Raw genomic sequence first — 57,671 nt, forward strand, 5'->3', positions numbered from 1 at the left:
GTGTCTTTCCATGTCAGCACCAGCTTGGCGGGCTTCAGGGCAGAGGTTGCCGTCACGTCGATTTCCTTCTCGATTTGTTTCGAGGGCACCACCACGCGCAGCGAGAAGATGTCGCCGAGGTCGAGCCCCACGCCCAGCCGTGCACACTCCATGATCAGGTTGCGCAGCGTGATGAGCACGTTGCGGGCATCGCCCTCGCTGAGCGACGTTTCGCGCACGATGCGTTCGAGCACCATCTCCGGCGTCAGCTTTTGTTGACCCTTGGGCACAGCGATATACACCGTCTTGCCCTTCAATTTTCCCATTGTCGCCTTACGCGACTTCACTGTAAACTCTAACATAACAAATTAAATTTTAAGGTTTGTAATATAATTAAAAAAACACACGAATTTCATTCGTTTTCACCCCATTCGCAGGGTGCCGTCCTATCCAGCTGTTGGGTGGCTCTCTACCCAGCGGTTATGTCGTCCCGTACCCAGCAGCTGGGTAGCGGAGGAGGTATTCGCTGGGTAGAACGATACTCAGCAGCTGGGTTGCGCGCAGGCTTACCTCGTATAAAAATCTGTTTCGTTGTGCACATATTGCATTATAGCTTATTCGAAAGCAACTACTGAAAAACCTATATTACGATTATTGAAATATATGTTAATCGCATCACTTTTAAAATCCAAATAGTACGACAATTCACCGAGGCCTGCCGAAGCACTTGATGTCCAATAGCCCCCTTTACTGCCAAGGTTTTCTAAAGAACCATAGTAATATCTACCTAATGCCGGTAGAAAGAAATAGTTTGCATCATTGGGGGGGATAGGAGCAGAATTAGGAGTGACACTACCCCATCCAAACTGTAACATTCGATAATCGGTTGGGCTGATTTTAGGATATCCATTCTTCATCTGCTCTTCGGTAATTCCTTCATCAGCCATAATCTTGGCTTTCTTCTTCAACCATATTCCATTCATTTGCTGCAAATGACCATCCAAAGCGACAATACTTGTTCCCCAATGGGGGTCACCATTAAAAACATACCAACACATCTCATTCACATTGGGACAATCTTTACATGATTTTGTGGCATCAATACGAATATGACTACCTTCACGATACCAACGCGGGTCGGAATTATTCTGCGCATAATTACCGTCTGGCGTTCCGTCTGCCTTCAAGTGATTATACCAGTAGTCATATTTCGCATCCCACATACAATACTTCGGCATGGCTGGCGAGAGATCAGCCGTCACATCGTAGATGTTACCTTTATCGAGGGTGATATTGGTCTTGGTATCTGTGATAACCGTCTTCAAGTTGGTCGTCGGGTCTTTGATGGTATATTCTATCGTGAAGTCGTAGGTGCCAGGGCGGACGACGATATAGGTGGCATTGAGCGCCTGATTGGCCTCGGTTTCGAGCTTAAAGTCTGGGAGGTCCACGTGGATATAATCCCAATTAAAGGGAGATCCAGGAGTTGTAAGGTTCTCACCATCAAAGTGGCATAAGTCAGCAAACCTATCTTCGTGAGCTGCTGTGATTTTGATGCTTTCCAGCCGTATATTAGCCGAAAGGGTGGCGTTCTCGCAACGAGGCAAGAAGCAGAGGTAGGCTGATTTATGCGAAAGCGTAAAGTTGAATTTATCGGGATTACCCGTGTTGCGTGCCCTGCCCGAACCACAGTCGCCCCATTCACCTGCTTTAGAAAAGTCGTTAGCTGTAGTACGGGTCTGTTTGGCATACATACCAACGCTCTGGGGATTGATATAGGCTCCAAAAAGCGTAACCGAGGTTCCCGTATAGTGCACTTCGCAACCGTCGGCATAGTCAGCCTTGCTGCCGGGCAGGGTGAACTCTGCGCTGGCTCCGCCGTCGTGCAGTGTGATAGCCGTGCTCTTTTGCCATGTGCCGTTTTTGTCTTTCACCCAAATGAAGTCGTCGCTTGTCCAATAGGCTTCGGCACCTTGGCCGGGCGTGTGCTTGATGTCTGTGCGCGTCTTCGCGCCGGCAAACTCGTCTTCATCTATGAACCGGCGCTTTGCCGAAATCTTTGTGTCATTGGTCGCGAAGACTACGCCGCCTTTCGGTGTTTCCGTTCCGTTCTCTTTCTTTTTGTCTTGCGCAACGTCTTCATTGGCACAAGCTGCAAACAGTGTTGCCACTATGAGCAACATACTTGCCTTTATCCATTTTTTCGTCTTCATTTTTCCTTTCCTTTTAATCATTACTTACTCTTCCCACACATTATAGCTTGGCAGGGTGTTCTCCCCTCCTTCGGAGGGGTTGGGGGAGGTTTCCTCCCATTCTTCATCACTGCCTCGCTTTGCACTACCAAACGTGCCACCTTGTCCGATGTGCTGGTGCTGACCGCTTACGGCCTGTAAGAGACAGTCCTCTTGCATCGGATAAACCTTAATCTCGGGCACGAGATATGCCCTTTTCTTACGCTCCATCTTCTTCATATTTATTGTTGTTATCTTGATTTGTGCTGTTTGCATGTAGGGACGCACGGCTCGTGCGTCCCTACATTTCGCCGCGTTATTTCGTTCATTTTTTGCTCGTAAAGGGACACGAATATGCGAACAAAGGGAACTCCGAGAAGCCCTTTGTTTATTGAGGTCGCGCGCTCTTCACGCGCGCGTACGTGAAGACGTTTAAACGCCAGGTGCGCTAAGTGTGTGTGTGTGTGTGTGTGTGTGTGTGTGTGTTAGCAAATTATTTGGACCAGCCAAATAAAAAGCGTTAAAAGATGCAGAGAAATCAAAGTTTCTTTGCATCATGCTTATAACCTTATTATCATCAAATGCTAACATCATAACGCCGGCAAAGGTAAGACTAATTCTTGAAACAACCAAACTTTCCGCTGCTTTTTTGTCCTGCTACGGTTCGCTTACCTGTTTAACAGACGCCCTGTCAGCCCGTCTGACACACACCCAAGACCCTTTCCAGCCCACCCCCAACCCCTCCCAAGGGAGGGGAGAGAGCCTCCCCCGACCCCTCCAAAGGAGGGGGAGCCCAAGCTTGCGGGCTAATGATGAATAATGTATGATAAACAAAATAGGCCTTGTGAACTAAAGTGTTCGCAAGGTCTATTTGCATTTTACTCCCCTCCCTCTTCGGGGAGGGGCTGGGGGGAGAGGCTTTCTCCCCTCCTTTGGAGGGGTCGGGGGAGGCTCTTATTATACTTATAGTTTGAAAAAGTTAGTGGATACTTTCCATTGTCAGAGGCTCGTCAAGCTGTTTAATTTCAATATCACTCATACGGCATTCTATACCTTTTGCAGCATCGGTAATGGTATTTGTTCCTGTTTTCTCAGTACCATTCATCTTGAAATAAAGCTCTAAACCATCGGATTTAGGATCTACACCCAACATGTTTTGCTTGATTTGATTTTCAGTCCGCGCTACGTTCCATACGCGAATTTCACTCATATAGCCATAGAACGGGCGTTCTCCCCAAGGGAAGCTGGGGATTTTCCCAATGTTAAAGCCCACGTCTGAATTGAAGTCCAAGCTTGGAATATTCCATGCAGACTCGGCCCATTTCACACCATTTACATACATTACAGTCTTACCTGAAGCTTGATCATAGGTTAATGCCAAATGATACCACTTGTTGATTTGTAGCTTTTCGGGGGCTTCGTAGTGTTGACGGCCTGCGGCTTGCAAAATTCCAGAAGGTATTCCACCACCTTCATCGCCTACACGGAGTATCATTAAGCCTTCTGTTCCCATAATTGTACTGTTGTCTCCGAACCACATAGAGTTAATTAAGGCCTCAAAGGTGAAGGACTTAAATAGCGTTCCGCTGGGGAATTTCACAGAAACATAGTCGCTATAGAACAAGGCTGCTTTTGTAATCTTGATGGGCTTTGCCATTAAAATGTATGCAATATCCTCGCCTTCAATAACGGGAACCGAGCTTGAATGCAACTGAATAGGTAGCATATAGGTTTTACCCTCTTCCAGCTTATCAAGGTTTTTGAGCGTTAAAGACACCTTTTCTGCATAGAGTTTCCCGGTTTCTACCGATGAGGCTTCCTTGGTAAAAGCAGCATCTTCATTCTTAAATGTCTTATAGTTGGTGCCATATTTACTGTTATAGGCAGCAACCAACGAGGGATCGGCCAAAGAATAGGATACGGCAACGGCAGAATTCACTTTGTTTGAGATGCGTGCTGTGATATCGACAGTTAAGGTGTTACCACTGCTGGGCATTGTAACTTGTTGCAAGTTATTCTCAAAATAAGCCTTTGGCTTTAGCAAATCGCTCTCACTGTCTTGGCAACTCATCACACAGAATGCGGCGATACCCATAGCGATATGTTTAAAAATATGCTTATTCATGTTTATTTTCTTTTTAATGATACGTTCGTTTCATGTCTTAAGGATGAGAAGCGTTTCCCATTCTTTCTTTAAACACTTGTTGATTAATCTGAATAGCCTGACGCATCCACTTGTAATTGGGTGTATTGTCATAATCGTTATCGAAGCGATAAGCACCGACGCCACCTTTGTATCCTTTGGTGGGCATGCTCTTAGCCTGACGCAACAGTACACCTCCCGACTTGAACGAAGATTCGAAGTTGTCGGTAGTGATAATGGTCTTGGGGTCGATGTCGTAGTAATCGAAGTAAGTCATGCGTCCATATGACTGATCAATCCAATAATCAACATAGCCATCTAAGGCTTTGGTCAATGGACTGAAGTGACCATCGATGCAGATTAATCGGTGCCCCTTATGTTCGGGATCGCTCTTTGGACCAATGTATTTATTCAAAACTATGTGTAATTAATTTAATTTTACGGTTTATAAACTGTAACCTTTTAGATTCTGAATTTTAGGTAAGACACCATGCTCAACTTTTTCAAGCCAAACGCACTAAAATATCAAGATGATATATCCCATACTAAAAGAAAGATAGCTTCTAATATCGCGTTTTAATTGATAATCAATGAATTGTATTGCCAAATATTATCGTGCATCATGGAATGCTCTTTGGGCTTGAATGGAGACCCTTGCTCGCTATTTTCTCGGAGATGTCTGCAACTTCATGGGATATACATAATGAAAACGTTAACGAGAAGCACTATTTATAGTGTTCCTTTTTGTAAATATAATTAATCGTTTTTAACACTTTTGGATTTTGTCAAATAGAAGAAAAAAGACGATAAAATAGATGTTATTTCCTGATTTTAACGTTTTTTGCTTACAATTTCATTCATAATACATTGCAATCTCCATGAGATTACCATGCTATTTGGGTAAAAATGCCGTGTAATCTGATGTAAGTTGTGAGGTAATTTGATGTAAATCGTAAGGCTTTTTAATTGCATTTTGTGTCAAAAATAGGCTTGTTTTTGCAACAATTTGATAATCATTAAGTTTTAAACTCTCGTAAATTGGGCATTATTTTGGGCAAAGAAGGAAACCATTCCAAATTCGCAAAACTGACGAAGTCATTTGTAAATCTTCTTGAAACAAATTAACATAGTATTCGTTTCTATAAATCATAGGTCGTAAAACAATGCTTATAAAGACGTAAATAGGGCTACCGAACACCAATCATGCATTCCATTTGCCGATGATGTCTTGTTTATAGCCACTAATCATACATCAAAGAACAGCCTTATTACAATAAGGTAAAATTTCTATTCCTTTAGGTGATACAGCCCAACCTCAGAGATTGCGGGGACATCACGCGCTTGTTGAATGGTAAGGCGCACTTCTTTTGCCGTCCGGACGGGGAACTTCAGCAGGCGTTTGTGGCCGACGGTCGTCCCTTCGGACGCTTTCTGCCACGTGCCCTTGGCGTCTTTCACTTCCAACATGAACTGCTCAACGCGTTGTCCGCAGCGAATATCCTCCTGAACGGAAAGCACATTGAAGGTCACGGGCTGCTTCAACACGAAGTGAAAAACGGCTTTTCCGGTTTTCATATCGGGCGAAACGGAGGTGTCATAATTGTTGTCTGTGACATTACGTAGCCTACCTTCGACCACCTTGCACGTCACTTTGGCATCGGTAAGCAGGTTCCGGGCGAACGTTTCTTCATGCAACCGGCGGAAACCGCGCAGACTTTCAACGTCGGCCTCGGCCAATCTACCCTCCTTGTTGGGCGGAAGATTGAGCAAGAGCACACCGTTCATGCCCACGGAAGTGAAATAAATGTCCATCAACTCCTTGGGCGACTTCACCTTGCTGTCCTCATTCTGGTGGTAGAACCAGCCCGGACGGATAGACACATCTATCTCTGCCGGATACCAAACGAGCGACTTTGCCTTCTCAATTACCTTTCTACTGCCGAGGTCTTGGCCCGTCATGTCGCCCACAGGCTGCGTCAACACTTCCTTTTGTGAGTGGTTTGCAATGGCTTCTTGGTCGAGATTGTCCTTCGGAACGACGCTCCATTCCGTTGCACGGCCGCGTCCCGACTCCGTACCTACCCAGCGAACGTCAGGCCCCATGACTGCAATCACGGCCTCGGGTTGGAGCTTTCGGATCACTTTATACCAACGAACGAAGTCGTATTCCTGCCGTCTTCCGTTCGCTCCTTCACCGCAAGCACCGTCAAACCACACCTCGCTCACCTTGCCATATTGCGTGAGTAGCTCGGTAAGTTGGCTGACGAAATAGTCGTTATAGGCCGCTGTTCCATACAGTTTTGAGTTACGGTCCCACGGAGAAAGGTAGACACCGAATGCCATGCCATGCTTCTTGCACGCCTCACTCACCTCGCGAACCACGTCGCCCGTTCCATTCTTCCACGGAGAATGCTTCACACTGTGCTCCGTATAAGCCGATGGCCACAGGCAAAAGCCGTCATGATGCTTGCAAGTAAGAATGGCACACTTGAACCCGGCGGCCTTTAATACACGTATCCATTGGTCAGTATCGAGGGTTGTTGGGTTGAAAATGGCCTCCGATTCCGTTCCGTCTCCCCACTCTTTTCCCGTATATGTGTTCACACCGAAGTGAAGAAAGGCCGTGAGTTCCTGCCGTTGCCAGTTGAACTGACGCGCAGATGGCACCACACGGGCAGCCTTTTTGACGATCTCGGCGGGGGAATCCGTCGAGTCGATGACGACAAAATTGTTCTCTTGCGCATGGAGATTAGGCCGTAAAAAGGGAGTAAACAACAGGCAGGAAGCCGTCATTGCAGCTTTAATCAGTAGCGTATAAGCGTTAAGTCTCATCAATTCGGGTAACGATTGTTGGCTCATTTGTTGGATAATCTATGGCAAAAATATAATATTCCAACCAACTTGACGGGTAATGGTAGTGAATTAAAGTTAAACATAACATTGTTTGTAAGTAAATGTGTACCTTTGAGTGCCTTTTAATCAGAAGTCTGACAAATAAATGGAACCAAAAACGAACAATCTAACAACAAAAACATCGGTCAACGGAAGCCTACATAGCCCCGCAACATGGGTGCCGACATTGTACTTTGCCATGGGAATGCCTTTCGTTGTGCTGAATATGGTCTGTGCATTGATGTATAAAGGAATGGGAGTCTCTGACGGTCAGATTGCTTTCTGGACTTCATTGATTATGATTCCATGGACACTGAAGCCACTATGGAGCCCGTTTTTGGAGATTTACAAGACCAAAAAGTTCTTCGTTGTCCTCACGCAAATCCTCACAGGTGTGCTCTTTGCATTGGTTGCCTTTGCCCTTCAGCTGCCCTCTTTCTTTGCCATTACCATTGCCATCCTTGCAGTTATCGCCTTGAGTGGGGCCACACACGACATTGCTGCTGACGGAACCTACATCTCAGTGCTCTCCAATGAGGAACAAGCACGCTGGATTGGCTGGCAAGGAGCATTCTACAACATCGCTAAGATTGCAGCAACAGGCGGGTTGGTTTATCTTGCCGGCACGTTCATTAAGCTGTTCGGCGTGGCTAAGGCTTGGATGATTATCATGCTCATCATCGCATTCATCATGGCTTCTGTAGGCATTTATCATTATTTTATGCTTCCCGGTACAAAGCAAGAGACTAACGATGCGCCTGTATCCCTGCGTGATTCCCTGAACGAATTGCTGAAGGTCTTCTTGGAATTCTTCACAAAACGTCACATCGTTTACTACATCTGCTTCATCATTCTCTACCGTTTTGCCGAGGGATTTGTGATGAAAATCGTTCCACTCTTCCTGAAAGCGTCGCGTGCCGAGCAGGGTTTGGGGCTGAGCGAACAGGAGATAGGCTTGTACTATGGCACATTCGGGGCTGCAGCCTTTGTCATCGGATCCATTCTTGCCGGCTATTATATCGCGTGGAGAGGCTTGCAGAAGAGCCTGTTCTCACTCGCATTGGTATTCAATATCCCTTTCGTGGCCTACACGTTCTTGGCGCTTTATCAGCCTGAAAGCCTTTGGTTGATAGGCGGCGGCATCGTTATGGAATACTTCGGTTATGGCTTTGGCTTTGTAGGACTGTCGCTTTTCATGATGCAACAGGTGGCACCGGGCAAACATCAGATGGCACATTATGCCTTTGCCAGTGGCATTATGAACCTTGGCGTCATGCTTCCGGGAATGATGAGCGGCTATATCAGCGACAAACTTGGCTATCAACATTTCTTCCTTGTCGTATTGGTATGCACCATTCCTGCATTGCTGATAACGTGGTTCGTTCCTTTTACCTATCCGGATGCCACAAAGAAGAACCAAGATGCAGGCAAAGCATAAACGAAACTGACAGCGTTTAAATTAAAATAAAAAGAACATTAAAAACCTATTTATGCACAAAAGAATCTTTATGGTAATGGCGCTTTGCGCTTCTCTCCTGCAGGTTGGTGCGGCAGAAGCCGACTATCACGTCATTCCGCTGCCGAAACAAATCACGATGAGTAAAGGAAATCCTTTCCATTTGCTGCCGACAACGCAGATTATTTGTACTTCGTCAGACGACTTGATGCAGGGAAATGCACGTTTCCTCTGCGACTATATCAAGGAAACAACGGGGCTGTCGCTCTCTGTCGGCAGCTCTTCCAAGGTGAAAATACCTGCTATCATGCTCGTAATCGACCCGAAAATGCAAGGCGACGAGGCCTATAAACTCTCCGTTTCTCCCAAGAAACTGGTCATCAGCGGGCGCACCCCGGCCGGCATTTTCTATGGCATTCAAACGCTTCGCAAGTCACTTCCCATCATCAAAGCAGGGAGTTCGGAGCCTATCATGTTGCCGGCTGCAGAGATAACCGATGCACCCCGCTTCGCTTATCGGGGCATGATGCTCGACTGTTCACGCCATTTCTTCTCGATAGATTTCGTGAAACGGTTTATAGATCTGCTGGCACTCCACAATATGAACACCTTTCATTGGCACTTGACTGACGACCAAGGCTGGCGCATCGAGATTAAAAAGTATCCCAAACTGACGGAGATTGGCTCCAAACGCACAGGTACCATCATGGGACACAACACAGATGTCGACGACGGACAGCCTTATGGAGGGTTCTATACGCAGCAAGAAGCAAGGGATATCGTGGAGTATGCGCGCCAACGGCATATCACTGTCATTCCCGAAATAGACATGCCGGGCCACATGAAGGCTGCCTTGGCCGCCTATCCCGAGCTTGGTTGCACGGGAGGTCCTTATGAAGTGGGCCACGCTTGGGGCATTTATAAGGACGTGCTCTGCTTAGGTAATGAGCAAGTATTCCGGTTTGTTAATGCCATCATTGATGAAGTGGCCGACATTTTCCCTGCAAAATATATCCACATCGGCGGAGATGAGACGCCAACCACGCGTTGGGGAGAATGTCCGAAATGTCAAAAGGTCGCCGCCGAACAGAACTTAAAGCTCAATAAGCTGCAGGCTTACTTCACCAACCGCGTAGAAAAGTATATCAACGGCAAGGGAAGAAAAATCATTGGCTGGGATGAAATCCTCGAAGGTGACATCAATCCGAGTGCAACCATCATGAGCTGGCGCGGCATTGAGCCGGGAGAGCGCGGTGCAAAGCTGGGACACGATGTCATTATGACGCCCACTTCGCACTGTTACTTTGATTATGGGCAGAATAAAGACGAGAATACGGAGCCCGAAGGACAGCATCCGCTTCTCACGGTAGAGAAGGTTTACAGTTTAGACCCTGCACCTGAGACGATGCCTACAGACGCTCGCAAGCATATTTTGGGCGCACAAGCAAACCTTTGGAGTGAGTATGTGGCTTATCCCAACCGTGCCGAGTATGCAGTTTTACCGCGTATGGCTGCTCTTTGCGAGGTGCAATGGACCCCGAATGAGCTAAAAAACTTCAATAACTTCAAGCAACGGGTAGACCATATGGCTGCCATCTACGACCTTCATCACTACGTCTATGCGCTCCACCTTTGGCCAGAACGCTTCAATCATAATCGGATTGAGTGGTAAACAACAGTATTTCAGAGGTTAGACATACAATTATTGCTTGAAAAACCATGTTCGGAGGTTCCGTGTTCAACGCTTCTATAAGGCGTTGGCATAGGGCCTCCGGTTTTCTTGTCTTGTCCTTTTGCTTTCCAATCTCAGCCATTTTAGCGCACAATATGGCTGAGATTAGCGCGCAATATGGCTCATTTTACCGTGCAATATGGCTGAGATTACAAACCATTTGAACGCATGTAGGGACGCACGGTCCGTGCGTCCGCTCCTATTTCAGTTAACAGTTGATGCGTAAATGGGAGGAAAAGTTGTTTGTGCTGCGCTGGGCGGACGCACGAGCCGTGCGTCCCTACATCTCCGCCACGGCCTTTTTGTACGATAAAAACATCGATAAAATCGAAATGCGACCATCATTTTGAACACTAAATGGCCGCCATTCGAATTATTTATGCTATTTTTGCAGATAGATATCAACCACATAAAAAGTCGAAAGATGGATAAACTACCCAATGATCCCATGATTCTGTTTGGTGCGGTCAACATGTTGCTGCGCGATAACTATCATTCGCTCGACGAACTGTGCGACGATATGAACGTCGACCGCGCAGAACTCGAAAAGAAACTGGCCGCCGCCGGCTTCAAATATGACAAGGCACACAAGAAATTCTGGTAGACAGAAACCTTGAGAATCATTACTTTTGCAACGTAATGAAAGACTTCGCAGCCATCGATTTCGAGACGGCCAACAACGAATGCACCAGTGTTTGCTCCGTTGGATTGGTCGTTGTGCGCGACGGAATGATTGCCGATCGCTTCTATTCGCTCATTCATCCCGAGCCGGATTACTACACTTATTGGAATACCCGCGTGCATGGATTGACGCAAAATGACACAGATTGCGCCCCCGTCTTTCCCGAAGTGTGGCGTAAAGTGGAGCCCCTCATCGACGGACTGCCACTGGTTGCCCACAATAAAGCCTTTGACGAGCGTTGCCTAAAGGCCGTTTTCCGTTGCTATCAAATGGACTATCCCGACTATCCTTTCCTTTGTACGCTCGTCAAGTCGCGCCGGGTTTGGCCCCAAGGTCGCCACAATCTCGACGTGATTGCAGCCCGATGCGGTTACAACCTGACCGACCATCATCACGCACTTGCCGATGCCGAGGCTTGTGCCGCCATTGCTTTGCAGATATTATAGCCCGTTTCTTGCAACTTCGGAACTTTCTCTGTATCTTTGCCTATATAATATAAGGTGGTAATGACCTACGAACAACTTGACTTTACAACCTATTGCATCGGACTTCTTGCCTGCCGTTTGGGCATGAACCAACGTGATGTGTACGACAAACTGAAGGAAAGCGATATTCTCGATGACTATATCGTTAAGGCATACGAAGTGCTCCATACCTTCAGTAGCGACTATATTGCCGATGATTTGCTGGGGTATATGAAAGAGAAAGGAGTGATTGAATGAAGGTATATCATGCTTCAAACACGATTATCAAGCGTCCTGATACGCTCCATTCGCGCGTGGCTTTAGACTTCGGGCAGGGTTTTTACGTCACGGTCTTGCGTGAACAAGCCATTAAATATGGCGAACGTTTCAAGTTAAGAAAGCAGCAGGCGTTTCTTAATGTCTATGAATTAAGCGACGGATGGCAGGCAAAAAATATCAAAAAGTTCACGGCCTACGATGCCGAATGGCTCGACTTTATCACGGCAAACCGCCGACAACGCTCCGTCGTTTCTTATGACTGCGTGGAAGGAGGCATTGCAAACGACCGGATATTCCGCACGATTGACTTGTTTCTATCACAGGATATCAGTCGAGACGAAGCCCTTAAAAGACTTCGATTCGAAGAGCCCAACCATCAGATTTGCTTCTTGAAGCAGGCTTTAATAGATGAATTTCTTTCATTCATCGATGCAGAGGAGATTTAAAATGGACGCAAAACAAATCGTATTGCAGATGAAATATGCACGCATCATCAAGGGTATTGCCGAACAAATGGGCATATCTTTGGAGGAAGCAATGGACAGATTCTATCATTCCGTGACCTTTCAACTGATTCAAAATGGCGTGGCCGACCTGCATTGTCGTAGCGACCGCTACCTCATAGACGAGTTCTTGATTGAAGAAAAAGCATTGACAATACCGCAACCATGACGTTCAGACAGGCCAATTTACAGGATTTTGACACGTGTTGGAGGCTGATTGACGCGGCAAGATGGAAGATGATGGCCGACGGAAGGCATCAATGGACGGCGGAATATCCCTCGCGTGAGCTGATTATAGCAGACATAAAAAGCGGCGAAGCCTATGTTTTGACCGACGAAGATGACGTGAAAACGTATGGCGTTGTGACCCAAAATGGCGAGTCGGCTTACGAACAATGCATGGCTGAATGGCTAACTGAGGGTGATTATATGGTCATTCATCGGTTGGCAGTGAGCCCGAATGCGCGTGGGAAAGGATTGGCGAAGCAGTTCTTCCAAGGTGTGGAAGCGATGTGCAGACAGCAGAATATCCACAGCATCAAGGTGGATACGAACCACGATAACCGAGAGATGCGCGGTCTGTTGCAACGACTCGGCTTTGTCGAATGTGGAAAGATAGATTATGGGCCACGCGGTATGCGACTGGCTTTTGAACGTGTTTTATAAACCAAACCCTAAGAAACAATGATTAAAATGTATGTAATGAAGTCCTGTCCCTATTGCGCTCACGTGATGAAGCAGGTGGAAGGCAACCCCGAATTCAAAGTGATCGACATCGGAGAAGACGTGCGCTATATGAAAGAATTCCTCGCTTTGCGCGACAACGACCCCGCTTTTGACGAAGAAAAAGCCACGGGCGACGTCTGCATTCCATGCTATGTGCGCGAAGATGGCAGCGTGACGCTGATGTCAAAAGACGTGGGATTGGAACCATTGTAAGCCCTCCCCGCCTCCGCTAAAGGAGGGGAGAACAGACTTACACTATTATTTTAAACGATATTTATATGGAAATAAAGACATCGGATGCTTTAGGTTTCCCCTCCATTCAGAGGGGACGAGGGAGACTCTTAATCGCACTTGACCTCGATGGCACGCTGACCAACAGCGAGAAAAAGATTACGCCAAAGACCAAGGATGCTTTGATGGAGGCACAAGAGCGCGGCGTGAGGATTGTATTGGCATCGGGTAGGCCCACGTATGGCATCATGCCGGTGGCCGAAGAACTGGAATTGGAGCGGCATGGTGGGTTCATCTTGGCATTCAATGGCGGCAAGATTGTAGATTGCAAGACGCGAAAAGTAGTGTTTGAACACAAGCTTGACCCGGACGTTGTGCCCGTACTCTACGATGAAACCATGCGGGCCGGGCTGCAAATCCTCGTGCATCAGGGAGCCGAAATCGTAGCAACAAGCAGCGAAGACCGCTATGTGAAGTTGGAAGCAGGCATCAATAAGATGTCCATTGTACAGTGTGATGACTTTCTGAACCAGATTACTTATCCTATCAATAAGTGTCTGATTGTGGGCGAGCCTGCCCCACTTTGCGCACTTGAACAACGCATATTAAAACTGCTCGAGGGCCGTATCAGCGCCTATCGTTCGATGGATAACTTTCTTGAATGCGTCCCTTTGGGAATCGATAAAGGGCATTCTCTCAAGCGATTGGCAGCCACTTTAGGCATCGATCGCGAGGAAATCATCGCCTGTGGTGACAGCTATAACGACGTTGGAATGATAAAGTTTGCTGGCTTGGGCGTGGCCATGGCCAACGCACCGCGCGACATTCAAGAGATAGCCGACGTCGTTACGCTGTCGAACGACAATGACGGTGTGGCGCAAGTAGTCGAGAAATACGTGCTGTAAATACATACCTCGGCCTTCCCAAAGGGAGGGAGTGCTAACTTGCAGGCCTGTTTGAAGAAAGCAATATGTATCATTTGATGAGCGATATTACACGCTCTACGACTAAAAAAAATTGGGAATTGTTATTCGATATAACGTATTTTATAGGTACAGACGCATTCATAATAGGAGAAATGCACTGAAATAACCATTCAGTATAACATATTTAATACCTTTCACGTAAGCCAATAAGCTCCTACTCCCTCCCTTTGGAAGGGTCGGAGTGGGTGTTTGTAGGTGTCTGTATCAGCCTTTTCCTGATGCATTCCACAAACCGTGACAGGGCAACAGGCTTGCGTTGACCATGGTAATCCACACGGAAACAACTTTGCATCACCATCAATCGCTTCTTGCTTCGGGTGATGGCAACATAGAGTTTGCGTGCATCTTCGGCCACTTGTGCCGGGTTTTGCAAGCCATAATAGTTGGGATAACGCCCTTCAATCACATCAAACACGATGATATTATCAAACTCCAAACCTTTCGCTTTGTGCACTGTTGTGACGAAAATCTTATCATCTATCGTCTTGCTTCCGCAGAGATCGGCCTCTTTCAGCGTGTTCATTTCGAGGATATGACGCCCTATCTGCTCACCGAGAGCTGTTGATTCGTCGGGCCGAAGCAGGTCGGAAGCCACATAACGGAAGATATAATCCACCGTTGGCAGGGGCTGAATGAGATGTTCTTCGACCCATGTCCGATAGAGATAGCGCATCTCTTCGACCAGTATATCGGCCTTTCCCGACTCCTGCCACAGTTCGGCAAGCGTGTGACGATAGTGGGGAAGATAGTTGTTTCTTAGGATGCTAATCCGTTCCTGCACGCTTTTTTGCTCGCAGAACCGCTGCTGTTCGGCCACGATTTCCTTTGCCTTATCATGGCAAAAGGTCACCAATGAGCGTGTAGCCCCCACGTCGGCATCGGCCAGATGGCTATTTTCTCCCTCTAAATGCAACACTTCGAGCAAATACTTCAGTTTATATTGTCGAAGTCCGGGGCGTAGCAAACGAATCAGTTCCAGGCTGTCAAGATAGTCCTCCAACTCTTTTGGCAAGGCCGTTTCGGGCATTTCGCGCAATAGATTGTTGCGTAAAATGTGAATATCATAGTCGGCATTGTGTCCCAAAAGCACTGTCCCACGGGCGTAATCCACGAAGCGTTGCAGGACCTCTTTACGTGGAAGAAGCCGTTGATGGCGGCGTTCTTCGATGATAGGATTGACGATATCGCCGAGCATTTCGGGTATCTCGCGGTCGCTTTCCAAGTGAAATGACAACGCAGAACCCGGCACAATGGCTCCGTTTTTCAGCTGAACAGCAGCGATTTGTACGATGTCTTCGCAATGCACATCAAGTCCTGTTGTCTCGGTATCAAAGATGGTTATCGTCTCATTCTCATAGGCATTGACGAACCTTTCGATATAGGTTTGCCCGTCATCGCGCAGGAAGTCGCTCGGCAGAAGAGCTCTGTCAGCACACGAACGCACGAACCTTCGCGCGGCATTCGGTGTGCGGAACACCTGCATGCCCTCAAGAATGCGTGCCCAAGCAATAAAGTTATGGGCGTTGTTCATCACGGAAAGATGGGCAAAAAGCAGTTTTATCTGTGGCGAAGCAAAGAGATCATCGCCCGAAACCTTGAAATGTTGCAGGCCCAACTGCTTCAAACCGGAGCTCACTCCGTCGGCATCATGGTTGGAATTGACGATGATAGCCGTAGTATCTTCGGGGAAATCACGCTGCAAACGCGCTGCCTGTTGGGCGGCATCCATATACTCCGTGTCGATAGTGTCAGAGGGATAAAGTTGCAATTCGTTGCCTATCACGGGCGGATCGTAGTCGGTCGAGGGTAGTAAATCGGCCGGAATGCAAAGCTGTTCGGCCGCATATAGGTTGAAAAGGTCGAGCAGATACTTCGGCGAACGATGGTTTCGGTCGAGCGAATGAATTTGGTTTGCACAGCGATTGCGCAGAAAATCGAGTGTTGACAGCTTGGCCCCCATGAACGAAAAGATGCTTTGTTGCGGGTCACCAAGGTAAATCACGCACACTTTCTGCTCGTTGTTGTCGGCCGTCATGGCATCGATGAGGGCCAATTGCAAGGGATTCAAGTCCTGAACCTCGTCCACCTGAATCCACCGATAACGTGGCAACAGGTCGCGATGTTCATAAGCCAGCAACAGGATATCCTCGAAATCAAGCAGACGGTTGGCTGCTTTGTAGCGTTCATATCGGCGGGCCAGCTGCATTTTTTGCAGCATATTGAATACCAACTGTTGCGCTCCGAGGTCGCTGCAAGCGTCACGATAGGTATCGGCATGGGCATAAATGTCGCTCATCATGGCTGCCGTGAAATCCTTGTCTTGCGCTTTACAGAGGGTCCGCAAGGCTTGAATATCGTCCGACGACAAGCAATCGGGGTGCATACGCAGGTCGCGTGGGTGCGCATTTTCAATCTGAAACATGAGATGCGAAAGCTGCATGGCCTCCATATATCGGCCGCGGCGCCGATAGTTTACCCCGACTTGCCCCTCGTCATCACCCGCAAAGTCACACAGGATGCTCAACACGTCGTCGTCATCAATGATAGATGTGGACGCCGGAACAAGACCTTTGTCGAACAAGAAGCGTGAACAAAAGCGGTGAACATTGCCGATGAAGAGATCGTCGGCAGCCACGTCGAGCCGCTGTCCCACCCGTTCTTGCATGCCACGTGCGGCCCGATTGGTGAACGTAAGACACAACATGTCGGCGAAAGTCACCCCCGCGGCATGGGCACGTGCCACACGTTCGGCCAGTATCTGCGTTTTTCCGCAACCCGGAGCGGCTAAAACAAGGTGATAACCCTCGGATAATTCGATGACTTTCTCTTGTGAACGGTCAGGCGTAAAAGTGTTGTCCATGCTTGCAAAGATAATATTTAAAGGTGAAAAAGTAAAAGTAAAAAGGTAAATCCTCCCTCATTTGTTTCTATCGAACAAAAAAATCCCGCTAAACATGCATCTCCCGAAAGGCGGAAAAGACAATGGGAATAGTCACGAGTAGCGAAACAAAATCGCTGCAAGCCTGACATATCTCTACACCCAACAGGCCGAAGCAATGCGGAAGCACAAGTATCAAGGGAATAAAAAACAGCCCTTGGCGCGAAGCCGCAAGGATATTGGCCTGTAATGTCTTGCGACAAGTCTGCATCATCATGTTGGCCATGATCATGAAAGACCAGAAAGGAAAGCTCAAAAGCTGGTATCTCAGGGCGGGAATACCTATGGATATAACGTCAACATCATTGCGGAAGAGTCCGATAGCGCGGTCGCTGAAGGCAAAAAGCACCACGGACCAGAAGAGAAGAAAAGCCGTTCCGACCTTCACACAAAACCAAAATCCGGCTTTCACACGTTCATAATGCCGGGCGCCATAACTGAACCCGCACATCGGTTGATAGCCTTGTCCAAGCCCAATGATGACACTAAAGATGAACATCACGATGCGATTGACGATGCTCATGGCTGCAATTGCGGCATCACCAAACTGAGATGCACTCACATTCAAGGCGATAGTGGCTATGCTTGCAAGGCCTTGTCGCGAGATGGAAGGAGTGCCGCCAGCGATGATTTCCTTGACAAACAGCCAACGATGTGAGAAGTTTCGGGGCGTATAATGAATGATATCCTTGTGCAGACTCATGCGAAACATCACCGCAAAACCAACTATCTGGCCAATCACAGTGGCTATGGCTGCACCCCTTATTCCCATGCCCAAACCGAAGATAAAGAGTGGGTCGAGCATGCAATTCAGCAGAGCGCCGACAATAATTCCATACATGGAATAACGCGCATAGCCCTGAAATCGCATCTGATTATTCATGCAAAGCGTGCACATAAGGAATGGGGTTCCAAGCAGAGAGAAACCAAGATATTGACGCGTGTAGGGCAGAATGGTAGGTGTACTGCCTAAGATGACGGAGATTTTGTCGAGAAACAGCAGACCAAGAACCACAAGAACTATCGAGAAGATGAGAGTATAGCCGAGTGCGGTACTGGCCATTTGCTTCGCACTTTCACGGTTCCGAGCCCCCAGCTGACGCGAGATATAATTGCCGGAACCGTTGCCGAAGAAGAAAGAAAAGGCCTGAATGAAAAACATCAACGAGAAAACAATGCCCACAGCAGCCGTGGCTTGCGTATCGATTTGGCCCACGAAGTAAGTGTCAACGATGTTATACAGATTGGTAATGAGCATCGATATGATGGTCGGGACGGCCATTGTCCCAATCACTTTCGGTATCGGTTCCTCGGTAAGGAACGTAAAATTATCCTCGCGTTGCATGAATTGGCAGATGGTATGGCAAATATACGATTATTTTCTGACGAAGCCAACTTTTCCATCCGATATTGTTGAAAGCATGACCCCATACTTGCGCTTTTCCATGATGAGGAAGTTCGTGCTGCGCTCTACCCTATGTAAGTTCGATATAAGCCCTATGGAGAAAAATAGGAAAAACTGCGTCTCTAAAGCAATCGGATTAACGGAAAATGAAAAAAGAACGCCCGTCCGACGGCTCGGAAGATAGTAAAATGTAAAGAGAAAGTTCGTCTTCCATGGAAGAAGATAAAAAATGTAAAGGGAAAGTTTTTCTTGCAAACGTCAAAACATAACAGGTGTTAGATGCCCCGCTGGGGCAAACGCCAAACCAAAAGGAAAGTTAAATGCCCCGCCGGGGCAAACGTTAAACCGAAAGGAAAGTTAAATGCTCGGCTGGGGTAAACGTCAAACCAAAAAGAAAGTTAAATGCCAGGCTGGAGCAAACGCTAAACCAAAAGGAAAGTTAAATGCTCGGCTGGGGCAAACGTCAAACGAAAAGGAAAGTTAAATGCTCGGCTGAGGCAAACGTTAAACCAAAAGGAAAGTTAAATGCCCCGCCGGGGCTGCTTCCAACAGGGAGAACAACTCTTACGACCGTCCATTAAGAAATTGCACTTCTAACTTGAGTGTTCACTTGTTTTTAGTTTTTTTAGTGGCATTCTTACTTGTTTTCGACTGGAAAGTCGTATCTTTGCGGGCGATAAATAAAGAGAATAGTACATCTTTTATTGTGCTATACTTAGTATCTAACGGGGCTGAGGTCATTGTTTCAACTTTTTCTCACACAGACATTGATCGCGGGTATTTTGCTTTCCTTATTACTCAGGCTCCATAAAATAATAAGTATGAAGAGAAAAAACAAGATTGTATTGTTGATATTTAGTGTAATGATGTTGTTCCCTGTGTTCTGCTGTGGAGCGGAACCGGCGGAGAATGCGAAAAAGGTTGATTGGAATCCGATTATGGATGCCATCATCCAAGTTGAGAGTAACGGAAATAGACGTGCGAGGAGTGGTTCTTCTGTTGGTGCAATGCAGATTACTCCGATTTTAGTGGCTGAATGTAATCAGATACTTAAGAAAAGGAAAAGTAAAAGAAGATATAAGTTGTCTGATCGTTTCAGCATTGCGAAATCGAAGGAAATGTTTTTGCTGATACAATCGTATCACAATCCGCTCAACAGCATCGAGACAGCGATTCGATCGTGGAACGGTGGCATTCATTTCAGCGTGGAGAAGACGCAACGATACTTTGAGAAGGTTATGAATCTTTTGAAATAGCCTGATATTTTGATAAGGCCTGACTGCCAATAACAGTCAGGCTTTATTTTTTGTGCTCTTCTTTCTTGCTAATTAATCTTAATATAGTTTCCGTTTCAGCAACTTTTGCCTTATTTTTGTAGTCAGAAGTGCAATTAAAAGATTTAGATTATGACAGGAATCATTGTTTTGGTAGTCATTGTACTACTTGTTGTTTGGGGAATTTCGATTTACAATAATCTTGTGAAGCTGAGGAACAATCGTGAGAACGCGTTTGCAAACATTGATGTGCAGTTGAAACAGCGTCACGACTTGGTGCCGCAGTTGGTTGCAACGGTGAAGGGATATGCCGATCACGAGAAAGAGGTTCTTACGCGTGTGACCGCTGCACGCTCGGCAGCGATGAATGCCACGAGTATTGATGATAAAATCACAGCAGAGAATGCGTTGACGAGTGCTTTGTCGGGATTGAAAGTTTCTTTGGAGGCTTATCCAGAGCTGAAGGCCAATGAGAATTTCCTTCAGTTGCAGAACGAATTGTCGGATATAGAGAATAAGTTGGCTGCCGTGCGCAGGTTCTTTAATTCTACCACGCGTGAGTTGAACAATGCCGTGCAGACTTTCCCCTCGAACTTGTTTGCAAGTATGTTTGGATTCAAGAAAGAAACGATGTTTGAAATACCCACAGAACAGCGCGAGGAAATGGATAAAGCACCCGAAGTTAAGTTCTGATACCTATGAGATATGTAGGAATGCAGACCCAAATCAGGCGCAACAACACGCTGAGCATCGTGTTGTTGCTGATGTTCCCGGTCATCATCTTGGTCATGGATTGGGTCTTTCTTGCAGCTTTGAATTATTTCGGTGGCGGATCTTATAATGAATATGACGAATTGGTGTATCGGTTGGATGTCAACACGGTGAACCAAATATTCATCACGACGGTTCCATGGATTATTGTCGGCGTTTCGGTTTGGTTTACCGTGGCCTATTTCAGCAATGTGTCCATGATTCAGCAGGCCACAGGGGCCCGTCCGGTCAGCCGAAAAGAGAATCCACGTCTGTATAACATCGTGGAAAATCTTTGCATGACCTGCAATATGGACATGCCGAAGATTAATGTCGTTGATGATCCGCAGCTGAATGCCTTTGCCAGCGGTATCAATCCAAAGAGCTATACCGTGACGGTTACAACCGGACTGATGAACCTGCTTGATGACGATGAGCTGGCTGGCGTTTTGGGCCATGAGTTAACGCATATCCGCAACCATGATACGAAGCTACTTGTGACGAGTATCGTGTTCGTCGGCATCGTTTCGACAGTGATGTCGCTTGCCGTGCAGATGATGTATCAGTCGTTGTGGCACAGTGGTGGTCGTAGACGCGGTAACAACAAGGAAGGTGGCGGTCTGTCCATCGTTCTTATCTTGCTGATTGGCGTCGTGTGTTGTGCCATCGCCTACATCTTCACCTTGCTCACCCGTTTTGCAATCTCCCGCAAGCGTGAGTATATGGCCGATGCAGGTGGAGCCGAGCTTTGTGGTAATCCACTTGCGTTGGCATCTGCATTGCGCAAGATATCGGGTAATCCCGGACTTGACAACGTGAAGCGGGCAGATGTGGCCCAACTCTTTATCATTCAGCCCGACGAGATGAAGCAAGGACTGTTGAGTTTCATGAATTCGCTGTTCAGTACGCACCCGGATACGGAAAAACGTATTGCCATTCTTGAACAATTCTGAAGCGTATGCACTCGTCAATCACCAAATGTTTCGTCCTTCTTGTTGCTATGTTGTGTTCGCCATTGCAAAGTCATGGTCAACAAGACACTTGGAATACCGAACATTATCGCAATCGTATGGAAGTATTCTCGAAGGAGCGTGCCATCGATAGCACAGATATCGTTATGTTGGGCAACAGTCTTACGGAATTTGGTGGCGATTGGAACAAATTGCTTGGTCGAAAACACGTGCGCAACCGGGGTATCATGGGCGACAACATCGATGGCGTGATGAACCGTTTGGACGCCATTCTTGCCCGGAAGCCCAAGGTCATCATCGTAATGATAGGCATCAATGACCTCAGTCAGGGTCTCTCTGCCGATCGGGTTTTCGAGAAATATCAGCGAATGATAGACAAGATATGGGCGCATGCCGCGGATATCAAACTCTATGTACAAAGCCTGCTGCCCATCAATGAGTCTTTCAATCGCTATGAAACCTTGAAGGGCAAGACCGATATCGTAGCCATGCTGAATGTGAAACTGCGACATTATTGTGAGCGCAACCATATTTCGTATATTAATCTCTTCAAGGATTTTGTGTATCATGGTACAAATGAGATGCGTCGTTCGCTCACTTCTGACGGTTTGCATCTGACACCTGTCGGCTATAAGCTGTGGGCTTTCAGGGTAAGGAACGTGTTGAAAGAGTAGAGGTGGGGTTGGACTCTTTTCATCGTGTCCCTCTCTTGTCCGATATGTGATAAAAAACATTCGGGAAAGCCTTATATAAGCATTCCCGAATGATATTGGTTGCGGAGGCAAGAGCATATCATTTTTTTTGTCATGCTATAAACATTACCTCCGCATGACCGCATCAGAAGTGAAAGCTTAATTTTTGTGTCCCGTCTTTGTCCGAGTTTCTTAAAATTTAATCTTTACTTAATTTATTGATTGCTACCGACTTTAACGATACTTACAAGCGTTTCGTTCATCTGTTGTAAGTTCTTTATACGTTCGTCTTTTTCTTCAATCAGCATCTTCAAAGCCTTAATTTCTGACTTTAATTCAAGTGTTGCTTGTTCAACAACTATACTCTTTATATCATTATTTTTTCCTTGACTTTGAGGAGTGTCGTCTTGTTCTTTATTTTCTATTTCAAATAGGGATTGAATAGGTACCTGCAAGATATTGCATACCTTGCATATCTTTTCTGCACCCATTTTTGTAGAAAAGAAACTTTTTAGGTCAACATGCGTGCCAGTTCCTCCGTAATATTCACGCATAAACTGTCTTTCTGACATACCTGAGAGTTTAATCGCCTCTCTGATAAGTTCTAAGCTGATCTGTTTGTACTTCATAACATTAATATTAGTTAAATATCCTCGAATGCAAGGAAAAATATCCTCAAACTCTTGGAATTATGATTTAATTAATATAGATTTGCACACAAAATTAATATAAAGAATTTATAAATACAAGCAATTATGAGCAAAAAAGGCATCTTAAACCCTCAGGATTTCTACAGGGGGCTTAACAGAAAAGAAAAGGGAAAGTTTCTTCTGTATCTCTCACAGAGATTTAGCTATCCAAGTTCGACTATCTCAGCTAAGTTGCGCGAAAATCCTATATCTGAATTGCGCAAGGATGAGTATGAGAATATCGTGGCTACAATAGAGAGCGGGATATGGAAGGATTAGAATTCAGAACTGCAGCAGATGGTTGTGTTTATTACTCGCTTGCAAATTCACAAGAAAAACGTTTAACGAAGTTTTCTTGCGATATTGTAAACTATGTAATTGAACTTGTTAGGCTTCGCTTTCCTAAAACATTAAAGCGTCTGCAGAGTTTGTATGAGGACAGTGATCCGAGCGAGCGCAATTTCAACATTGCAGACCGCTTTATACGATGCAATTTCGGTGCTGACGATAGGTTGTCCTCTGACATTATAGATGATTGCCTTAACTTCGAGGAGGTTAAGTGTCCTCTTCGAGGTAAATTCTGCAAAGATGAGGGACTTATTTGTAAACCTAAGGGTTCGGTTGAGTTGTCGCAAGTTGAGAGGAATGTAGCAAAACTATATGTCGAGGGGTACACTTTTAAGGAAATTGCAGCTATCTTGAAGAAAAACCCGAGCACTGTTAAAACCCAACTTTGGAATATCAAAAACAAATTGGGTGTAAAGAACTGCAGAGGAATTATTAAAGTCATAAGGAGTAAAAATTTGCAATAAAATCGTTATGAAATTGAATATTCAGTTAGAGTGCAATTGTACAAAAGATAATATAACAAATATCTTCAAGATTTTAGATGAAGAAATGCTGCCGTTTTCTCTTACAATATCTAAGATGAAAGCTAATAGATGCACATGTGCTCTGAAATGCAAAGCTAAAAATATGAAGCACTTTATGAAAATTCTGTATGACAATTGCATCAAAGACACAGCTAAAGAAAGCGTGTGAGGGTTGTGAATATACAAGAAATTGTATAAACGGCCTATTCTGTATGAAACTAAAAATTTACGTTGAATATAAAGAGTTTAAAGTATGTACACAGTTAAAGATTTCGAAATAGCAAAACCGGCTAATGTTGTTTTTTCTAATTTCAGACTGAAAAATCACAATGTACTTTACGCCTTAGGCTATAGCTTTAAGGCTGGAAAGGTGGGAAAAATTTCAATTTTTTGGAATGACAAAGGAGAAGCTTTCAGCCGTAACATGACAACGAAAATTCAAGTAAACAGCTTGAAAGCTTTGAAAAAGGAAACTAAATCATTACAGCTTTATCGCATTGGGGGCTTCCTGTATATGCGTGATGCAAAGCTTGATTTGATTTTTTAAGTTTAGTTCGAACGAGTAATTTTGCACTTATAATATATTTACTATGATAAGTAAACAGACAATTGATAGAGTTTTCAATCGAGTCAATATCGTTGATGTCGTATCAGACTATGTTGATTTGAAGAAGTCTGGTGTTAACTACAAAGGATTATGCCCATTTCATCATGATCATACGCCAAGCTTCGTTGTATCTCCTGCAAAAGGGATTGCACATTGTTTCGTATGCGGGGGTGGCGGTAATGCCGTCAAATTCGTGATGCAAAAGGAGGGTTATACTTTTCCGGAGGCAATTTGCAAACTTGCAAAGAAGTATAATATCGAAGTAGAAGAAGACACAGAAAAGAGGTCAGATGAAGAACTTCGTGTGATGCAAAAGCGCGAGTCTATGTTTATCATCTACGAAGCTGTTACACAATTCTATCGTGAGCAAATCAAGAAAGATACCGCACAGGCTAAGGCTGCACGTGAGTATGTTGAGCGTCGTTGGAATTCTCGGGTTGTTGTTGATGATAAAAAGAAGAAAAAGACCTTTGATGATGAAGACAGGGACTTTTCTGAAATCAAGCAAATTGGATATGCACCTGATGCGTGGGATGCGCTTGTAAATTTTGCACGTGCTAAAGGCTATGATCTCAAGCTTATGGAGGAAGCGGGATTGATTAAAGTTTCCTCAAAGGGCAATCTTATCGACTTCTATCGTAATAGGATCATGATACCTATTACTGACAAATATGGCCGTGTTATAGCCTTTACCGCTCGCACTATGCAGGATGATGCTGATACTGCAAAGTACATCAATAACAAAGACTCTTTCATGTATTCAAAAGGGTCAACACTGTTCGGACTTGATATTGCTCGTAACGAGGCTATTCAACAAAACAAGGTGTATTGCGTCGAGGGGGCACCTGATGCAATGAAACTGCAATCTCTACGTATTGAAAATACTGTTGCAGCCCTGGGTACAGCATGGACTAAAGCGCACTTTCAAGTACTTCGCAGACTTTTCGGTAAGAGTAATTCAAATGCAACGGTTTGCTGGATACCTGACTCTGATCAGAAAGCAGGGCAGAGTTTAGGGCCTGGCTTCCTGGCCGTGATGAAAAACGGCAAGTTGGCTATGGAGGAGGGGTTCCGCGTCACTGTCAAGGAAATTCCGCAGGAAAAAGTAGGCATGAAGGCTGATGCTGATAGTTATATATCTTCTAAGGCTGTGCTCGATGATTTAGAAGAGCAAGATTTCCCTATTTGGTATGCAGAAAAGGTGCTTAAAAAGGATGACAATACTTCTGAAAGAACAGATAAAATCAAGGAGGTTTGTGCTATTGTTATCCTAATTTCTGACGAATATACACAGAATGCTTTCATTGAGAAGTTAGCGAATAAATTCGGAGGCAAGAACCTTTGGCGCAGCGCACAAAAGCAGGCTATTAAAGACCGTGAGCGTGCGAAGATTGAAGCAATTTCAAAGCGTGGCGATGCACTTGATATCCTGAAAAACTATGGCTTTTATCAAGAAAACAACTGCATATTCTCTAATAATGGCGTGCAGTGGAGCAATTTTATCATGAAACCACTTTTTCACATTAAAGACCCTTACAATTCAAAGCGTCTTTATAAACTTACGAATGTAAATAGAGAGGAGGTTCTTATCGAAATGAAAGAAGCTGAAATGTACTCCTTGCAGAATTTCCGTGAGCGTGTTGGCTCAATGGGAAATTTTAGGTGGAAGAGTGGGCCAGCAGAACTTAATGCGCTCGGTGACTTCCTCTATGATAACACAGAAACTGCAGAAGAAATCAAACAGTTAGGTTGGAATAAAGCTGGCTTTTTCGTATGGGGAAATGGCATTTTTAATGAGGGTACATTCGTAGCTGTAGATGATTATGGCATCTGCAGGCTTGACAGATACAATGAAGAGGGACAGCTTGCCGGCACAGTGAATTACTATCTTCCTGCAATGTCAAAGATATATTCTGATAGAAAGGATATGTTCAAATTTGAGAGGCTTTTTTCTAATCGTGAAAATCATTCAAGCGTGACATTACCGAACTACTGTAAGATGATGGCTGAAGTTTTCGGTACGAATGCAAAGGTGGGTATCATGTTTCTTTTTGCAACGCTCTTCAGGGATATTGTTGTAAGCTTCACAAAGAACTTTCCTATTTTGAACCTTTTTGGTCCAAAAGGCTCGGGAAAGTCTGAACTCGGGCACACATTAATGAGTTTCTTCATTGCTGACAATACACCGCTGAATATTCAGAATGCGACGATAGCTGCTTTAGCAGATGCAATTGCACAATGCAGCAATGCACTCGTGCACATTGATGAGTATAAGAATTGCATTGATCCTGTCAAAATTGAATTTCTGAAAGGTCTGTACGACGGTACTGGGCGCAGTCGTATGAACATGGACCTCGATAAGAAGCGTGAGATTACTTCTGTAGACTCTGCTGTTATCCTTTCAGGGCAGGAAATGCCTACTGTCGACGTTGCCTTGTTCAGTCGTACGATATACCTTACTTTCTCACAGACGGTACATGATCGAGATGCAAAGGTGAAATTCAACGAACTGACTGCTATTCGAAAAATGGGAGTTAGTCATCTTACAAATGAAATTCTTTCTCATCGTCCCGAGTTCGAGAACGCTTTTCATGATACTTACAAATTGGTTTGTGATGACCTTTCGCTCGGTATTCAAGGTAACGAAGTCGAAGACCGTATTTGGCGAGATTGGGCTGTATTGCTCACTTCTTATAAGTGTCTTCAATCTTGTATGTCGCTGCCTTGGACTTATGATGAAATGAAGAATATTACAATTGAAGGTATTCGCCTGCAGAACCAAGAATGCGCATCGTCAAACGAAATGGGTAACTTCTGGGATATATTCCAATATATGAGCCAAAGCGGTATGATATATGACGAGGGCGATTACAAGATTAAATATCTTGATGCTATTACCACAAATATTCTTGACAACCGTCTTTTCAACAAGAAAACAGCTATACTTCTCATTCGCCCAAAACGCATTATTTTGCAGTTCAAAAAGGCTGCTAAGATGACAGACTCAAAAGCGATGAATGAGCGTAGTATCAGGTTCTACCTGCAGACATCTCCGGGCTATTTAGGTAAGAAGAAAGGATCTGAACGCTTTAAGGTCATCATTGACGGAGAGGTACAGAAGCAGTATGCATGCGGTGAGAATGGAGGAAGTCGTGAACTTGTGCAATTCGACAATCCTTTGTGTTTCGATTACGAACTACTGAAAAGTAAGTTTGATTTGAACTTAGAAACTTCGCTGTCAAATGGTGATAGTGACGAGGAAGATATGAATGAGGGAGCGCTACCTTTTCCACCACCCGATAAGAAATAATTAAAGTGAATATATTGAATTCAATGGTTCATTTTGAAAAAAATAGGTACTGATATGGCATATACTCACGCAAGTCTATTTTCGGGTATCGGCGGAGCGGAACTCGCCGCCTCATGGATTGGTTGGAAAAACGTATTTCATTGCGAAATACAAGAATTTCAGCGCAAAGTATTAGAGTATTGGTTTCCACAAAGCATCAGTTATGAAGACATCACAAAGACAGATTTTTCAAGGTGGAGAGGACGCATCGATGTGCTCACGGGAGGATTTCCATGCCAGCCGTTCAGCGTTGCCGGAAAGAGAAAAGGAGCAGAAGATAATCGTTATCTCTGGACGGAAATGCTACGAGCAATACGGCAAATACAGCCCACTTGGGTCGTTGGTGAAAATGTTGCTGGTATCCTCTCAATGGTTCAGCCCAGCAAGGAGGTTAAAGTGGGACGTACAGACGATTTGTTCAAAGAAGATTTCATATACCGAACGGAGCAGCAATTCACAATCGACGCCATCTGTGAAGACCTTGAATGTGCAGGATATTCAGTCCAACCGTTTGTTATTCCGGCTTGTGCCGTCGGAGCACCACACAGAAGAGACAGGGTATGGATTGTTGCAAGACTTAATACCGACACCGATTACCAGCGATGCGCAGGGAGGGGCAGTCAAACTTACAAGAGGGAAAAGACTTCGAAACGGGCAAGTGTTTTCCGCAACATTGAAAGACCTTGCGGCGGCCAAGATGCTGCCAACCCCGCAAACGCAAGGACTGAAAGTGTGCAACAAGGACGGAAAGACAGAATTTCTGAACTTGGAGTTACTATTGACACCAAGTGCGAGCGATGGGCTAAGGGCGGGAATGAGTATGGAAAGTCTGAAATCTCACAAGAAAAAGAATGCCGAGCAGAGCAATTTAGCGGAACAGATAGCCCACAAGGTTGGTGGCGGAACTTTCCAACTCAATCCCCTGTTTGTCGAGGAAATGATGGGCTACCCTTCAGAGTGGCTGACCTTACCATTTCTTTCCCAAAGTGGAGAAGTAAAAGCATTGAAGCGTTAGGAAATGCGTGGGTGCCACAAGTTGCATACGAGATATTCAAGGCAATAGAAAATTACGATAAAAAGAAGTAAAGTTATGAAAACATACGTAATCACACTATCAAAATATTTCCTCGCAATGCACAAGCGAGCAGGGGAAGAAACAAACTTCAAAGAAAAGTTCCTAAACGGCGAGAAGATACACACCATACGGGCGAATTACCCTCTGTGGGAGAAACGCATCAAGGAAGTACAAGAGGGACGCGCTGTGTTGTCAGTTCGACAATGGACAGGTAAGCCATATAGAAGCAAGCAAGTAGAAATTACAACGCTGACGGCAGAAGATGAAATAGGTGTACAGGCTGCTCGTATAGTAGCTGGAATATATTTGAAGATAATTTTCGGCGAAAACTTCGAACATTATTTTGTATCAGAGGAGGAACGCACACTGTTAGCTAAGAATGACGGGTTATCATTGGAGGATTGGAAAGAATGGTTTAGATCCTACGACATAACAAATCCCTTAGCGATTATTCATTTTACAAAATTCAGATATTAGGATGAAAATATTAGTACAATTCAGCGGAGGTAAAGATAGCCAAGCCTGCCTCATTAAAGCTGTCAATGACTACGGAAAAGGTAAAGTTACGGCTGCATGAGTTTGTATCACGGGTTGTGCGAATGGAATGGGGCATTAAGTATAAAAAAACAATAGAAGAATTATGAAAAAGAAAATCATTCGGTTATTCGTATCTATAGTTATAGCAACTATGATATTTGTTTTAGGTATAGTGTTGTCATTGCTGATTAAATACTCACCAACTTGGGTGAACTTGGCAGCGAATGCTCTCTTCTTTATCGGTTTAGTATATTTGCTATACGATACAAAGAAAGGTTGAGTCTCGGTGTGCGATTTTACATTATACAGAAAAGAAAATGAGTTAAAGTAACAAATTATGAAAAAGAAACTTTTTATTTTAATCAGCTTGTTAGCTGTTTTGGGAAGCTGTAAAAATCAGCCTTTCAAAGGTTTTTTAGTGTGCAAAGAATATATTCCTGGGCACATGGATGATAAACATGTACAATCAGTGCAGGAGGCGTATGTGTACGTTCCTATTATTCACCCAAGAAGACATGAGCCCGAATATATCCCGTCAGAGTGGCATTTTTACGTTGCAAACAAATACGGAGTAAGAGATTTCAAAGTTGATAGTCTTACCTATTTACGGCATAAGGTAGGAGAAAGGATTGTCATGAATTTGAAATAAAGAATACATAGCAAAGACTTATCAAGAAAAATTAGAGAGCTTAAATTTTCTACATACTTTTAAACGTTATTAATTAAGATTATCGAGAGGGCTGCGTTGTGAAACGCGGTCCTCTTTTTTTCGTGTGTGTGTATTTCATCTTCTCGCTGAAAAAAGAATGAATTACACACGTCACACACACTCACACACACGCTGATTATCAATGAGTTACAAAGCCCACAATTACACACATCTTACACACAATTACACACACAAGCCCTGTTTTTATAGCAATTTTACTTCTTTTACACACAAAAATAGAGATTACACACATTTATCAATGATTAACAAAAATGTAACTTATTGAATATCAATCATATATAAAATTGTGTGTAGGTGTGTGTACTGTGTGTAGCAAAAAACTATATCCTTGTGCACAAAGTCATTTTTCCTTTTATTAAAGGAATAGTGGCTTTGTATGTATGTAAATCTCTGCTTTTTTTACTATCTTTGCGACAATAAATATTCTGATTATGAGCGAATTCAACGTTTACATTAAACTTAAACCTTTTGTTCAGCAGTTCATTCAACATGATTTTGGTACTCCTGCTGTTTTCCCCGACAAAGGTCCTGAGAATTCTACTATTCATCATTTTGTCATGCGTCGCCCTGAAGATAAGGCCCCTGATGTTGAAGAGGACGGACTTACACCTATTTCTATTCCTGACTCCTGCACAAAGCCAGCACGCTATTACAACTTTTTGACTCCGCGCGGGAAAAAGGCTGTTGCGGAATGCTGCGAGTATCTTTTCAAACGCGCGTTGTGGAAAGAACTCGGAGACATGAGTGATATAGGGTGTAATATGATGACGGCTATTTATGCGTGGTGTGAGCAGCATGGTATCTCTATTGATTATGCAGATACAATTCGTCAGCGCTGGTATCGATTGCGAAATGCATATATCAAGAATAATATAGATCTGACCGAAAAAAATAGACATGAAAGTAATTTTTAATTTTTTAACAATAAAATAAATCTACGTTATACTGCTTTTTTTTCGCGCGCGAACGTTTGCAACGAACGCATACATGAACGTACTTTTTCAAACAAACACAAACAGATATGAAATTAAACACAATTATTCGCATTACGTTGATACCTGTTAAAAATATAACTGAGTATCGTCGGGTTGACAGCAATCATGTTGCTTTAACTCTTAAGACAAATATTGAACCTTTGTCACATCTCAAAACTCCCTCCTTTTTATCTATATCTTCTAAAGTTGAAGAGGGGTGCGTTACTTTCGCTTCAAAGCTTGTTTTTTCAACCTTATGTGATATTGACTGCACACAGAGATATATTGCCTTGTGCGAAACTTCTGCAGGTGAATGTATTGCTGTTGGTACAGATACGCGTCCTTATTCTGTTATTACTCGTGTCGAAAATCATCCTGATAGCCCCTCAGATAGTCAACTGAACACCTATACTCTAACGTACTCATCCGTCAACAAACCGCCTTTCGTTAAAATTTAGGTACTTTTATTCATATATCCTATAATATACCTTTGTGTCAAATAATTTAGAATATGGAATATAAATTCATTATTTCTGGACAGATAGGTGTAGCATTCGATTGGTGGACTGGTCAGCGAGGCACGACCGCTAAAATGGTACGTGACTTCCTGAATGAACACCAAGACGAAGAAGTAGATATCGCAGTTTCTTCACCTGGCGGTTATGTAGACGCTGGTCTTGAAATCTATCAGATGATTAAGGATCACGGTAAAGTGAATATTCACATTCTTGGTATGACCGCAAGCGCAGCTACTTTCTTGACTATGGGCGCAAAATCTGTTGATATGGTCGACGGTTCTTTGATGCTCATTCATAATGCTTCGACGGCTGTGAGGGAATGGCAGTCTGCGAATAAGGAGCAGCTTGATGCGCTGATAGCAAAATATCAAAAGGAGCGTGACGATTTGAACACGATAGATAAGGTTATCGCTTCTCTCTATGCTAAGAAAAACGGCAAGTCGGTCGAGGACTGCATGGCTAAGATGCAAAAGGCGGCATGGCTTTCTCCTTCAGATGCACTTGAATTCGGTCTGATAGATAAAATTCGTGAAGATGACGATGCTGCACGCAAAGCTAATTCTATCCGCAACCATTTTAATAACAATATATTTCAAGAATTTGGTCTACCTCCTTTCCCTACAGCTACTGCTGATGAGGTCGTTGATGAGAAAGGAAATCCAACTAAATCGTTTATCCAAAAGTCGGTGGAGGCGGTTAAGGCTATGTTCTCTAACAATCCCGCTAATTCTGTAAAAAACATGATTAAAATTTTCAAAAACGTCATGGACTTGCTGAATGTGAAAGACGGCTTCTCGCCTGCAGAAGACGGTTCTATCAATCTCACGCAGGACCAGATTAAGACAGTCGATGACCGTCTTGGAACTTTGCAGAAAGACCTTGATGCTGCCAACACAGCTAAGGACGATTTGCAAAAGCAGTTGGATAAGGCGAATGCCGACCTCGCTGCAGCGAATGAAAAGTTATCTAATCTTTCTAAAGCTCCTGGTGAAGAAACGAAGAACAAAACTTCTGACACTGAGGAAGAGGAAGATGAACTGAGTTTTGTCAACAAAGCTCGTGAAATGTTTAACACCGTAAAAGATCTCTAAACATGGCAAAAGTAACTATTACTCCTGAAGCACTTGCTAAGAGTGCTGCTTCTTTCCGTCGCGAAATTCTGATGATGCCAGTCTTTTCACTCGGTGAATTCTTGAAGCATGTTACCGTGCGTACGGGTATTCGCTATTCGGAGACCGTTGGCGAATTGACCGGTGACATGCAAATTGGTCCTTACGACCAGAATAGAGAGGATAACGAGGATGTAAGCATCGTTGCACGTACGCTTTACACCTATTTCGGTAGCGTAGTAAAGAACTTCTCTCCCAACTCTGTATATCAGTCAATCTACGGTTCTGCACTCACTAAGGGTGAGGGGTTGAAGACAACTGATATCACAAGAACTGTGCTGAACTATCTCTCCTCTAAGGTCGGACAAAACTTGTATAAGAGTGTTTGGAAGGCTAAGCGCTCAGATACAGGTACTAAGACGATAGAGCTTTTCAACGGCTTTGATACCATTACCGCTGATGAAATCACGGCTGGTAACATCGCAGCAGGTAAGGGTAATTTCCTGCAGCTTGATGTCACAAAGATTGACGCGACGAATGCGGTCGACATTTTGAAGAAGATTTGGCGTGCTGCAGATGACCATTTGCGTGATCAGCAATGTAAGCTTTTCGTTCCGCCTTCAGTGCTCGACGCTTACAACGATGACTACAAGACTGTAACGGGCGCTATCCCTTACAACTTGCAGTATAAACAGACTTTCGTCGAGGGTTCTGAAAATCGTTGCGAAATCGTTGCGCTTGCTAACAAGAGCGGTTCTGACTTCATTCATCTGACTACAAAGAACAACATGCTGGTTGGTCTCAATCAAATGGGTGAGGATGAAACTGTTGCTGTTGAAAAGCATAAGGCATTCGTGCTGCAGTTCATCATGACGATGTTCTTCGGTTGTCAGTTCGAGTCTATTAGCCCCGAGCGCTTGCTTGTTGCTAAGTACAAGGCTTAATATTTAATCTCTAAATTCTAAAAAATATGGCTAAAAGTTGTACAGATATGGCCGACATCTACAAGAATGTCGAGCATTGTCAAGGTCAGGTGTCTATGCCTGGCGCAATCGAAAAGGCTTATTTCATCAAGAAGACTAAGATCACAAAGTGGCCGAAACTTCCTTTTGCTGAAGCAACAGATATTGATAAGGTTGCTGTCTATGACGGTGATTTTGGTCTTGCTGCTGATGCAAAGTTTCACCGCATTGACCTCATGCCCAACGAAATGGAGCCTGAAAGTGAGCAGGTTGGGGCGTATGGCTCATACCACTTCAACAACAAGGCAACCTTGCCTATTCCTGGCACTGCTGAAAAAGCTACAGGTACTATCGCAATGATGAATAATGATGATATCATCATTGTTATCTTCCAGCGTGACGGCAAGGCGCGCATCATTGGAGATCCTGGCTTTCACACTAATGTGAAGCCCGCACAGAAGTGGGGCAAGAGTTCAAATGATGCTAACCAAACGAGCATCGAGGCCTCTTGCGAAAGTCTTGTTCCACTGCCTTTCTATCCTGGCAAGTTGGTTACTGATGACGGTGAAATCAGCGGTGCTACAGGGCAGTTAGCTTCTGCTTCTGCTGTTGTGCCAGGGCATTAAAGCTTCTCTGTTTAATTATAATTCTTTTGTCCAAAGGCACGGCCGGCGTTTGCCGTCGTGCCTTCTTTATTAAACATCTAAAATTATGAATGTAGATCCAAAATTTACAAAAGAAATTCAGGATTGGTTAAATCAAGAACCTCTCCCCGTGAATTCTGCTTCTGCAGGTGCTTCTTTGCTCTTGCGTATAGCGCCTCGTAATCAGGCTTATGCTCGTTATCTTTCAATGTCGCTGCAGCGTCCGGAAGCAATTCTTGATAAAATTGCTTATGAACTGAAGCAGCATCTTAAATATAGACTTGACGGCTTGACACTCGACGAGGTGAATATCCTCGACAGAGAGGTTGTTCCTGAAGCTGAAAAACTTCTCGAACACGGTAAACCTGCTGCTGAAGATGATGCGCTTATGCTCGATGAGGAAAAGAAGCCTGTTATTCCTATGCAGGTCAATATCTCTGAAGATAGCGAAAAACCTTGTTTTGTTCGTCAGTTAGGCCGTCGTGAGGACCACGATAAACTGCCTGAAGAGGTACAGCAGCTGTGGGTTGACAATGGTAACCTCTATAAGGATATCAAGGCCTTGTTTGAGGAGTTAAAGGCGATGAACGACTTGCCTTCATGCCAGCGTTATGATAAGCTGCAGCTACTTGCGTCGATGGACGCTAAATATTTCAAGCAAATGTCTGCTTATGACGATGCCACTCCTGCTGACAAAAACCCTGCTGACAGCACAGAGGATAGTTCAGAAAAAAGCGTAAATTCTGCACGTAGCTATTTGAGTAAGAATCAATCGAAGCTTGCTACCTTGAAGCTTGCTGCAGAAAGCGAGGGCGCTTCTGACAGTGACCGAGCTGCTTTCACAGATTTGCTTGCTAAGATGCAGCAGCGTGTTGATACCATTTGCGCAGCTGGTGCCGTTGTTGGTGATGATTTGCGCACAGGTCTTACCGCTTTAGGTCTTTCTTTCGATGATAAGCAAAAGAATTCTGAAGAACCTGAAACCGCTGAATAGTACTGCTTTGCAGTGCTATCTCGGTACTGGCATTCACACGCTCGGTCTGCTCGGGTGGATACTCGAACAGACTGGGCGTGCTGATGTCTATGTATCAACTTTTTCAACGAGTGAAGAGTTCTTGAATGGCTTTCTTAATCTTCGTAAAAAGGGCCTTATTCGTCGTGCGGTGATGGTTGCTGACTTGAAAGCTTCAAAAAAGACAGTAAAACTCAATCAGCTGATGTCGTATTGTTTTGATGCTGCATATTTGGGCATGAACCACTCTAAAATCGTACTTGTACAAACAGAGGCAGGGCAGACGGTGTCGGTTGCTACAAGTCAAAACAATACCTATGGAGGGCGTGCAGAGTGTACTATTATCTCAACATCACAAGAAATTTTCCTTTCGCTATATGAGGGTTTGAAGAACATAATTGACAATAGTTGTGAACTGAATGGAATATACAGAAGAGCAATTGAAAATGATAGAAAAGTTAGCGCGTCAGCTGACTCCGGCGACTCAGATTGGGTGCCTTTTGGGTATTGACGAAGACGTTTTCTCGCTTGATATTCAGACAAAAGGTAATCCTGCGCGTATCGCATTTTTGAGGGGAATGTCGGTTACCGCTAATGACTTGCGCTGCAAGAACCTTGAACTTGCTGAAGCTTGCGCTCCTTCTGCTATTACACAATGCTTCTCTGACTTGAATAAAATGCTAATCGATTTGCAATAAAATATGAGCCTGCCTGCTAATATTGATGACTATCAACTTAATCTTTTCGCCTCGATTGATGAGATGCGAGAAAAATCGTTGCCGGAACACGTTGTAAAACGCTTACTTCGGCTTCGGGCATTGTACACTTTCTGGCTGAATTATCCTCAAAAAACTTCTCGCGAAATCTTGAAGCATGATCTTGATATGAATGCTGATATCAAGCAGCGTGAGGCGTATGATGATGTGCGTTTGCTGAAAATCTTAATCGGAAATATCGAAAAGGAGTCGAAAGAATGGCATCGGCATGTGTTCAATCAGCGCACGGAAGAAGTATATAAAAAGGCCATGGCTGCACAAGATTTTCGGTCCGCCGAAAAAGCAAATGCGGATTATGCAAAATATAATCGTGTTGGTGAAATTGATGCTGTACCTGTTGATTACAGCGATATTAAACCGCTCGTTATTGAGCCTACTGATGACCCTTCTGTTGTTGGCATCAAGCCTGTTAAAGGACTTCGTGATAAGATTGCTAAGCTTAAAAAGAGGTTCGGCGCTGATTTGGAATATACGGATTTTGTTGAAGTGAAAGAAGATATTAATAGTTTAGGAAATGGCGACACAGGACAGGAAGAAAATCTATCTCAATGATGCGCAATATTATTCTCTTGCGATGTCTCCGCGCAATCTCATTGATGTGTGCGGTCGTGGTATCGGCAAGGGTCTTATTCAGGCAAAGCGCATGCTTGACCTTGTACAGTTCATGCCTCGCTGCTCGATAGGCTTTGTCGTTCCCTCCGTCAAGCGTGGTCTAACCAATATCTTGCCCTCTATCCTTATGCACCTTAACAATTGGGGGTATAAGAAAGATTTATTTTATAGTGTCGGACATCGCCCAGCTAAGGCGTGGAATTGGGCTAAGCCGATTTGGGAACCTGAAAGTTATGATAATGTTGTGTCGTTCTATAACGGCTCTTACGTGACGCTTATCTCGCAGGATAGGAGCGGTACAAGTAACTCTATGTCGCTTGACGCACTCCTTATCGACGAGGCAAAGTTTATAGATTTTGAGCAGCTTAAGAATGAGACTTTTCAGGCAAACCGTGGTAATGAGATGTATTTCGGTAACTGCTTCCTGCATCACGGCTTGACAATAACCTCTGATATGCCTGTAACGAAAGCTGGATCATGGTTCCTCAATTTCGAGAAACAAATGGACCCGGAATTGGTTGAAGTGGTCGAGGGGCTTGTTTTTCAAATTTGGAAAGTCAAGCAAGCTGCAGCTAAATACCCGGAGAGGCAAGCGTATTATGCAAAAAAAATCAATGAGTTGCAGACTACCGTTAATGAGTTGCGCAGGCATCTTACCTTATATAAAGAGTATTCGAGCCTCGAAAACCTTGCTATCTTGGGCGAACAATTCTTTTATGATCAGAAACGCAATTTGCCTGCACTCACCTTTGCAACCTCAATTTTAGGGCTTCGCATCGGCCTGCAAATGGACGGTTTTTATAACTGTTTACGTCCGTCTAATCTCTACACTGCGCCTAAAACGTCATATCTCGACGGCCTTGATTATGATTTCAAACGATTGCAAGATGTAGATTGCAGGATGGATGCTGATCTTGAACCTGACAGACCGCTCATCATCACCTTTGATGCGAACCTTAACATCAACTGGTGTGTTGTCGGGCAGCTGGGGAATGACGGCAAGGCGCGTGTCGTTAATTCGCTGTATGTAAAATATGAGCGGAAGCTTCCTCAACTTGTTGAAGATTTCTGTAAATATTACGAATATTTCCCTAATCGTCATGTCGTTTTTTATTATGATACAACCTTTATCAGTAACAACTATGCGGTCGGTAATGATGATTTTCACGCTGTGATTTGCAATGTCTTGAAGTCGCACGGCTGGTACGTTAATGACGTGTGCATCGGCAAGCAATGGAACCATATCGAGAAGCAGCTGCTCATCAATCGAATGTTTCAAGGACGTGCGAAGCATCAGTTACTCTTCAATAGAGATAATAACCCAGATCTTCTCCTCTCTATCCAAACGGCGGGTGTGTACATGGGTAAGAAAGATAAGCGAGGGGAGAAGCTTGCAGAGACTGAAGAAGATAAGCTTGAAAATCGTACCGACGGCTCCGACGCTTTCGACACTTTTGCAATCGGTGTAGAGAAATTCCCTACATTCGATATCAACATGTCAGGCGCTGTCGTATCTTCGTTCAACGGACATTAGGCCCCCAGCCCCTAAAGGGGAGAGTAGGTCGCTACGCGGTGTTTTTGTGTTCGTAGCGAACCTTTTTTTTCTTCCAAATCCCAATCTCCTACTTTCAGATTTCGATGCAAAGGTAGAGGCGTCGGTTGTCTGAACCTGTGAACCTGTCACTTTTTGCAGTCGGAGCCTCCGTCATTTTTCGCTGCGCTGAAAAATAACGGCATCCAACATCAAAAAGGTGCCAGAACCCCAGCGTTCTGACACCCTGCCACCTCTTAACCTCGCATCGGAAATCGAAAGAAGGCGACCGGGCTTTGTACGGAATAAAAAAAAGTTCACTCCTCACGTGGAAATCTCCAGTAAGGCTCTTGAACATTACCAGAATTTTAACCAATATGAATATGAAAAAGATTAATTTTTATGAGTATCTTCCTCAAAGATACGCAGCAACAAGTGAGCAAGTTGTTAAGGTGCGTAACCTTATTTACAATTTCAAAAGCGGTCGCAAGGAGGCTGCCAATTTTGCAGCTGATTTAATTGTGCGCTTGATGTGGAATTGGTATGGCCACAAATGCAATGAATATACTATTGTGTGCGTGCCTGCTTCCTCTAATGCTGAATATCGTCACCGATTTAGTTATTTTTCTCATGTTGTCGCTTGCCGTTGTCAGCAGGTAAACGCTATGCAGCATGTTACGATTTTAGGCAAACGTGATGCTTTGCATCGCACCGCAAATCATGTTGTGCAGGATAGCGGAACGTATCGCATAGAACTTGATAAAGAGTTTTTTGCAGGGCGCAAGGTTATTATATTCGATGACCTTGTAACGACAGGCACAACGGCCGAGCATTTTGCAGCACTTTTGCAGGAAGCAGGGGCAGAGGTTAAAGGCGCTTTGTTCATTGCTAAGTCGGTGAAAGGCATATCTAAAAAAACATATTGGGGTCGTTTCGCAGAGAACACAACAAAACATATCATGCAATTTAATCATAGATAATATAGAAGTTATGAATAGTTCTAATATTTGCAATTGGGTCAAGGAAGAGCAGCCACGTTTCAAATTTGATAATGTAGGGTGTGATGTAGTTAGTAATGCAGAATTGTTATCTATCATTATAGGAAGTGGCAGTGCTGAACTCAACGCGGTTGATTTATGCAGGCAGCTGATGAATGCCTGCGGGCACAGTCTTGCAAGGTTGGCAAGGATGTCTACCTATGAACTCATGCAGTTTGAGGGGATAGGGAGAAGCAAGGCACTTAGCATCAGGGCAGCGTTGGAGATAGGAAAGCGCAGACAGATAGAGCAGGCAAAGGACACGATAGACTTTTCTTCTTCTGTCGCGATGTATGACTATCTTTTGCCCAAAATGCGTGATTTACCCTTAGAGCAGGCGCACGTGCTGTTCCTTAATCACCATTATAAGCTTATTAAATCTATAAAGCTAAGCGAGGGAGGGTTGACCGAAACAGCTATCGATGTCCGCGTTATTCTGAAAGAGGCTTTGTTATGCAATGCAACTGTAGTTGCACTTGCCCACAACCACCCGAGTGGAAGCATAACCCCGTCTTTGCCCGATGATAGTATTACGAAGCGTGTACAAAAGGCATGCGAGGCAGTTAGGATTTATTTCCTTGACCATATTATTGTAACGGACGGCCGTTATTATTCGTATCGAGATAGTGGAAGATTGTAAAATATCTTTCTTCAGAGAGGGCAGGCAGCTTTTGAGTTGCCTGCCTTTTTCGTGTGTTCACTTGCGACCGCAGGCAATTGCCTGCATGATAATTTTGTTTTACATATTCCGCTAAACTCAAAGAGGCAATTGCCATGTCGGGCGTAGGGCGGTGGGGGGTACAAAAAGAGCGAACTTCGCTTTTTTCTTTCAGTTAAAACGTTTCTCGCTGTAATTCAACGTTTTAACTGCTTAGGGCCGTGCAAAATCGGAATAAAAGCCGTGTTTTGTTGCTCCAATTTCCTCGAAAATCGGAGCCTCGCCAACAAATACGCCCTTTTTGACTAACATTTTACCTATTTCTTTAGAAATTGCCTTGCAATTTATAGTTGCCGTTTCTTTGTCTAAAGGGGGCATAAATTGCTTAAAATATTCCTTACAAAGCCTTTTTAGGGTCGAAAATCATACATTTGTGTTAAAATAGTGTTAAATCCGCAATTATATATTGCGGATTTAATTTTTATTCCTATCTTTGCAATGTAAACAAATAACAACAACAATTAAAAAGGTGAGACACACCGTAAAAACTGTTCAAAATCATGAAGACTGTTAAAGATTACACAGCAAGTTCAAAAGCACAGACAATCAGCGAAATTGTAGGCTTTGAAGTTGACACAACAGGTTGTGAATTCTTAAACAAACCCTTTTGCCACTTTATTTGCCAAAATGGTGCTAACTACTATATAGAATATAAAGCTTGTTTCCCCATATTGAGGAGTTGAGAAATAACACATATCGCGTAATAATATTTGATGATTATGTAGACTTCGTGGAAGTAGAGAATGGAAATTCAGTTGTAGAATTATAAATTAAACCTTAACGCTGCGCTATCGGCATGACGGGCAAATTATATGATTAATTTAAATACACTTTCAGCAATTAAAGAAAACTACTATTTCAACAACAACATGAAAGAGATTTCTTTCAAAGAGTACCTTGAAAACGAGGCTGAGAACGACCCAAACTTCTTTTACGAACTCTTCGATAATGAGGATTACGAGCAGAAGTGGGACTCTGTTTTATCTGAAGAAGATAGAGAAGAGTGGGATGATTTGCTCAACAAGGCTAACGATATTTGGTACAAAATGCTCGAAGACGAAGAGGAGGAGCAGCGTGCACGTATTAAATTTCAATTTGAAGATTTATTCGGCGGTAAAGATATAGAGGAATTCCGCGAGCTTGTTCAAAATCTGTATAACTACGATGATTTTAGCGAATATAAATCTGATGTAATTGATATGAACTATATCGATGAAGAGGAATATAAAGAAATAGTAAAAGAGGCTATCGCTGAATATATCGAGAACAACAAGATAGAAGTAGAAATAAAGGAGCTAAACGATACAGACGTTGTTGAAGACGGTGATAACAGCTTTACTTATAAAGGTGAAGAGTATCAAGGCTTCGATAGTTCGGACGGCGGCGACTTCGATTGCACAAGCTGCGAGAACTTTGATTTAATCAATGAGGCGGTGCAGGACTCTGATTGTGAGGACAAAGAAGAATTAACAATGTTCCTCTGCGGTATGAATTTTGTCTACAAGAAAATGGTAGATGATGTAATGTATAAATTCTATTTCAAATAAATACAAGCGCCAGACTTCACAGCCTGGCGCATGAAAATACTAAATAAAATTTAAACCTTCATCGCAACCACTGTCGCGAGATTTAAAATTACATGAAGAATAACGTTTAACAACTAAATATATTGTATTATGTATATAATTTCTTATCTAAAAATGCAAAACGGCACATGTCCACTCTTGCATGACGGTTCTAAAAGTAAAGAGTTTGAAAACTTAGAAAGAGCCTACGAGTTCTACACCGATGAGTGTAGATTAACCGAGTTCTGTAATAAGGGAACAGGAGAACACACCTCTCTTATGTTGTATGAAGATGACGGCATTCATCCGTCTATTGTTCAAGAAATAGATTTTTATGTGTAAAAGCACTTATTTTATTGAGTATAGTGAGGATAAGCAATATATATTCCTTGTGCGCACAAAAAAACCACGCTGGCGCATGGTTCTAAATAAAGACGAATTTGATGCTGACAAACTTGCAGCCTCTTTACGAAAAGCAGCAGAGTTTTTAACTAAAAGAGTAAAACGATGAAGAAACTTGCAATAGTGAAAGTGGCACATCGGCATGGAGTTACTATTCCGATGATAGCCGAGAAATTGGGACTAAAAGAGCGCACGCTATCCTGGCGCATGGCACAAGATATGCGGTTGAGCTTTCTTCGTGAGATTGCGCAGGCTATTGGCTGCGATGTTCCTGATTTATTCATAGACGCTTGATATATGTTGCAAAACATATATTTATAGAAATAACTCTCTAATCGCTTGTAGGTTAGAGAGTTTTTCTTTACTTTTGCAGATATAGACTTTGCATGAAGTTGAAGGTTTTTCGATTTTAGGCTTTTTGCTTGTGAAAGTAGGAAGCCGTTTTTATCACGAAATATTATAACTCTTAATAAATAACGTAGTAAAAGTAAAAAATGGAGAAGCACACCTTTACTGTCATTGATATCGAAACAATGACACCTGAAAGAACGAGTGCCTGTGCTTTGGGCCTTGTTCGTGTAGAGAACGATGTCATCGTTCAAAAGTTTTATTCTCTCATCAAACCTATCCCTGATGATAGAACAGTTACTAACACCCATGTTCATGGGATTACTCCCGAAATGGTTGAGAATGCCCCTACTTTCCAAGATTTATGGCCGACAATTGAGCATTATATATCAGGGCAAGTGTTGGCAGCTCACAACACCTCTTTCGATCTTGATGTATTGAAAAAGGTGTCGGCACATTATGGTATAACTATTCCTATTACAGGCGTTGTTGACACTTTTTCGTTAACGCATCTTTCTTTAGATGAAACTTGTAAAGTGTTACATGTTGATTTAGGGAAACATCATGATGCCCTTTGTGATGCTACAGCTTGCGCAGAGATAATCCTTGTGTTGTCGGGCGTGGAATTACCAAGGCCTACGGAAAGCATCCCGCATTTTGTCAAGCCTAAAGAAAAAACATTGAAAAAAGAGACGAAACAACCTTTATCCCCTGAAGAAGTGGAGAATAAGGAAACTCCTTTCTTCATGAAAAGAGTAGTGCTGACAGGAAACCTTGAAATGTTCCCTGCTCGAGAAACTATTGCAGAAGTGCTCAAAGCGTATGGTGCTGACATTAATACCTCTATATCTAAAAGGACAGATATTGTTATAGTTGGTAAAGGGGCAGGCCCGTCTAAAATGCAGAAAATAGAGGATTTGCAAGCACAAGGTCACAATTTAAGAGTTATAGAAGAACCTGAATTGCTTAGCATAATGAAAGAATTTAATATTGAATTCTAACTTTTCCCCGAAATCTCTTGCAGGTTTCGGGGATATTTCTTAATTTTGCCACTGCTTAAAAGATAATGGTAGACCATTCCGGCGAGCAGCGGTTACTTGCTCGGCAAAATTGCTCGGGCCTTTTTTATGCCCACAACTAACATATTTGGCGGTTGCCTTCTCGTAGATTTTTCAAAGCTCTTCGGAGTGGAAGCATTATCTTTTAAGCAGCGAGATTGGCGACCGCCTTTCTCGTTTTACCGGCAACGCAGCGGAACTGCAGGAAAGCTTAAAAGATAATGTAATATGCAGCAACAAACTATCCAGTTCGACGGTGTGCAAATTCAGCAGCGTGTCGATGTTCGCACAACTATCGCGAATGCAGTAAATTCAGTGGCTAACTATCTCAATCAACGTAGCGAGATCTATTCGCGGTTGTGTGACTTCTCCGTGACACGCCGCACGGTGCTCTACATGCACTTAGGTACAATCTGCTTAGGTGTGAGCGTATTTGCCGTGGTTTCTCATCCGCTTGTGGCCATTCCTGCTGCAGCTTGTGCAGGCTGGCTTGTTTACCGTTTGAACAGCAAGGAGGGAGGTAAGGAATAGCACAGTTAATGAAAGTAAGTCGTATGCCTGGACCTGGGAAATAGCGACTTCATTATAAAACCTTACAAATAAAAACAGAAAAATGAAAACTTTTGGTATGATTGAGAATAATTACAATGCGCAGGCTTGCAATGCTTTGCAAGACCTGCTCGATACATCAGCGCTCGAAGCGCGAATTGACCTCTGTAATGACATTACAGATAAAATTCTGTCGGGTGATGATTTCTCAGACGCAGAACTGCTTGATTACGTGCGCAGCTTTCACGCGCTTAGAAAACAATTTGAAATAATTCTAAAAGGTAAAAAAAATGAACGAGAACAGCAAGATTGAACGCACCGTGCTTGATGCTTATTTCAGTACACGTGCTAATAATATCCCTCCCTCGCAAATGTCTCTTTTTGTCGAGGACAACAAGACAACCTCTGAAATTATCGAAGCTTTAGACAGCACCTATCCGCTGACACAGCAAGATGTTGTTGGCTACATGTCGGAGAATGGTTTCCTACTTGAACCGGATGAGTCTGGCGGACTTGTTTGGAAAATATGGAGACTGAAATAAATTTTTCTTTATTTAATACGTAGAAATACATTTTTTTACATAATTTTGTACCATATTCGTCTGGAAACAGACAATTGGTTAAAATTCGGCTGCAGGCGTCGCGAGGACGTCTGCAGTTTTTTTGTGGGTACGAAAAAGCCCGAGGTGGCTCAACCTCGGGCTACTGTGTGATTAAAAAGAAAGGGCTATAAGGAAACGCCCAGCGAGCCTAATTGTGCAGACATGTCGGCAAGTGCATGCTTGAACGTCTGTCTTTCTTCTTCTGTGAAAGCAACCGGTTTGCCGTTGATGACATCACCATTTATCTTGTGTGCCAGCCATGAACGCGATTTGCCGAAGTAGTTGCGTGCGATGTAGGCCATTGAAAGCATCTTTGTCATCTCGCCCATTCTGTCTGCAATCGTAAGTTCTTCCACTCTGCTTGCGGTTGTCTTGATGAGATTTTCCAATGCTTCTGTAAAAGCCTTTGGATCCTTATTCTTCAGTTTCTCCATTTCCATGGCAACCTTGTCTCTTTCTTTCTGTGTCTTTGCTGCTCTGTTTCTTGCTGCAAGTGCTTGTAATTCTTTTTTCATCATCTCTTTTCTGTTTTGTTGCCTGCCTCCCGAAGGAGGTCAGGCTTAATTGTTCTTGATTTTGTTTTCTAACGCTTCGATTTCCTTTTTTGCGATGTTCTGAAAGTGATTGGGGAACTTTTTCCAATTTTCTAAGTAGAACATCAAGTCATCTTCGCTTTCTTTGAGTTCCTTTGATTTTCTTCTTTTCTTCATGTAGTCCTTTCTTTTAATTCACATTGCAAAGATAATCAACATTTGTTGAATATGCAAATTTTTAGGCATTTATTTTCAACATTTGTTGAAAAAGATGTTATTTCCTATAAAATAGTTCTGCAATCAATATCAAATCACATGATAATCTGCATGATATTGCACGCTGCTTTGCATCGGGTAATCATGCCAGATGATGCACTTTGCATTTGTATTTTTGTCAGCTTGTATTCTCTGTTACCTTTGTGTTGTAAATAGAATTTGTATGATTACTGTCTTAAAATCTCTTTCGGGTACCTATTTCAGTGCATCAATTCCCGATTTGTCTTTCACTATCGGGGGCAGTCGAGCAGGCGTTGTCATGACGGTTGACGGTGTGAAAATGTATGACGAGCATCTTTATCAGTATGACGGCAGCATTGAACTCACCGACCTCTCCGCACTCTTCACCTCGTATGCACATGCAAGGTTGAGTGTCGATATTGCTATTACAATTACCGACCTCGGCGACAATGATGCCGTGATAGATACAAAGGTGCTGAATGCTAAGGTAGTCTATTGCGCTGCTGACTTCACACAAGGCACTGTAACGGCTAAGGCTGAAGACTTTCTGCGCACGCATTTTCTGTCTATTTACAGCGGTGACCGCGTGTCGGCCTTGGGGCGCTTGGAGTTCCTGCACTATATCGGTACCGACTCGGCAGCTGTCAAGGCGACCTATGTTGACGGCTCAACAGCTGACTTTACTGCTCCGAAAGTGCAGGGTAACAATAAGTATTCAACTGTTGACGTTTCTCCCTCACGCTTTGCGAAAGCGGGCAAGGAACTTGACTTCTTTGTTGTCAAGGCTGGCGAACGCACACAAAAATATATGATTGACTGGACTCATCCTGATTGCGCACCTATCTTGATGTTTGAGAACTCTTTCGGCTGTGATGAATTGATGTATTGCGTAGGTAAACATCAGGTCAGCCCCTCGTTCAAGCGCACGACGGTTAATGTGCTGGGTAAGACGCGTAATATAGAGATTGTTGAAAACCGACTCTTCAAGGCTGATACTGGCTATCTCACGGTTGCACAGCAAAATTGGGTGGACGAACTCTTTCGCGCTGAGCGCGTGCATGTCGTGAATTTCGTCAACGGACAGCCTGTTGTCGGCAAGGAGGTGACACTTACAGAGTCGAAATCAGAGGTGTCAAACCTTGATGATGAGATAGCGCGCTTCACTTTTTCTTATCAGTATGCGCAGCGCATTCACAACGTTATTGACCTGCAACGTGCAGGCCGAATTTTCGATAACACTTTTGATAATACTTTTGATTAATGAATAAGCCTATTCACATCACAGAAATGCGCAAGCAGTTAGATATAGCTGCTATTCGCAAGCAACTGGTCAACTTGAAATGTTGGAAGCTTAAGACCGGTGACATTATTGAGTATAAAGGCTGGTTGGTAAAATCGGGGCATTGGCGCGGTGGTACTCATCGGCTGATAAATCCTAACAATCGGCAGATACGCGAGGTGCGCGATGTGTGTATCTTTGAGTTTATGGGCGCAGAAATCTATATGTAAAAAATGGAACAGAATTCAACGTTGAATTTTATCGAAAAGCGCGGAGATTACGAAATCTACGGTGCTTCGGCTGCTGGCTTTACGAATGGGCACAGTGCCTCGGCTAATGCAGAGTATTCTGAAAATTCGTCAGTGGTTTTTGACGATAGTGGTATCATTCAGCCCAGAACGTTCACGCAAGGGGGCAAAACTTATAAGTATGTTCCGTTCGGGGCCGATGACATGCAGCCTTATCACATCATTGAAAAGGTGGGCGAAAACATGGTCATGGCGCAAAACAAACTCTTCAATGCGCTCACGTGCTATGGGCAGGGTGTACGCTTCTATGACATCGCTACTGAAAAGAAGACGCGCGATCGAGAGATATGCGACTTCTACTTTCGAAATCAGCTCAACCGCTTCTTTATTGAGCAGGTGCTTGACATGAAATACTTCTTTTTTACGGTTACAGTCGTAGTGCTCGACAATGAGGGCTGTCACATTGTACAGGTGCGTCACAAGGAGAGTTGTTATTGTCGTTTTGAAAAAGCAGATGAAAATGGTCGCATCAATCACGTTTTTTATGCGAACTGGAAAAACACAGTGAAAGACGGTGATGTGGAAGTCATTGAGTTGCTTGATGAAATCGACCCCTGGGGAGATTTGCGCGTGCGCATGGGGCTTGACCCTGACCCTGCTACGGGCGAGTGTCGTAGGGCTGCACGTGGCGACGCTTTCGGGCGTGCTACACGCACACGTAAATTTGCAATTCTCACAAGATTTCCGACGCCAGGATATCAGTATTACCCTATTCCTTTTTATGTCGCAACGTTCAAAGATTCATGGTATGACATCTATGAGCTGATAGGTAAAGGCAAGCGTGCTAAGATACGCAACTCTGCGCCTCCGCGTTTTCAGGTCGAAGTGCACAAAGACTACTGGAGGCAGATTTGCGAAGAAGACGGTATCACCGACCCTGACAAAATCAAGGCGCGTATCAAGCAGGAAAAGCAGAATATCAACGACTTTATCGGTGGTAATGAGAATATAGGTAAAACGTGGATATCTGGCTTCTATATCGACCCTGCATCGGGCAAGGAGGTGCACATGGTGCATATTGTCGATGTTGAACAAGGACGCAAGGAGGGTGGCGACTGGGCCGATGACGTGCAGGAAGCAAGTAACTCACTTTGTTACGGTGACAACGTTCATCCAAATCTCGTAGGCGCTACACCCGGCAAGTCGGCGATGAATAACAGCGGTAGCGATAAGCGCGAACTTTTCTTGCTGAAGCAGGCTGCGGAGACGGCCTTTCATGATGTGCTGCTTGAACCTTTCCGCGTGATACTGTATTACAACGGTTGGCAAGAGAAATACGACGTTGACGTGCCGTTTATTGTACTGACGACACTTGACGAGAACGAAGAGAAGAAAAAAGTAAAACCTAATCCTGACGCAAATGGAAACAACAGTAACGAGGATTGAAATTACCCGGCAAACCTTAGAGGCTGCCGTTGTGGTGGCTACGAGCAAGAATGGTGAGGTTTTTAATATGCTCTGTAGCGCTATCTCTGACACGTATTCAACCTTTTCTGCGCTGGTATTGAACGAGGTCGGACGAAAGGCAGTGGAAGAAGGTACAGACAACGAGTTGCTTGCTCTCGTGAAATCTTACGTGTGTAGGCGTGCTTTCTATGACAATGCGCGTCAGCTTGACCTCGTGATGACAGCATCAGGTTTCGGGGTAGTGTCTGCTACTAACCTTGCACCTGCTTCAAAGGTACGCGTCGATGCGATGTTGGCAAACGTGGAGCGGTTGTATATGACCGACTTTTCACTTATCCTCCCTCGTTTATTCAAGCTGCAAGGGTGGTTTGAAGCTTCACGCATGAAGCTCTCTCTCATCAATACCTATTTTGATTACAGCAACATTTGTGGCTATGACCATTCCACAATTGAGGATTTCAAAGCTGCACAACCTTTGCTTGTAGAGGGCGAGCAGATATTGAGGTCACGAATTAGCGATGCGCAGTTTGATGCGTTCGTCAAGGCCGTGGCCACCAACTCGGCTACGGATGTTGTCAAGCGTGCTATTGATAAAGTGCGCTTCTGGTTAGTGCTGCATCTGAAAGGGGATAAAGCTGCAGAACGCTTTGCGTACAATCAGCTTTCAACGATCATGGAGGACAACATCGAGGCTTTCAGCGAGTATAAGAACAGTAAGGAATACAAAGCTAATCATTATGAGAATTACAAGAACACTAAGGAGTCAGGGGTGTACATTTTCTAAAGAAAAGGGGTTGATACTGCACGCCCCTCGAGCATGGCGTGAGCTGTCACAAGATCAGCTGCGTTATGTGTTCGGATTACTCGGCACGTTTAGTGACCTCACACAAATCAAGACTTTTATGTTTATGCGCTTTTGTGGAATTCACGTGCAGAAGTGGACTTCAAAAGGTGTGTTCTGCTTTATGCGCGGTCGGCTTGGACGTAGGAAGTTCTTCACGATTACGGCTAATCAAGTTCAAAGTCTTATTCATCAGTTTGACTTCATCGATAGCTTCGACACTATGAATGTGCGGTTGGATAGCATTCGTGGTTGCCGGGCTGTCGATGTGAACTTGCACGGCATATCTTTTATAGACTACCTTTCTGCGGAAACAGCATTCCAGGTTTATCTGTCTTCTAAAAAAGCAGAAAACCTTGATGCCCTTGCCCGCATTCTCTATCGCAAGCGCAATGGGGATGCCCCTAAGCGCCTGAAGCTTGATATCGCGGAACGCACAGGTGTGTTTGCGTGGTACTGCTATGTCAAAGCTGAATTTGCAAGACAATTCCCTTCTTTCTTTCGTCCTGCAGGCGGTGAGCCTACAAAGTGGGATTTGCTTAAAATGGCAAATGTACAGTTGCGTGCGCTCACGCAAGGCGATGTGACAAAAGAGGAAATGATTAAGAACATGGACTGCTGGCGTGCACTTACTGAACTAAATGAGAAAGCACGAGAGGCAGCCGAATTTGAGGCGAAATATGGAAAATAATTTTAATCCTATTGATTACTTCACGACCCTTGCAGAAAAGAACCGCCTCTGTCGTGAACATGGTTTCAAGGTGATGCCGTGCTCTGGCCCCGAGTCTATCGAGGGGCTTATCGGCGAATTTCGCAAGACGGAGAACTTTGTCCTTGTTGATGACACGACGGATAACAACGTGCACAGTAACAAATCTGGGTTCTTCACGAAATCTGTCTACACGGTTTGGGTGCTCGCTGGCTACAAAATGGGGGACGCAGAGAGTAGGAAAAAGGCTCTCGAACTTTGCAGAACTATTTTCAAGCAGTTTCTTGCGAAGACGCTTGCTGATAAATTCTCAGGCGCGTATCGTGGGGAAATGGCTTACTTGGGCATTGAGCGCATCTATTACAAGGAGTTAGGGCGTTATAGCTTCAATGGCACGACAGGCCTTTATTTCATGATAGATAATGACCTGCCTACTAACCTCGTGTATCAGGCTAAAGATTGGGAGGAATAGACATGGATAGGAGTCAGCACATTTCGGGAATGCTTACTCGCTTCTCTACGATGAATACGCGCAATGTGAATGATTTGCGAAGATATGAAGAGGGGTGGGCTAAAGAAATGCTGACATTCTGGCGTGAGCGCATGGATAAGCTTGCAGTCAAAGACTCGGGCTATCTTTACAATAGCATGTCGGCTATCATTGGGGTAGGTGCTGTGACAACAATTGAGCACAAGTTTGCTCTATATGGCATCTATGTTGCTGCAGGAGTTGGCCGTGAGTTTGGAGAGAAGTTTCGAGAGACTAACGGCACACTTCCTTTCCTGCTGCCTGGCGGTGAAGAGTATCGCGAGGAACATGGGCTAAACAAACAGAAGCGGGTCGGCCCTGCCTGGGGAGGTCGCATGGCAGGTGGTCACCCTCGCGTTAAGCGCGATTGGTTCGCAAGGAAATACTATTCTTCTGTGATGCGGTTAAACGAATTTGAAGCGTCGTTTTACGGTGAGGCTTACAACGGTCTTCTTTCTTCAGGACTGCAGGAAATCTTCGCAGGTGTAGGCATCGGAAGAAATTTATAGCGTATTTTTATTTTCACACCTACACCTTTAATTTTGTTTTCGTTAAACTTTTTGTTTCGTTTTTATTGTATTTATGAGTGATCTGACAGCAACGATAAAAGGCATTACTAAACAGCTCGAGGCAATACGTGACGAACGTATGCCTTATGCAAATACAGCGACGCGGATTGGTGAAGCACTGCTATCGTTGCTGTCGTTGTATCTAAACACCCCTTACGTGAAAAAAGAGGGTGAACAGCGTCTTGTGATTGGTGACATTTACCTGTCGTGGGATAAGGAAAATAATGCCGTAAAAGTTTCAAAAGCAGACGGAAGCGCAGCTAACTTCTATGCTGTAGGTGGAATTTCTGCATTTGGTGCAGGTTCCATGCAAGGTGGCGGGGGTAGTGGCATGTCGTATGAACGTCTGGACAATTGGGCCGACTATTCTGTTGATAAGGCGACTGCTGTTCTTTCTGCATTTTTAGGCAATGATCTGAATGAGCGACTAAAGAAAGTTGAGGGAGGTGCATTGACCTCGGTGGACTGGTCAATCATCAAGAACAAGCCTACCTCAATGCCTGCCAGCGATGTGCCTGCCTGGGCCAAGGCTGCAACGAAGCCCTCGTATGCCTGGAACGAAATCACAGGCAAACCGAATGAGTTCAATCCTGCAGCACATTCGCACTCTTTTGCTTCCTTGACAGGCAAGCCGAACACCTTGCAGGGGTACGGCATCACAGATGCTGCAAGCATATCACACACGCACGCTTTTTCTGCATTGACAAACAAACCCACAACCGTTGACGGCTATGGTATCGTCGATACATTCAAGACGCACAGAGAAGTCAATTTCGCACCTGACGAGGCTGGCTATTATGCTGTGATGACTACAAAGAGCGGAATTGGCGATGATTGGAGACATATCATTTCGATGGACTGGTCTAAAAATGACAGCGTGAACTGGATTAGTCAACTCGCACTCCCTACGCAGCGAAATGAAAGCGTATATTATCGTAAGAACGAAGCTGATGGCAAGCAAATCAAAGATGCGAAGTGGATAAAGATTTGGGATGAAAAGAACCTGATAAAACTCTCACAACTCACTGATGATGTCGTAAGTGGGAAGTATCTGTCTCTTGCAGGTGGAACAATGCAGAACACGAGCATGATCCATAATCTAAATTCTGAATTTGTAGGGGGTAAGCATTACTCAAAAATTCTGACTTCGGACGGGAAAGTCACACAGCTAAGTTTAAATGTCAGTACAGAAGGTGGTGCAGGAGGTGGCTATCGGTGTATTTCAAAATCAAAGAAAGTATATCCGTGGTCAATCAATAAACTTGTTTTTGCAATGATATCACGTCACAAAGGGGTTGGATTTATAACGCTTCTTTTTCGTGTAAATCATGCTTTATCATCCTTTGATGCTGATATACGTGCAACGGGCAGCTTTAATGACATAGTAAATGCTTTGCAGTTTTATTACAATGCAAATACGGGAATTTTTTCAATTTGGGCCCCTTTCAATGATTTTGATTACACAAAATTCATTACAGTATTAGAAGAGAGCAATATCACCTTGAATGGTGACAACAACTATTATCCGCAATTGCCTTCTGATGTCGGGACGCTGCTTAAATGTGAAGTTAACAGTGCAACAAAACTTGAGCAAACTCGAAAAATCTGGGGGCAGGATTTCGACGGTACAGGGAATGTCGACGGGATGCTTACTGTCAAGCACACCGGCTATTCTGGTGTTAAACTGATATCTGCAGGCGACGAGAGTTCTTACAGGTGTCAGTGTGCGGGTGGAAATGAGTGGGTGTTCGGTGCTTATCCGACGAGATTCTTCCTGTGGAATAATGCAGCGAAGCATGTTTTCAGCATATTAAATAATGGTAATGTCGTTATAGGTGATACCGACAAAAACTCGCCCTACAAACTGAATGTAAAAGGGACGATGCGCATAGGTGATAGTCTTCTGATTGCCGGAACGGAGTACTGTGACATCACGACTATTCGTAATGCTAATAGTGCAATAAAGAATGCAGCGGTTACGGCTGCTGCAATCCGACACGCACTCGACTTCGGCTGGTATGGCACGCACTATCAGATAGGTAATATTCGCGGAGGTGCTGACAATAGCCTCGGCTTCGGTATTACGAAGGACAGCAGCACCCTCATTGCTCGTTTCCACGAAAGCGGCAGCGAAGTCTATGGCAACCTAACCGTTGACGGATATTTAAGTCTTGCGAATAACGTAGGACTGACCTTGAAAGATAAGGAGGGTAGTAACCAGCGCGCAGTATTCATATCCTCTTCCAATACCGTTTATTTCGGTTGCAATGACCGTCCGCTTTACACGCTGTTTGAGGGTGACGAACTGCAATTTAACGTGTACAACAAGGGCTGGCAGAATGCACTCGTTATCAGCAGGGACAGAACTGCAATTTTTACAGGTAATGTGCTGGCGCAGGGTGGCGTAACAGCTTATACCACTTCTGACCGGAGACTGAAAGAAAATATCAAGCAGGTTGATAGTATGCAGATAATTCGCTCGCTCGGCGGTACCTGGCAGTTCGATTACAAAGACACGGGCAAGCACAGTATAGGATTTATTGCGCAGAGCGTGAAAGGAAGTGCACTCAGGAGTATGATTTATACAAATGCTGACGGCTACATGAAGCTGAACTATCTCGACACACGACTTATTGCACTTGCACTCGGGGCAGCGGTGCAGGTGGATGACAAAGTAGAGCGGTTGAAGAAGCGGATAAAAGTGCTTGAAACAGAAATTGAAAAATTGAAAGGAGGTGAGAAATGAGTGTCATCAATGGTATCATACAGGCCCCCGTCAGCATCGCAGATGTAAAGACTGTACTCGGTGAAACAAGCAACGACCTTGCAACACTTTGTAGGAGCGATAAGATAAATATGTGGGCAAAATACAAGCCTGTGGAACTGAACAAGCCTTTCACCTCCGACGAGTTTGATTTTGAAAATAGAAAATGGCGTGACAATGCAACGTGGTTCAAGGGTGCAGACTTTGAGGGTGTTGGGATATGCGGTATAAAAATAGCACATAGTAGTAGCCTACAAAGTCTTACAGAATTATACGATAAAGAACAGAGCAACTGGGAGCGTGTGAAAGTAGGCTCTACTTTTGCGTGTCCTTACCGGCTTTCTGATTTTGTAGGCTACAAGCATGCTGCGACTGCGCCTTTCAAAAGGCCTTTTGTCACAAGTAAGACAAATGAAAATGGCAGCGTATTCGCAACGATGATGATAAAAAGTCTCGGTACGGAAAACGAACTGACGCTGCAGGAATTCGGTAAATTGTCAGAGGCTTATTTCGGGCTTGCACTGAAAAATGCTGCAGGACAGATTGCTTATTTTAAAACTTCTGACAAACCGCTGAAAGACGGTGGAACAAGCGTGGAAATGCAGGGTATGATTTTCGCAACCGGGAGCTATAAAGCCTATATTTTCCTATCTTCAAGGGCACTTGCATTCAACATACCTCCAGTGCAGGCTACTACCTACTACACGATACATGACTTCAAATCATCTGCTGTAGAAGTCGTTTCTGATGCACAGCAGATGCACGATTACTTCTCGATTAAAGCACGTGAGGACATTAGAGGTCGTATTGTCGTAGAGGTAGAGATTAAGGATAACTATGTGCGTACTTCAAACAATAAGGACTTCGATATACGATTGAGGTTTATATCGAGCAAACTCGGTTCTCAAATGCTTGCCGGAGAGGACGCACATACTTTTACTGACCTTGAAGCTGGGAAGAAATACACGCATATTTTTGAAGATTTTACAGCAGGGCAGCACTACAAGATAGAATACACATTCATGGGTATAACGCAGGAAACATATATTTTAGCATTAAACCCTTTCATTAATCAATAAAATATACAATCATGGAAGTAAAAGTAAAAGCAATCGCAGGCTTCAAGGCAAACGTTGAAGCAGTAGGCGCAAGCACAACAATCAAGGCTATCGTTTCAGTTGAAAACGACAAGTATGCAAACATCGAAAACGGAAGTGTCAGCAGCAACGAGGGTAACAAGGAAATGCTCGCTACATTTGCGCATTTCGGAGGTATCAACATCAGCTATCTGACTACCGATGAAGATGAGATCATCAGCGTGGTTACTGACGTTGCAAAGTTCGTGAAGTACTGCAAGGCCAACGCAGCGAAGCTCGGCACAGTCAGTGCTGCAGAAGCAAAAGAAAAGTAAATAACAAAGTAATTTAGTAAGAATTAAAGTAAATATGAAAGTAAAAACGATCAAAGCAGTTGAAGCCTACAGAGCGCTGAAGACGTTGAAAGTAAGCAGCATGAGCGATGAAGCTATGCTCGCGGTGTGGAAGAACCTCAAGGCCTTGCGCCCTGTCTCGGAGACTTACGACAAAGACATCGAGGAGGTGCGCGCAACACTTCAGGACGAAGAGTTTGAGAAGATGCAGCAGCGGGTAAAAGAGGCACAGGAGGTAGAGCGTAAAGTCAAGGAAGAAGCACGAGAGTTAACCGAGGCCGAAAAGCAGGAAATCGCAGAGATAAACGCGTGGTTCGCTGCATGGAACAAGAAAGGCGAGGAGTATCTCAAATCGTTAGCTGAAAAGGAAGTGAAAGTCGATGTCGTAGAATTTGAGGCAGAGGAATTGCTTAAAGCGTTTAAGGCTTCTGATAAGACTTTTGAAGAGGTTGAAAAGCTGTCGTGGCTGACGAAGTAGAGTGTTGAATAAACTTTGTTATATCCCTGTATTGATTTCGCTTGAAATTGGTGCAGGGGTATATCGTATTTTTACACCGCCATTTTTGCGCTTATCTTTGAATTGTTTTATAAATTATTACTGTTATGATGTTTGAAAAAATAAAAGAATTTATCATAAGTGTTGTGCTGGCCATGCTTGCATTTATGAAACCCATTGAGCCTGAACTTAAAACGCTCTCGCTTATCTTTTTTCTTAACTTCATTTTCGGCTATCTGTCGGGAATGATAGCTAATCATGAAGATTTTGATTTGAAAAAAGCGGGCCGTTGTGGGCTTGAAGCTGCCGTTTTCTTTGTGCTTTGCCTCTCTATTTTTGAGATAGGAAAGTTAAAAGAACAGTGTGTGCAGGCACAGCAATGCGTCAGCATGATAACTTATCTTGCAATGTACTTTTACGGGCTTAATGTCTTGAAAAATCTGAAAAAGATTTTCAAGCCTGATACTGCAGCATGGTATATCGTTGCTTTTATCTACTATGTTTTGCGGATAAAGTGGGTGGAGAAAATTCCTTTTTTATCCGAGTTCCTTAACATTCAAACAAAAACAAAAGCAAAATCATTATGACAAATCAACAGAAAGTATTTTGTAAGGCGGTGTATGCTGCTGCTTGTGCACTTTACCTAAAAGATAAAGATAATTGTGTTTCTCCTTTATTCACAACCGCACAGGCAATGCTGGAGAGTGGTTGGGGCAAGGCTGCTATCGGTAACAATCTTTTCGGCATGACAGTGGGGAGTTCCTGGACAGGTAAACGGCAATTGGTCACTACTCGCGAGGTCTTTTCAACGCCTCACAAAAAGTTTAATGCGCCTGAATGCATTATTTCTATTACTCCACTGAAAAGTGGACGATACTTATACAGATGCAAGCGCTTGTTTCGTGATTACGCGACACTTGAAGAGGGCTTGAAGGATCATAATGCGCTTTTCAAAAAGCAGATTTATGCGGATGCGTGGCCTTATCGGTTATACCCGAAAGAATTTGCAAGGCGTATTTCTGATAAGATAGGGGAAATGTATGCTACTGACCCTCTTTATTCACGCACATTATGTAGAATGATAGATATTGTTGCATCAATCGTTTAGGAGGTTAAAGTATGGAAATTTGGAATTATCTTAAAGGAAAATATCTGTCTTTTTTGGTGTGTATTCTACTTCTTGCTGCGAGCGGAATTATAGTCTATGTCATATGGATGAAAGGACAAAGTGAGATTGAAGAATTGCAGACGCAGCTGGCCCATGCTCGCACTTATAAGCCTGTTGTTAGTGAGGTCTTGCATGACAGTAGTACCGCCGTCACACAACCAGCTTCGAACATCGATAAGCATGCTTATAAGCGTGAGTTTGCAAATCGAAAGCTACTGAAAGAATTAGACGTAAAACCTCGTGATGTCGCTGCTCAGTCGGATGTTGCTACTCATGCAAGCGACTCTGTGAAGCTTGCTCCGCGTGATAGTGTGTTTTCCTATAACGACAGGTGGGTACAGTTTCATTTTTCGCTACGTGATAGCTTACTCTCCTATCATGTGCGTGACTCTCTCTCTACTTTTGTGATACGCGAATACAAGCATAAATTCCTGTTTTGGAAGTGGGGCACTAAGGGGTATAGAATAAAGATTGTGAATTACAACCCTCACTCTAAAATAACTTATAGTAATTATCTTAATATAGATTGATATGGCTGGCTACAATGAGGTTTATACAACTACCGTCAAGCTGAATTCAGAGGAGGCGAAAAATCGTCTCCTTGAATTGCAGAAAGTAGTTGATACGCTTAAACAGAAGCGTAATGAGGCTTTTAAGGCAAATGACATGCAACTTTTTGCTTCGCTCGGAAAAGATTTATCGAAAGCGGAACATGAACTGAAGCTTTTCAAAAATCAAACGATGAGCGTCGTTGAAACGTTGAAGCACATCGATAGCAGCAGCGTCGAGCAA

Annotated in this window: 63 protein-coding genes and 1 pseudogene (1 of these 64 running past the window's edge); 53 read left to right on the forward strand and 11 right to left on the reverse strand. The window is 44.0% G+C overall.

From position 1 onward, the window contains the following. The 6 genes and pseudogenes from H164_RS0106805 to H164_RS0106830 form a co-directional block, all read right to left on the reverse strand. A partial coding sequence (locus tag H164_RS0106805) for an HU family DNA-binding protein (protein WP_019967355.1) occupies positions 1–341 on the reverse strand: 341 nt, incomplete at its 3' end. 252 nt (positions 342–593) lie between these two features. Next, entirely contained in the window at positions 594–2,192 is a 1,599-nt protein-coding gene (locus tag H164_RS0106810) for a fibrobacter succinogenes major paralogous domain-containing protein (protein ID WP_036887823.1), read from the reverse strand. A 24-nt stretch (positions 2,193–2,216) separates the two neighbouring features. After that, positions 2,217–2,450, reverse strand: a complete 234-nt coding sequence (locus H164_RS0106815) for a hypothetical protein (protein WP_025829867.1) — start codon at positions 2,448–2,450, stop codon at positions 2,217–2,219. Between the two features lie 739 nt (positions 2,451–3,189). Beyond that, positions 3,190–4,335 (reverse strand): DUF1735 and LamG domain-containing protein, encoded by a 1,146-nt coding sequence (locus H164_RS0106820; protein ID WP_025829866.1) that lies wholly within the window; start codon positions 4,333–4,335, stop codon positions 3,190–3,192. A gap of 37 nt (positions 4,336–4,372) precedes the next feature. Further along, positions 4,373–4,768 (reverse strand): annotated as a pseudogene (locus H164_RS14450) (endoglycosidase); the annotation flags it as partial. An 872-nt stretch (positions 4,769–5,640) separates the two neighbouring features. After that, positions 5,641–7,185 (reverse strand): alpha-L-fucosidase, encoded by a 1,545-nt coding sequence (locus tag H164_RS0106830; protein WP_025829865.1) that lies wholly within the window; start codon positions 7,183–7,185, stop codon positions 5,641–5,643. A gap of 166 nt (positions 7,186–7,351) precedes the next feature. Between H164_RS0106830 and H164_RS0106835 the strand changes: the two genes are divergently transcribed. The 10 genes from H164_RS0106835 to H164_RS0106880 all read left to right on the forward strand — a co-directional run bounded on the left by H164_RS0106835 (position 7,352) and on the right by H164_RS0106880 (position 14,223). Further along, on the forward strand, positions 7,352–8,683 hold the full coding sequence (locus H164_RS0106835) for an MFS transporter (RefSeq protein WP_025829863.1): 1,332 nt from the start codon (positions 7,352–7,354) through the stop codon (positions 8,681–8,683). A 52-nt stretch (positions 8,684–8,735) separates the two neighbouring features. Continuing rightward, positions 8,736–10,373, forward strand: a complete 1,638-nt coding sequence (locus H164_RS0106840) for a beta-N-acetylhexosaminidase (RefSeq protein ID WP_026356271.1) — start codon at positions 8,736–8,738, stop codon at positions 10,371–10,373. A gap of 484 nt (positions 10,374–10,857) precedes the next feature. Then, the gene (locus H164_RS0106845; RefSeq protein ID WP_019967940.1) at positions 10,858–11,037 is read left to right on the forward strand and encodes a DUF4250 domain-containing protein; all 180 of its coding nucleotides are present in this window, start codon (positions 10,858–10,860) and stop codon (positions 11,035–11,037) included. Positions 11,038–11,072: 35 nt separating this feature from the next. Further along, complete coding sequence (locus H164_RS0106850; protein WP_019967941.1) at positions 11,073–11,561, forward strand: 3'-5' exonuclease; 489 nt, start codon at positions 11,073–11,075, stop codon at positions 11,559–11,561. A 60-nt stretch (positions 11,562–11,621) separates the two neighbouring features. After that, positions 11,622–11,837 (forward strand): DUF3791 domain-containing protein, encoded by a 216-nt coding sequence (locus tag H164_RS0106855; protein WP_019967942.1) that lies wholly within the window; start codon positions 11,622–11,624, stop codon positions 11,835–11,837. After that, entirely contained in the window at positions 11,834–12,304 is a 471-nt protein-coding gene (locus H164_RS0106860; protein ID WP_019967943.1) for a DUF3990 domain-containing protein, read from the forward strand. Before H164_RS0106855 ends, H164_RS0106860 begins: the two co-directional genes overlap by 4 nt. A gap of 1 nt (position 12,305) precedes the next feature. Then, complete coding sequence (locus tag H164_RS0106865; protein ID WP_019967944.1) at positions 12,306–12,530, forward strand: DUF3791 domain-containing protein; 225 nt, start codon at positions 12,306–12,308, stop codon at positions 12,528–12,530. After that, positions 12,527–13,027 (forward strand): GNAT family N-acetyltransferase, encoded by a 501-nt coding sequence (locus H164_RS0106870; protein WP_019967945.1) that lies wholly within the window; start codon positions 12,527–12,529, stop codon positions 13,025–13,027. Before H164_RS0106865 ends, H164_RS0106870 begins: the two co-directional genes overlap by 4 nt. Before the next feature lie 18 nt (positions 13,028–13,045). Next, a complete protein-coding gene (locus tag H164_RS0106875; protein ID WP_025829861.1) occupies positions 13,046–13,300 on the forward strand; it encodes a glutaredoxin in 255 nt (84 codons plus the stop codon). 65 nt (positions 13,301–13,365) lie between these two features. Beyond that, positions 13,366–14,223 (forward strand): Cof-type HAD-IIB family hydrolase, encoded by an 858-nt coding sequence (locus H164_RS0106880; protein ID WP_019967947.1) that lies wholly within the window; start codon positions 13,366–13,368, stop codon positions 14,221–14,223. A gap of 235 nt (positions 14,224–14,458) precedes the next feature. On the opposite strand, the gene H164_RS0106885 is transcribed toward H164_RS0106880, so the two are convergent. Next, positions 14,459–17,164 (reverse strand): 3'-5' exonuclease, encoded by a 2,706-nt coding sequence (locus H164_RS0106885; RefSeq protein ID WP_019967948.1) that lies wholly within the window; start codon positions 17,162–17,164, stop codon positions 14,459–14,461. Positions 17,165–17,252: 88 nt separating this feature from the next. Further along, complete coding sequence (locus tag H164_RS0106890) at positions 17,253–18,587, reverse strand: MATE family efflux transporter (protein ID WP_019967949.1); 1,335 nt, start codon at positions 18,585–18,587, stop codon at positions 17,253–17,255. Between the two features lie 881 nt (positions 18,588–19,468). Here H164_RS0106890 and H164_RS0106900 point away from each other — a divergent pair. The 4 genes from H164_RS0106900 to H164_RS0106915 all read left to right on the forward strand — a co-directional run bounded on the left by H164_RS0106900 (position 19,469) and on the right by H164_RS0106915 (position 22,316). Further along, positions 19,469–19,903: a lytic transglycosylase domain-containing protein gene (locus tag H164_RS0106900; RefSeq protein ID WP_008564876.1), complete on the forward strand. Its 435-nt coding sequence runs from the start codon at positions 19,469–19,471 to the stop codon at positions 19,901–19,903. A 150-nt stretch (positions 19,904–20,053) separates the two neighbouring features. Beyond that, complete coding sequence (locus tag H164_RS0106905) at positions 20,054–20,614, forward strand: LemA family protein (RefSeq protein ID WP_008564878.1); 561 nt, start codon at positions 20,054–20,056, stop codon at positions 20,612–20,614. Between the two features lie 5 nt (positions 20,615–20,619). Beyond that, positions 20,620–21,624, forward strand: coding sequence for a M48 family metallopeptidase (locus H164_RS0106910; protein ID WP_025829857.1), 1,005 nt, complete (start codon positions 20,620–20,622; stop codon positions 21,622–21,624). Between the two features lie 5 nt (positions 21,625–21,629). Beyond that, positions 21,630–22,316 (forward strand): GDSL-type esterase/lipase family protein, encoded by a 687-nt coding sequence (locus H164_RS0106915; protein WP_019967953.1) that lies wholly within the window; start codon positions 21,630–21,632, stop codon positions 22,314–22,316. A 233-nt stretch (positions 22,317–22,549) separates the two neighbouring features. On the opposite strand, the gene H164_RS0106920 is transcribed toward H164_RS0106915, so the two are convergent. Further along, positions 22,550–22,963 carry a hypothetical protein gene (locus tag H164_RS0106920; RefSeq protein WP_019967954.1) on the reverse strand — a complete coding sequence of 138 codons (414 nt, stop codon included), beginning with the start codon at positions 22,961–22,963 and terminating at the stop codon, positions 22,550–22,552. Positions 22,964–23,289: 326 nt separating this feature from the next. On the opposite strand from H164_RS0106920, the gene H164_RS0106930 reads away from it, so the two are divergent. The 24 genes from H164_RS0106930 to H164_RS0107065 all read left to right on the forward strand — a co-directional run bounded on the left by H164_RS0106930 (position 23,290) and on the right by H164_RS0107065 (position 44,550). Continuing rightward, a complete protein-coding gene (locus H164_RS0106930) occupies positions 23,290–23,835 on the forward strand; it encodes a helix-turn-helix domain-containing protein (RefSeq protein ID WP_004378667.1) in 546 nt (181 codons plus the stop codon). A gap of 313 nt (positions 23,836–24,148) precedes the next feature. Continuing rightward, a complete protein-coding gene (locus H164_RS0106940) occupies positions 24,149–24,442 on the forward strand; it encodes a hypothetical protein (protein ID WP_004378668.1) in 294 nt (97 codons plus the stop codon). Positions 24,443–24,485: 43 nt separating this feature from the next. Next, positions 24,486–27,812, forward strand: coding sequence for a DNA primase (dnaG, locus tag H164_RS0106945; protein ID WP_019967956.1), 3,327 nt, complete (start codon positions 24,486–24,488; stop codon positions 27,810–27,812). A 54-nt stretch (positions 27,813–27,866) separates the two neighbouring features. Continuing rightward, positions 27,867–28,937, forward strand: a complete 1,071-nt coding sequence (locus tag H164_RS0106950) for a DNA cytosine methyltransferase (RefSeq protein ID WP_019967957.1) — start codon at positions 27,867–27,869, stop codon at positions 28,935–28,937. Between the two features lie 4 nt (positions 28,938–28,941). Next, the gene (locus H164_RS0106955) at positions 28,942–29,403 is read left to right on the forward strand and encodes a hypothetical protein (protein ID WP_025829854.1); all 462 of its coding nucleotides are present in this window, start codon (positions 28,942–28,944) and stop codon (positions 29,401–29,403) included. 163 nt (positions 29,404–29,566) lie between these two features. Next, complete coding sequence (locus tag H164_RS15470; protein WP_154652120.1) at positions 29,567–29,743, forward strand: hypothetical protein; 177 nt, start codon at positions 29,567–29,569, stop codon at positions 29,741–29,743. Between the two features lie 57 nt (positions 29,744–29,800). After that, positions 29,801–30,112, forward strand: a complete 312-nt coding sequence (locus H164_RS0106960) for a hypothetical protein (protein ID WP_019967959.1) — start codon at positions 29,801–29,803, stop codon at positions 30,110–30,112. A gap of 512 nt (positions 30,113–30,624) precedes the next feature. Next, the gene (locus H164_RS0106965) at positions 30,625–31,107 is read left to right on the forward strand and encodes a hypothetical protein (RefSeq protein WP_004378674.1); all 483 of its coding nucleotides are present in this window, start codon (positions 30,625–30,627) and stop codon (positions 31,105–31,107) included. 107 nt (positions 31,108–31,214) lie between these two features. Beyond that, positions 31,215–31,625, forward strand: coding sequence for a hypothetical protein (locus tag H164_RS15475; RefSeq protein ID WP_154652121.1), 411 nt, complete (start codon positions 31,215–31,217; stop codon positions 31,623–31,625). Between the two features lie 53 nt (positions 31,626–31,678). After that, a complete protein-coding gene (locus tag H164_RS0106970; RefSeq protein WP_019967960.1) occupies positions 31,679–32,776 on the forward strand; it encodes a Clp protease ClpP in 1,098 nt (365 codons plus the stop codon). A 2-nt stretch (positions 32,777–32,778) separates the two neighbouring features. After that, complete coding sequence (locus H164_RS0106975) at positions 32,779–33,738, forward strand: hypothetical protein (RefSeq protein WP_019967961.1); 960 nt, start codon at positions 32,779–32,781, stop codon at positions 33,736–33,738. 26 nt (positions 33,739–33,764) lie between these two features. Further along, entirely contained in the window at positions 33,765–34,382 is a 618-nt protein-coding gene (locus H164_RS0106980) for a hypothetical protein (protein ID WP_025829851.1), read from the forward strand. 85 nt (positions 34,383–34,467) lie between these two features. After that, positions 34,468–35,394 carry a hypothetical protein gene (locus H164_RS0106985; RefSeq protein ID WP_019967963.1) on the forward strand — a complete coding sequence of 309 codons (927 nt, stop codon included), beginning with the start codon at positions 34,468–34,470 and terminating at the stop codon, positions 35,392–35,394. Then, entirely contained in the window at positions 35,351–35,923 is a 573-nt protein-coding gene (locus tag H164_RS0106990; RefSeq protein ID WP_019967964.1) for a hypothetical protein, read from the forward strand. The genes H164_RS0106985 and H164_RS0106990 overlap by 44 nt, the downstream gene beginning before the upstream one ends. Before the next feature lie 190 nt (positions 35,924–36,113). Further along, positions 36,114–36,740, forward strand: a complete 627-nt coding sequence (locus H164_RS0106995) for a hypothetical protein (RefSeq protein WP_019967965.1) — start codon at positions 36,114–36,116, stop codon at positions 36,738–36,740. Next, positions 36,703–38,334, forward strand: coding sequence for a hypothetical protein (locus H164_RS0107000; RefSeq protein ID WP_019967966.1), 1,632 nt, complete (start codon positions 36,703–36,705; stop codon positions 38,332–38,334). The genes H164_RS0106995 and H164_RS0107000 overlap by 38 nt, the downstream gene beginning before the upstream one ends. Positions 38,335–38,714: 380 nt before the next feature. After that, positions 38,715–39,311, forward strand: coding sequence for a ComF family protein (locus tag H164_RS0107010; protein WP_238315133.1), 597 nt, complete (start codon positions 38,715–38,717; stop codon positions 39,309–39,311). A gap of 10 nt (positions 39,312–39,321) precedes the next feature. Beyond that, positions 39,322–40,008, forward strand: coding sequence for a RadC family protein (radC, locus tag H164_RS0107015; RefSeq protein ID WP_007134217.1), 687 nt, complete (start codon positions 39,322–39,324; stop codon positions 40,006–40,008). Between the two features lie 947 nt (positions 40,009–40,955). Further along, on the forward strand, positions 40,956–41,633 hold the full coding sequence (locus tag H164_RS0107025) for a hypothetical protein (RefSeq protein WP_238315132.1): 678 nt from the start codon (positions 40,956–40,958) through the stop codon (positions 41,631–41,633). Between the two features lie 525 nt (positions 41,634–42,158). Further along, a complete protein-coding gene (locus H164_RS0107040; protein WP_004378694.1) occupies positions 42,159–42,347 on the forward strand; it encodes a hypothetical protein in 189 nt (62 codons plus the stop codon). Between the two features lie 200 nt (positions 42,348–42,547). Further along, the gene (locus H164_RS0107045; RefSeq protein WP_019967971.1) at positions 42,548–43,402 is read left to right on the forward strand and encodes an exonuclease domain-containing protein; all 855 of its coding nucleotides are present in this window, start codon (positions 42,548–42,550) and stop codon (positions 43,400–43,402) included. Between the two features lie 285 nt (positions 43,403–43,687). Then, entirely contained in the window at positions 43,688–43,990 is a 303-nt protein-coding gene (locus H164_RS0107055) for a hypothetical protein (RefSeq protein WP_019967972.1), read from the forward strand. Positions 43,991–44,072: 82 nt separating this feature from the next. Next, a complete protein-coding gene (locus H164_RS0107060; protein WP_007134210.1) occupies positions 44,073–44,321 on the forward strand; it encodes a hypothetical protein in 249 nt (82 codons plus the stop codon). Next, positions 44,299–44,550, forward strand: a complete 252-nt coding sequence (locus H164_RS0107065) for a hypothetical protein (protein ID WP_019967973.1) — start codon at positions 44,299–44,301, stop codon at positions 44,548–44,550. The genes H164_RS0107060 and H164_RS0107065 overlap by 23 nt, the downstream gene beginning before the upstream one ends. A 185-nt stretch (positions 44,551–44,735) precedes the next feature. Here the strand turns inward: H164_RS0107065 and H164_RS0107070 are convergent, their stop codons facing one another. After that, positions 44,736–45,128, reverse strand: a complete 393-nt coding sequence (locus H164_RS0107070; protein ID WP_019967974.1) for a DUF5053 domain-containing protein — start codon at positions 45,126–45,128, stop codon at positions 44,736–44,738. A 42-nt stretch (positions 45,129–45,170) separates the two neighbouring features. Continuing rightward, the gene (locus H164_RS15695) at positions 45,171–45,320 is read right to left on the reverse strand and encodes a hypothetical protein (RefSeq protein ID WP_004378699.1); all 150 of its coding nucleotides are present in this window, start codon (positions 45,318–45,320) and stop codon (positions 45,171–45,173) included. A 262-nt stretch (positions 45,321–45,582) separates the two neighbouring features. Here H164_RS15695 and H164_RS0107080 point away from each other — a divergent pair, with 262 nt between their 5' ends. From H164_RS0107080 to H164_RS0107150, 15 genes are all read left to right on the forward strand, one after another. Continuing rightward, on the forward strand, positions 45,583–46,641 hold the full coding sequence (locus tag H164_RS0107080) for a hypothetical protein (protein ID WP_019967975.1): 1,059 nt from the start codon (positions 45,583–45,585) through the stop codon (positions 46,639–46,641). After that, positions 46,641–46,889, forward strand: a complete 249-nt coding sequence (locus tag H164_RS0107085) for a hypothetical protein (RefSeq protein WP_007134207.1) — start codon at positions 46,641–46,643, stop codon at positions 46,887–46,889. The genes H164_RS0107080 and H164_RS0107085 overlap by 1 nt, the downstream gene beginning before the upstream one ends. A 3-nt stretch (positions 46,890–46,892) precedes the next feature. Then, the gene (locus tag H164_RS0107090) at positions 46,893–48,353 is read left to right on the forward strand and encodes a hypothetical protein (protein ID WP_019967976.1); all 1,461 of its coding nucleotides are present in this window, start codon (positions 46,893–46,895) and stop codon (positions 48,351–48,353) included. Further along, positions 48,328–49,158, forward strand: a complete 831-nt coding sequence (locus H164_RS0107095) for a DUF6712 family protein (protein ID WP_081622269.1) — start codon at positions 48,328–48,330, stop codon at positions 49,156–49,158. The genes H164_RS0107090 and H164_RS0107095 overlap by 26 nt, the downstream gene beginning before the upstream one ends. Positions 49,159–49,168: 10 nt before the next feature. Next, a complete protein-coding gene (locus tag H164_RS0107100) occupies positions 49,169–49,906 on the forward strand; it encodes a hypothetical protein (protein ID WP_019967978.1) in 738 nt (245 codons plus the stop codon). Continuing rightward, positions 49,896–50,396, forward strand: a complete 501-nt coding sequence (locus tag H164_RS0107105) for a hypothetical protein (RefSeq protein ID WP_019967979.1) — start codon at positions 49,896–49,898, stop codon at positions 50,394–50,396. Before H164_RS0107100 ends, H164_RS0107105 begins: the two co-directional genes overlap by 11 nt. 2 nt (positions 50,397–50,398) lie before the next feature. Beyond that, positions 50,399–50,962, forward strand: coding sequence for a hypothetical protein (locus H164_RS0107110; RefSeq protein WP_036872701.1), 564 nt, complete (start codon positions 50,399–50,401; stop codon positions 50,960–50,962). A gap of 73 nt (positions 50,963–51,035) precedes the next feature. Beyond that, a complete protein-coding gene (locus tag H164_RS15880; protein ID WP_019967981.1) occupies positions 51,036–53,768 on the forward strand; it encodes a tail fiber domain-containing protein in 2,733 nt (910 codons plus the stop codon). Beyond that, positions 53,765–54,865, forward strand: coding sequence for a hypothetical protein (locus H164_RS0107120; protein WP_004378709.1), 1,101 nt, complete (start codon positions 53,765–53,767; stop codon positions 54,863–54,865). Before H164_RS15880 ends, H164_RS0107120 begins: the two co-directional genes overlap by 4 nt. An 11-nt stretch (positions 54,866–54,876) precedes the next feature. Next, positions 54,877–55,197, forward strand: coding sequence for a hypothetical protein (locus H164_RS0107125; protein ID WP_004378710.1), 321 nt, complete (start codon positions 54,877–54,879; stop codon positions 55,195–55,197). Between the two features lie 34 nt (positions 55,198–55,231). After that, positions 55,232–55,693, forward strand: a complete 462-nt coding sequence (locus H164_RS0107130) for a hypothetical protein (protein WP_019967982.1) — start codon at positions 55,232–55,234, stop codon at positions 55,691–55,693. 125 nt (positions 55,694–55,818) lie between these two features. Continuing rightward, positions 55,819–56,298, forward strand: a complete 480-nt coding sequence (locus tag H164_RS0107135) for a hypothetical protein (protein WP_004378712.1) — start codon at positions 55,819–55,821, stop codon at positions 56,296–56,298. Further along, positions 56,295–56,819 (forward strand): glucosaminidase domain-containing protein, encoded by a 525-nt coding sequence (locus H164_RS0107140; RefSeq protein WP_004378713.1) that lies wholly within the window; start codon positions 56,295–56,297, stop codon positions 56,817–56,819. Before H164_RS0107135 ends, H164_RS0107140 begins: the two co-directional genes overlap by 4 nt. A gap of 11 nt (positions 56,820–56,830) precedes the next feature. Continuing rightward, entirely contained in the window at positions 56,831–57,409 is a 579-nt protein-coding gene (locus H164_RS0107145) for a DUF6549 family protein (protein WP_004378714.1), read from the forward strand. A gap of 1 nt (position 57,410) precedes the next feature. After that, a protein-coding gene (locus H164_RS0107150) for a phage tail tape measure protein (protein WP_019967983.1) crosses the window boundary here: on the forward strand, positions 57,411–57,671 show its start. 4,353 nt of this gene lie beyond the right edge of the window; only the first 261 of its 4,614 coding nucleotides appear in the window; it begins with the start codon at positions 57,411–57,413; the stop codon falls past the right edge of the window.

The sequence above is a fragment of the Segatella maculosa DSM 19339 = JCM 15638 genome, from assembly GCF_000382385.1.
Taxonomy (GTDB): domain Bacteria; phylum Bacteroidota; class Bacteroidia; order Bacteroidales; family Bacteroidaceae; genus Prevotella; species Prevotella maculosa.

Bases quoted from the DNA above. Each gene is read 5' to 3' on its own strand.
- H164_RS0106985 (WP_019967963.1), top strand. From the start codon at position 34,468: ATGAATGTAGATCCAAAATTTACAAAAGAAATTCAGGATTGGTTAAAT.
- H164_RS0106865 (WP_019967944.1), top strand. From the start codon at position 12,306: ATGGACGCAAAACAAATCGTATTGCAGATGAAATATGCACGCATCATC.
- H164_RS0106915 (WP_019967953.1), top strand. From the start codon at position 21,630: ATGCACTCGTCAATCACCAAATGTTTCGTCCTTCTTGTTGCTATGTTG.
- H164_RS0107070 (WP_019967974.1), bottom strand. From the start codon at position 45,128: ATGATGAAAAAAGAATTACAAGCACTTGCAGCAAGAAACAGAGCAGCA.
- H164_RS0106835 (WP_025829863.1), top strand. From the start codon at position 7,352: ATGGAACCAAAAACGAACAATCTAACAACAAAAACATCGGTCAACGGA.
- H164_RS0106910 (WP_025829857.1), top strand. From the start codon at position 20,620: ATGAGATATGTAGGAATGCAGACCCAAATCAGGCGCAACAACACGCTG.
- H164_RS0106900 (WP_008564876.1), top strand. From the start codon at position 19,469: ATGAAGAGAAAAAACAAGATTGTATTGTTGATATTTAGTGTAATGATG.
- H164_RS0107045 (WP_019967971.1), top strand. From the start codon at position 42,548: ATGGAGAAGCACACCTTTACTGTCATTGATATCGAAACAATGACACCT.
- H164_RS0107065 (WP_019967973.1), top strand. From the start codon at position 44,299: ATGAACGAGAACAGCAAGATTGAACGCACCGTGCTTGATGCTTATTTC.
- H164_RS0106840 (WP_026356271.1), top strand. From the start codon at position 8,736: ATGCACAAAAGAATCTTTATGGTAATGGCGCTTTGCGCTTCTCTCCTG.
- H164_RS0106990 (WP_019967964.1), top strand. From the start codon at position 35,351: ATGATAAGCAAAAGAATTCTGAAGAACCTGAAACCGCTGAATAGTACT.
- H164_RS0106810 (WP_036887823.1), bottom strand. From the start codon at position 2,192: ATGAAGACGAAAAAATGGATAAAGGCAAGTATGTTGCTCATAGTGGCA.
- H164_RS0107125 (WP_004378710.1), top strand. From the start codon at position 54,877: ATGGAAGTAAAAGTAAAAGCAATCGCAGGCTTCAAGGCAAACGTTGAA.
- H164_RS0106970 (WP_019967960.1), top strand. From the start codon at position 31,679: ATGGAATATAAATTCATTATTTCTGGACAGATAGGTGTAGCATTCGAT.
- H164_RS0107040 (WP_004378694.1), top strand. From the start codon at position 42,159: ATGAAGAAACTTGCAATAGTGAAAGTGGCACATCGGCATGGAGTTACT.
- H164_RS0107085 (WP_007134207.1), top strand. From the start codon at position 46,641: ATGAATAAGCCTATTCACATCACAGAAATGCGCAAGCAGTTAGATATA.
- H164_RS0106960 (WP_019967959.1), top strand. From the start codon at position 29,801: ATGAAAAAGAAACTTTTTATTTTAATCAGCTTGTTAGCTGTTTTGGGA.
- H164_RS0106965 (WP_004378674.1), top strand. From the start codon at position 30,625: ATGAGCGAATTCAACGTTTACATTAAACTTAAACCTTTTGTTCAGCAG.
- H164_RS0107080 (WP_019967975.1), top strand. From the start codon at position 45,583: ATGATTACTGTCTTAAAATCTCTTTCGGGTACCTATTTCAGTGCATCA.
- H164_RS0107140 (WP_004378713.1), top strand. From the start codon at position 56,295: ATGACAAATCAACAGAAAGTATTTTGTAAGGCGGTGTATGCTGCTGCT.
- H164_RS15880 (WP_019967981.1), top strand. From the start codon at position 51,036: ATGAGTGATCTGACAGCAACGATAAAAGGCATTACTAAACAGCTCGAG.
- H164_RS0107055 (WP_019967972.1), top strand. From the start codon at position 43,688: ATGCAGCAACAAACTATCCAGTTCGACGGTGTGCAAATTCAGCAGCGT.
- dnaG (WP_019967956.1), top strand. From the start codon at position 24,486: ATGATAAGTAAACAGACAATTGATAGAGTTTTCAATCGAGTCAATATC.
- radC (WP_007134217.1), top strand. From the start codon at position 39,322: ATGAATAGTTCTAATATTTGCAATTGGGTCAAGGAAGAGCAGCCACGT.
- H164_RS0106930 (WP_004378667.1), top strand. From the start codon at position 23,290: ATGGAAGGATTAGAATTCAGAACTGCAGCAGATGGTTGTGTTTATTAC.
- H164_RS0107135 (WP_004378712.1), top strand. From the start codon at position 55,819: ATGATGTTTGAAAAAATAAAAGAATTTATCATAAGTGTTGTGCTGGCC.
- H164_RS0107145 (WP_004378714.1), top strand. From the start codon at position 56,831: ATGGAAATTTGGAATTATCTTAAAGGAAAATATCTGTCTTTTTTGGTG.
- H164_RS0107105 (WP_019967979.1), top strand. From the start codon at position 49,896: ATGGAAAATAATTTTAATCCTATTGATTACTTCACGACCCTTGCAGAA.
- H164_RS15475 (WP_154652121.1), top strand. From the start codon at position 31,215: ATGAAATTAAACACAATTATTCGCATTACGTTGATACCTGTTAAAAAT.
- H164_RS0106855 (WP_019967942.1), top strand. From the start codon at position 11,622: ATGACCTACGAACAACTTGACTTTACAACCTATTGCATCGGACTTCTT.
- H164_RS0106995 (WP_019967965.1), top strand. From the start codon at position 36,114: ATGAGCCTGCCTGCTAATATTGATGACTATCAACTTAATCTTTTCGCC.
- H164_RS0106815 (WP_025829867.1), bottom strand. From the start codon at position 2,450: ATGAAGAAGATGGAGCGTAAGAAAAGGGCATATCTCGTGCCCGAGATT.
- H164_RS0107095 (WP_081622269.1), top strand. From the start codon at position 48,328: ATGGAAACAACAGTAACGAGGATTGAAATTACCCGGCAAACCTTAGAG.
- H164_RS0107000 (WP_019967966.1), top strand. From the start codon at position 36,703: ATGGCGACACAGGACAGGAAGAAAATCTATCTCAATGATGCGCAATAT.
- H164_RS0107110 (WP_036872701.1), top strand. From the start codon at position 50,399: ATGGATAGGAGTCAGCACATTTCGGGAATGCTTACTCGCTTCTCTACG.
- H164_RS0107090 (WP_019967976.1), top strand. From the start codon at position 46,893: ATGGAACAGAATTCAACGTTGAATTTTATCGAAAAGCGCGGAGATTAC.
- H164_RS0107130 (WP_019967982.1), top strand. From the start codon at position 55,232: ATGAAAGTAAAAACGATCAAAGCAGTTGAAGCCTACAGAGCGCTGAAG.
- H164_RS0106975 (WP_019967961.1), top strand. From the start codon at position 32,779: ATGGCAAAAGTAACTATTACTCCTGAAGCACTTGCTAAGAGTGCTGCT.
- H164_RS15470 (WP_154652120.1), top strand. From the start codon at position 29,567: ATGAAAAAGAAAATCATTCGGTTATTCGTATCTATAGTTATAGCAACT.
- H164_RS0106980 (WP_025829851.1), top strand. From the start codon at position 33,765: ATGGCTAAAAGTTGTACAGATATGGCCGACATCTACAAGAATGTCGAG.
- H164_RS0107025 (WP_238315132.1), top strand. From the start codon at position 40,956: ATGAAAGAGATTTCTTTCAAAGAGTACCTTGAAAACGAGGCTGAGAAC.
- H164_RS0107060 (WP_007134210.1), top strand. From the start codon at position 44,073: ATGAAAACTTTTGGTATGATTGAGAATAATTACAATGCGCAGGCTTGC.
- H164_RS0106820 (WP_025829866.1), bottom strand. From the start codon at position 4,335: ATGAATAAGCATATTTTTAAACATATCGCTATGGGTATCGCCGCATTC.
- H164_RS0106885 (WP_019967948.1), bottom strand. From the start codon at position 17,164: ATGGACAACACTTTTACGCCTGACCGTTCACAAGAGAAAGTCATCGAA.
- H164_RS0106940 (WP_004378668.1), top strand. From the start codon at position 24,149: ATGTACACAGTTAAAGATTTCGAAATAGCAAAACCGGCTAATGTTGTT.
- H164_RS0107010 (WP_238315133.1), top strand. From the start codon at position 38,715: ATGAAAAAGATTAATTTTTATGAGTATCTTCCTCAAAGATACGCAGCA.
- H164_RS0106880 (WP_019967947.1), top strand. From the start codon at position 13,366: ATGGAAATAAAGACATCGGATGCTTTAGGTTTCCCCTCCATTCAGAGG.
- H164_RS0106920 (WP_019967954.1), bottom strand. From the start codon at position 22,963: ATGAAGTACAAACAGATCAGCTTAGAACTTATCAGAGAGGCGATTAAA.
- H164_RS0106875 (WP_025829861.1), top strand. From the start codon at position 13,046: ATGATTAAAATGTATGTAATGAAGTCCTGTCCCTATTGCGCTCACGTG.
- H164_RS0106955 (WP_025829854.1), top strand. From the start codon at position 28,942: ATGAAAACATACGTAATCACACTATCAAAATATTTCCTCGCAATGCAC.
- H164_RS0106870 (WP_019967945.1), top strand. From the start codon at position 12,527: ATGACGTTCAGACAGGCCAATTTACAGGATTTTGACACGTGTTGGAGG.
- H164_RS0106830 (WP_025829865.1), bottom strand. From the start codon at position 7,185: ATGAGACTTAACGCTTATACGCTACTGATTAAAGCTGCAATGACGGCT.
- H164_RS0106860 (WP_019967943.1), top strand. From the start codon at position 11,834: ATGAAGGTATATCATGCTTCAAACACGATTATCAAGCGTCCTGATACG.
- H164_RS0106890 (WP_019967949.1), bottom strand. From the start codon at position 18,587: ATGCAACGCGAGGATAATTTTACGTTCCTTACCGAGGAACCGATACCG.
- H164_RS0106850 (WP_019967941.1), top strand. From the start codon at position 11,073: ATGAAAGACTTCGCAGCCATCGATTTCGAGACGGCCAACAACGAATGC.
- H164_RS0106905 (WP_008564878.1), top strand. From the start codon at position 20,054: ATGACAGGAATCATTGTTTTGGTAGTCATTGTACTACTTGTTGTTTGG.
- H164_RS0106845 (WP_019967940.1), top strand. From the start codon at position 10,858: ATGGATAAACTACCCAATGATCCCATGATTCTGTTTGGTGCGGTCAAC.
- H164_RS15695 (WP_004378699.1), bottom strand. From the start codon at position 45,320: ATGAAGAAAAGAAGAAAATCAAAGGAACTCAAAGAAAGCGAAGATGAC.
- H164_RS0106950 (WP_019967957.1), top strand. From the start codon at position 27,867: ATGGCATATACTCACGCAAGTCTATTTTCGGGTATCGGCGGAGCGGAA.
- H164_RS0107120 (WP_004378709.1), top strand. From the start codon at position 53,765: ATGAGTGTCATCAATGGTATCATACAGGCCCCCGTCAGCATCGCAGAT.